52 protein-coding genes and 1 pseudogene (2 of these 53 cut by a window edge) are annotated in these 57,671 nt (G+C 35.2%); 48 read left to right on the top strand and 5 right to left on the bottom strand.

The window, feature by feature from the left end; all coding sequences use genetic code 11:
* The 11 genes and pseudogenes from FLK20_RS16155 to FLK20_RS16105 all read left to right on the top strand — a co-directional run.
* Positions 1-196 carry the final stretch of an acetyltransferase gene (locus FLK20_RS16155; protein WP_152657623.1) on the top strand. It extends 449 nt beyond the left edge of the window, so 196 of the gene's 645 nt are visible here — the last part of the coding sequence; its start codon lies off the left edge, out of view; the stop codon is at positions 194-196.
* Between the two features lie 31 nt (positions 197-227).
* Entirely contained in the window at positions 228-1,544 is a 1,317-nt protein-coding gene (locus FLK20_RS16150) for a phenylacetate--CoA ligase family protein (RefSeq protein ID WP_152657622.1), read from the top strand.
* 14 nt (positions 1,545-1,558) lie between these two features.
* The gene (locus FLK20_RS16145) at positions 1,559-2,563 is read left to right on the top strand and encodes a sugar-transfer associated ATP-grasp domain-containing protein (RefSeq protein WP_194165646.1); all 1,005 of its coding nucleotides are present in this window, start codon (positions 1,559-1,561) and stop codon (positions 2,561-2,563) included.
* Positions 2,564-2,659: 96 nt separating this feature from the next.
* Positions 2,660-3,820 (top strand): glycosyltransferase family 4 protein, encoded by a 1,161-nt coding sequence (locus FLK20_RS16140; protein WP_152657620.1) that lies wholly within the window; start codon positions 2,660-2,662, stop codon positions 3,818-3,820.
* 62 nt (positions 3,821-3,882) lie between these two features.
* Positions 3,883-5,223: an O-antigen ligase family protein gene (locus tag FLK20_RS16135; RefSeq protein WP_152657619.1), complete on the top strand. Its 1,341-nt coding sequence runs from the start codon at positions 3,883-3,885 to the stop codon at positions 5,221-5,223.
* A gap of 80 nt (positions 5,224-5,303) precedes the next feature.
* Entirely contained in the window at positions 5,304-6,272 is a 969-nt protein-coding gene (locus FLK20_RS16130; protein WP_152657618.1) for a glycosyltransferase, read from the top strand.
* Between the two features lie 146 nt (positions 6,273-6,418).
* Positions 6,419-7,558 carry a polysaccharide pyruvyl transferase family protein gene (locus FLK20_RS16125; RefSeq protein WP_152657617.1) on the top strand — a complete coding sequence of 380 codons (1,140 nt, stop codon included), beginning with the start codon at positions 6,419-6,421 and terminating at the stop codon, positions 7,556-7,558.
* A gap of 57 nt (positions 7,559-7,615) precedes the next feature.
* On the top strand, positions 7,616-9,127 hold the full coding sequence (locus FLK20_RS16120) for an oligosaccharide flippase family protein (RefSeq protein ID WP_227995088.1): 1,512 nt from the start codon (positions 7,616-7,618) through the stop codon (positions 9,125-9,127).
* Positions 9,128-9,166: 39 nt separating this feature from the next.
* On the top strand, positions 9,167-10,573 hold the full coding sequence (locus FLK20_RS16115; RefSeq protein WP_227995084.1) for a Coenzyme F420 hydrogenase/dehydrogenase, beta subunit C-terminal domain: 1,407 nt from the start codon (positions 9,167-9,169) through the stop codon (positions 10,571-10,573).
* A 280-nt stretch (positions 10,574-10,853) separates the two neighbouring features.
* On the top strand, positions 10,854-12,182 hold the full coding sequence (locus FLK20_RS16110) for a UDP-glucose dehydrogenase family protein (protein WP_152657614.1): 1,329 nt from the start codon (positions 10,854-10,856) through the stop codon (positions 12,180-12,182).
* Between the two features lie 27 nt (positions 12,183-12,209).
* A pseudogene (locus FLK20_RS16105) lies at positions 12,210-12,652 on the top strand (Rossmann-fold NAD(P)-binding domain-containing protein); the annotation flags it as partial.
* A 142-nt stretch (positions 12,653-12,794) separates the two neighbouring features.
* Here the strand turns inward: FLK20_RS16105 and FLK20_RS16100 are convergent.
* Positions 12,795-13,268 carry an ImmA/IrrE family metallo-endopeptidase gene (locus FLK20_RS16100; protein ID WP_152657613.1) on the bottom strand — a complete coding sequence of 158 codons (474 nt, stop codon included), beginning with the start codon at positions 13,266-13,268 and terminating at the stop codon, positions 12,795-12,797.
* A gap of 1 nt (position 13,269) precedes the next feature.
* Complete coding sequence (locus FLK20_RS16095; RefSeq protein WP_227995083.1) at positions 13,270-13,656, bottom strand: helix-turn-helix domain-containing protein; 387 nt, start codon at positions 13,654-13,656, stop codon at positions 13,270-13,272.
* Between the two features lie 288 nt (positions 13,657-13,944).
* Here FLK20_RS16095 and FLK20_RS16090 point away from each other — a divergent pair, with 288 nt between their 5' ends.
* From FLK20_RS16090 to FLK20_RS21670, 24 genes are all read left to right on the top strand, one after another.
* Positions 13,945-14,169 carry a DUF739 family protein gene (locus FLK20_RS16090; RefSeq protein WP_152657612.1) on the top strand — a complete coding sequence of 75 codons (225 nt, stop codon included), beginning with the start codon at positions 13,945-13,947 and terminating at the stop codon, positions 14,167-14,169.
* A 41-nt stretch (positions 14,170-14,210) separates the two neighbouring features.
* Complete coding sequence (locus tag FLK20_RS16085; protein WP_152657611.1) at positions 14,211-14,450, top strand: hypothetical protein; 240 nt, start codon at positions 14,211-14,213, stop codon at positions 14,448-14,450.
* A 168-nt stretch (positions 14,451-14,618) separates the two neighbouring features.
* Positions 14,619-15,146, top strand: a complete 528-nt coding sequence (locus FLK20_RS16080; RefSeq protein ID WP_227995082.1) for a hypothetical protein — start codon at positions 14,619-14,621, stop codon at positions 15,144-15,146.
* 1,278 nt (positions 15,147-16,424) lie between these two features.
* Entirely contained in the window at positions 16,425-16,829 is a 405-nt protein-coding gene (locus tag FLK20_RS16075) for a minor capsid protein (RefSeq protein WP_152657610.1), read from the top strand.
* Positions 16,826-17,302, top strand: a complete 477-nt coding sequence (locus tag FLK20_RS16070; RefSeq protein ID WP_152657609.1) for a phage tail tube protein — start codon at positions 16,826-16,828, stop codon at positions 17,300-17,302. The genes FLK20_RS16075 and FLK20_RS16070 overlap by 4 nt, the downstream gene beginning before the upstream one ends.
* Positions 17,303-17,497: 195 nt before the next feature.
* Positions 17,498-17,899 (top strand): DUF6673 family protein, encoded by a 402-nt coding sequence (locus FLK20_RS16065; RefSeq protein WP_152657608.1) that lies wholly within the window; start codon positions 17,498-17,500, stop codon positions 17,897-17,899.
* A gap of 6 nt (positions 17,900-17,905) precedes the next feature.
* The gene (locus FLK20_RS16060; RefSeq protein WP_227995081.1) at positions 17,906-18,478 is read left to right on the top strand and encodes a Gp15 family bacteriophage protein; all 573 of its coding nucleotides are present in this window, start codon (positions 17,906-17,908) and stop codon (positions 18,476-18,478) included.
* Positions 18,479-18,498: 20 nt separating this feature from the next.
* On the top strand, positions 18,499-18,615 hold the full coding sequence (locus tag FLK20_RS22295; RefSeq protein ID WP_152657607.1) for a Com family DNA-binding transcriptional regulator: 117 nt from the start codon (positions 18,499-18,501) through the stop codon (positions 18,613-18,615).
* Between the two features lie 55 nt (positions 18,616-18,670).
* Positions 18,671-22,480 carry a tape measure protein gene (locus FLK20_RS16050; protein WP_152657606.1) on the top strand — a complete coding sequence of 1,270 codons (3,810 nt, stop codon included), beginning with the start codon at positions 18,671-18,673 and terminating at the stop codon, positions 22,478-22,480.
* On the top strand, positions 22,477-23,175 hold the full coding sequence (locus tag FLK20_RS16045) for a distal tail protein Dit (RefSeq protein ID WP_152657605.1): 699 nt from the start codon (positions 22,477-22,479) through the stop codon (positions 23,173-23,175). Before FLK20_RS16050 ends, FLK20_RS16045 begins: the two co-directional genes overlap by 4 nt.
* 181 nt (positions 23,176-23,356) lie before the next feature.
* The gene (locus tag FLK20_RS16040) at positions 23,357-28,045 is read left to right on the top strand and encodes a phage tail spike protein (protein WP_152657604.1); all 4,689 of its coding nucleotides are present in this window, start codon (positions 23,357-23,359) and stop codon (positions 28,043-28,045) included.
* Positions 28,045-28,485 carry a DUF1617 family protein gene (locus tag FLK20_RS16035; RefSeq protein WP_152657603.1) on the top strand — a complete coding sequence of 147 codons (441 nt, stop codon included), beginning with the start codon at positions 28,045-28,047 and terminating at the stop codon, positions 28,483-28,485. The genes FLK20_RS16040 and FLK20_RS16035 overlap by 1 nt, the downstream gene beginning before the upstream one ends.
* Positions 28,485-28,745 carry a hypothetical protein gene (locus tag FLK20_RS16030; protein WP_152657602.1) on the top strand — a complete coding sequence of 87 codons (261 nt, stop codon included), beginning with the start codon at positions 28,485-28,487 and terminating at the stop codon, positions 28,743-28,745. Before FLK20_RS16035 ends, FLK20_RS16030 begins: the two co-directional genes overlap by 1 nt.
* 46 nt (positions 28,746-28,791) lie before the next feature.
* Positions 28,792-29,067: a hypothetical protein gene (locus FLK20_RS16025; RefSeq protein ID WP_152657601.1), complete on the top strand. Its 276-nt coding sequence runs from the start codon at positions 28,792-28,794 to the stop codon at positions 29,065-29,067.
* Positions 29,019-29,306, top strand: a complete 288-nt coding sequence (locus FLK20_RS16020) for a phage holin (protein ID WP_227995087.1) — start codon at positions 29,019-29,021, stop codon at positions 29,304-29,306. Before FLK20_RS16025 ends, FLK20_RS16020 begins: the two co-directional genes overlap by 49 nt.
* A gap of 73 nt (positions 29,307-29,379) precedes the next feature.
* Positions 29,380-30,216, top strand: coding sequence for an N-acetylmuramoyl-L-alanine amidase (locus FLK20_RS16015; protein ID WP_152657600.1), 837 nt, complete (start codon positions 29,380-29,382; stop codon positions 30,214-30,216).
* A 91-nt stretch (positions 30,217-30,307) separates the two neighbouring features.
* Positions 30,308-30,736: a hypothetical protein gene (locus tag FLK20_RS16010; protein WP_152657599.1), complete on the top strand. Its 429-nt coding sequence runs from the start codon at positions 30,308-30,310 to the stop codon at positions 30,734-30,736.
* A 10-nt stretch (positions 30,737-30,746) separates the two neighbouring features.
* Positions 30,747-31,667 (top strand): DUF2817 domain-containing protein, encoded by a 921-nt coding sequence (locus FLK20_RS16005; RefSeq protein WP_152657598.1) that lies wholly within the window; start codon positions 30,747-30,749, stop codon positions 31,665-31,667.
* Positions 31,668-32,185: 518 nt separating this feature from the next.
* The gene (locus FLK20_RS16000; RefSeq protein ID WP_152657597.1) at positions 32,186-33,484 is read left to right on the top strand and encodes a S8 family peptidase; all 1,299 of its coding nucleotides are present in this window, start codon (positions 32,186-32,188) and stop codon (positions 33,482-33,484) included.
* 401 nt (positions 33,485-33,885) lie between these two features.
* A complete protein-coding gene (locus tag FLK20_RS15995) occupies positions 33,886-35,247 on the top strand; it encodes a GntP family permease (RefSeq protein ID WP_152657596.1) in 1,362 nt (453 codons plus the stop codon).
* A 552-nt stretch (positions 35,248-35,799) separates the two neighbouring features.
* Positions 35,800-37,212, top strand: coding sequence for a M24 family metallopeptidase (locus tag FLK20_RS15990; protein WP_152657595.1), 1,413 nt, complete (start codon positions 35,800-35,802; stop codon positions 37,210-37,212).
* 269 nt (positions 37,213-37,481) lie between these two features.
* Positions 37,482-38,360, top strand: coding sequence for a type II toxin-antitoxin system SpoIISA family toxin (locus FLK20_RS15985; protein ID WP_152657594.1), 879 nt, complete (start codon positions 37,482-37,484; stop codon positions 38,358-38,360).
* Positions 38,361-38,397: 37 nt separating this feature from the next.
* Positions 38,398-38,565, top strand: a complete 168-nt coding sequence (locus tag FLK20_RS21675) for a hypothetical protein (RefSeq protein WP_194165645.1) — start codon at positions 38,398-38,400, stop codon at positions 38,563-38,565.
* Between the two features lie 111 nt (positions 38,566-38,676).
* Positions 38,677-38,835 carry a hypothetical protein gene (locus FLK20_RS21670; protein WP_194165644.1) on the top strand — a complete coding sequence of 53 codons (159 nt, stop codon included), beginning with the start codon at positions 38,677-38,679 and terminating at the stop codon, positions 38,833-38,835.
* Between the two features lie 289 nt (positions 38,836-39,124).
* Here the strand turns inward: FLK20_RS21670 and FLK20_RS22405 are convergent, their stop codons facing one another.
* The 3 genes from FLK20_RS22405 to FLK20_RS15975 all read right to left on the bottom strand — a co-directional run bounded on the left by FLK20_RS22405 (position 39,125) and on the right by FLK20_RS15975 (position 40,312).
* A complete protein-coding gene (locus tag FLK20_RS22405; protein ID WP_483310480.1) occupies positions 39,125-39,196 on the bottom strand; it encodes a hypothetical protein in 72 nt (23 codons plus the stop codon).
* Between the two features lie 118 nt (positions 39,197-39,314).
* Positions 39,315-39,452, bottom strand: a complete 138-nt coding sequence (locus FLK20_RS22400) for an AtuA-related protein (RefSeq protein ID WP_483310479.1) — start codon at positions 39,450-39,452, stop codon at positions 39,315-39,317.
* Between the two features lie 116 nt (positions 39,453-39,568).
* Positions 39,569-40,312 carry a sunset domain-containing protein gene (locus FLK20_RS15975; RefSeq protein WP_152657593.1) on the bottom strand — a complete coding sequence of 248 codons (744 nt, stop codon included), beginning with the start codon at positions 40,310-40,312 and terminating at the stop codon, positions 39,569-39,571.
* Positions 40,313-40,473: 161 nt separating this feature from the next.
* Between FLK20_RS15975 and FLK20_RS15970 the strand changes: the two genes are divergently transcribed.
* The 13 genes from FLK20_RS15970 to FLK20_RS15910 form a co-directional block, all read left to right on the top strand.
* Complete coding sequence (locus FLK20_RS15970; RefSeq protein WP_152657592.1) at positions 40,474-41,577, top strand: amidohydrolase family protein; 1,104 nt, start codon at positions 40,474-40,476, stop codon at positions 41,575-41,577.
* Between the two features lie 734 nt (positions 41,578-42,311).
* Positions 42,312-44,366, top strand: a complete 2,055-nt coding sequence (locus FLK20_RS15965; RefSeq protein ID WP_152657591.1) for a hydantoinase/oxoprolinase family protein — start codon at positions 42,312-42,314, stop codon at positions 44,364-44,366.
* A gap of 21 nt (positions 44,367-44,387) precedes the next feature.
* On the top strand, positions 44,388-46,085 hold the full coding sequence (locus tag FLK20_RS15960; protein ID WP_152657590.1) for a hydantoinase B/oxoprolinase family protein: 1,698 nt from the start codon (positions 44,388-44,390) through the stop codon (positions 46,083-46,085).
* Between the two features lie 119 nt (positions 46,086-46,204).
* Entirely contained in the window at positions 46,205-47,239 is a 1,035-nt protein-coding gene (locus tag FLK20_RS15955; protein ID WP_152657589.1) for an ABC transporter ATP-binding protein, read from the top strand.
* Positions 47,181-48,158 carry an ABC transporter ATP-binding protein gene (locus FLK20_RS15950; RefSeq protein ID WP_152657588.1) on the top strand — a complete coding sequence of 326 codons (978 nt, stop codon included), beginning with the start codon at positions 47,181-47,183 and terminating at the stop codon, positions 48,156-48,158. The genes FLK20_RS15955 and FLK20_RS15950 overlap by 59 nt, the downstream gene beginning before the upstream one ends.
* Positions 48,159-48,170: 12 nt before the next feature.
* Positions 48,171-49,115 (top strand): ABC transporter permease, encoded by a 945-nt coding sequence (locus FLK20_RS15945; RefSeq protein ID WP_227995079.1) that lies wholly within the window; start codon positions 48,171-48,173, stop codon positions 49,113-49,115.
* Between the two features lie 18 nt (positions 49,116-49,133).
* Positions 49,134-49,955, top strand: a complete 822-nt coding sequence (locus FLK20_RS15940) for an ABC transporter permease (RefSeq protein ID WP_152657587.1) — start codon at positions 49,134-49,136, stop codon at positions 49,953-49,955.
* Positions 49,956-49,988: 33 nt separating this feature from the next.
* Positions 49,989-51,548, top strand: a complete 1,560-nt coding sequence (locus FLK20_RS15935; RefSeq protein ID WP_152657586.1) for an ABC transporter substrate-binding protein — start codon at positions 49,989-49,991, stop codon at positions 51,546-51,548.
* A gap of 4 nt (positions 51,549-51,552) precedes the next feature.
* Positions 51,553-52,416, top strand: coding sequence for a PfkB family carbohydrate kinase (locus FLK20_RS15930; RefSeq protein ID WP_152657585.1), 864 nt, complete (start codon positions 51,553-51,555; stop codon positions 52,414-52,416).
* Between the two features lie 69 nt (positions 52,417-52,485).
* Positions 52,486-53,484 carry an SIS domain-containing protein gene (locus tag FLK20_RS15925; protein ID WP_152657584.1) on the top strand — a complete coding sequence of 333 codons (999 nt, stop codon included), beginning with the start codon at positions 52,486-52,488 and terminating at the stop codon, positions 53,482-53,484.
* A gap of 412 nt (positions 53,485-53,896) precedes the next feature.
* On the top strand, positions 53,897-54,622 hold the full coding sequence (locus FLK20_RS15920) for a UTRA domain-containing protein (RefSeq protein ID WP_152657583.1): 726 nt from the start codon (positions 53,897-53,899) through the stop codon (positions 54,620-54,622).
* Between the two features lie 912 nt (positions 54,623-55,534).
* A complete protein-coding gene (locus FLK20_RS15915; RefSeq protein WP_152657582.1) occupies positions 55,535-56,890 on the top strand; it encodes an aminotransferase in 1,356 nt (451 codons plus the stop codon).
* A 328-nt stretch (positions 56,891-57,218) separates the two neighbouring features.
* Positions 57,219-57,671: the beginning of an APC family permease gene (locus tag FLK20_RS15910; protein WP_152657642.1), read on the top strand. 1,014 nt of this gene lie beyond the right edge of the window; only the first 453 of its 1,467 coding nucleotides appear in the window; its start codon is at positions 57,219-57,221; its stop codon lies off the right edge, out of view.

Here is a 57,671-nt window from a genome sequence, read left to right as displayed (position 1 = left end):
TATGCCTGGATGCCATATTTCAGGCAATGTATATTTGAAAAATAAAGCAATAGTAGGAACGGGTGCAACTATTATACAAGGTATAACAGTAGAAACGGGAGCAGAGCTTGGAGCGGGTGCTGTAATTGTTAAAAATACTGAGGAAAAGGTGCTTTACGTAGGTGTTCCAGCAAAAAAATTAAGGGATTTGAAATGAATCAAATTTAGATTAAAAAGGAGATTTTGGGATGTTAAGTTTAGTGAGAAAAAATTCATTTTGGACTTTAGATAAAGCAAAAGGAAGTAAAATAAGAAGTGCATATGAAGATATCAAAAGATTTTATGAGCTAGATAGTACATCTCCATATTCATATAAATTTCAATCTCAACAAATTAAAAGGTTATTTGCAGAAGCGACTAACCACACTAAATTTTACCAAGAATATGCTGATAGGTTAGAACTAGCAGATTTTCCTGTAGTAAATAAAAATTTTATTCGAGATAATCAAGAATCTTTTATGTCCCAAAAATATCAAACAAATGAATTGTTTAAAATGTCAACTAGTGGTTCTACAGGTACACCCTTTACATCCTATCAAAATCTAGAGAAAAAAAGAAGAGTAAATGCAGAAGCAATTTTCTTTAATGGATTAGCAGGATATGAAGTTGGTAATAAGTTAATACATCTAAGATCATTAAATATCATAAATCAAAAGAGTAAACTGAAACAATTTGTTCAAAATGAAAGGTTAATCGATATTGATAAATTAGATAATCCAAACATTAGGATGATTTGCAAGGAAATTGAAAATCTTACACAAAATTCTGGGGGTACTGCGTTATCGTATGCATCTACATACGATGCTTTAGCAGATTATTTTAATAAAAACGGAACGGATATAATTGGTAAATCAAAAATAAACGGAATCATTAGTACTTCAGAATTATTATACGATAATACACGCCATACAATGATGAAAGCATTTGCTTGTGATGCATATTCAAGATACGCAAATATGGAAAATGGAATATTAGGTCAGGATAATCCAAACCATCCAAATACATTTATCATGAATGAAGCAAGTTATTATTTTGAAATACTTAAGATGGGTAGTGATGAACCAGTTGAGCAAGGAGAGTTAGGTAGGATAGTTGTTACAGATTTATTTAACTATGCAATGCCAATGATTAGATATGATACTGGTGATGTTGGTACTTTTACAATGGTGAAAGTAAATGGGAAAGAAAAAAAAGGCATAACGGATTTCGGTGGTCGTCAAATTGATATGATTTTTGATAGTAATGGTCAATATATTTCACCTCATAAAATCTCAGTAACATTTTGGGAATTTGAAGAGGTGAAAGAATTTCAATTCATTCAAGTTAGCAAAAAAGATTATCAGGTATTATTAAATATTGAAGGAGAATTTACGAAACAAAATTTACTTAAAGATAAACTACTTGAAGTATTGGGAGTAAATGCCAATATTATGTTCAAAAAGGTAAAGGCAATTCCTACCCTTAATTCTGGTAAAAGAAAATATATTATGAATAAAACTTTATAGGATAGAGGATGAAAATGTCTAAAGTAAACTATATTAAAGAACGTATTAGAAAAATAAAAAGAATGATGAATGACTTTACTGATTATGAATTAAATTTAATCCAAAAGTTAATTATTTTATTGGATATGGGAATAAGCATGATGGTTTATGGAGCGGGAATCAATGATTATTTCCAATATCAATTCTATAAAAGAAAACATGTTGATAGAAAAACTTTTATCGTTCATCGTAAGCGTATGAAGATTGTAAGTCATTTTAATAATTCGAATGGAAAAGCTTTATTTGATTCTAAACCGGATTTTAATACAAAGTATAAAGACTTCATTGGACGTGATTGGTTGGATATTTCAAATTCAACTTTTGAGGAATTTGAGGTATTTGTTAAAAAACACCCAAAATTTATTGAAAAACCAGTTGATGGTAGTCATGGAAAAGGTATTAAAATAATCGATTTAAATGAAGAAAATAATAAAATTAATGATGTATATAGCGAATTAAAACGTGATAACCCTATTATTGAAGAAATTATAGTTCAACATGAAGAATTAGCAGCATTTAATCCAACATCAGTAAATACTCTAAGAGTTGTGACTTTAAAATGTAATGATGGAAATGTGCGGGTAATGACTGCAAACTTAAGGGTGGGAAATGGTCAGAAATATGCGGATAACTTTCACCATAATGGAATTGCATCTTTGTTAAATGTTGATAAAGGTATTGTTATTACTTCAGGTATTGATATGAACTTTAAAAGATACTATGTACACCCAGTTTCAGGAAAACAAATAATCGGTTTTAATATACCTTACTGGAATAAAGTTGTTGAAACATGTAAGAACGCTGCGCTTGTAACGCCTTCAGTTGGCTATGTTGGTTGGGACGTTGCGATTGGTAAAGAAGGTAAAATTATGATTATTGAAGGAAATGCAGCAGCAGATCCTGATGTATCACAAATGCCAGATCAAATTGGTAAGTGGCCACTTTATGAACCGTTTGTTTTGAAGAAAAAGAATCAATAATTTTATCGATTTTAGATTAATAAATTGAAAGAATAAAAACTAATTTACTTACTTTAAATATTAAATAAAACATGGAGTTAGAAAGGAATTAAATAGATGAAGGTATGCTTTTTTGCACACTATAGTAAGACATACCAAAATGGGGCGACACTATCTCTTATAAATATTGCAAATGAAATGGCTAATAAAGGTATTGAAGTAATTATTATTATACCGAATAGAAATTTAAAAATTCCTTTGGATAATAAAAATATAAAATGTATTACTGTACCTGCATTTACAATGCGTGTTCCCATTAATTACAAGAATAGTGTTAGTAAAGCTAAGGGAATAGTGAAATCTTTATATAATTGGTTTGCTATGAAAAAAGCTTTATCCATATTAAAAAAAGAAAAACCGGATATTATCCATATTAATGGTCTGGATTTAAGTATGGGGGCTGAAATAGCTTTAAAACTTAACATACCATACGTATGGCATATTAGACAATTATTAGAAGAAGATTTTGGTATGAGGCTTCGTAATGAAAAGAAAATTTATAAACTATTAAATAAATCAGATGCTATTATTGCTATTTCAGAAACAGTTAAGAAAAAGTATGAAAAGAAATTAAATAGAGATATTATATTGATATATAATGGAATTCCAATTGAAAAATATATAATTGAAGATAAAAAGAATTTTTCTAGCGAGACAATTAATTTATTACTTGCAGGGAGAATCGTAGGACAAAAGGGACAACTTGATGCAATAAAAGCAATAAACTATTTAGTAAAATCGGGGATTGAAAACGTAAATTTAGTTATAGCTGGAAATATGGAAGATATTCATTATGCTAAGAGAATTAAAGACTACATTAGTGAACATATGTTACATGACTATATTGAAATTATTGAATATGTTAATGATTTAAAGCAGTTAAGGAAAAAATGTGATATAGGTTTAGTATGTTCGAAAAAAGAAGCATTTGGGAGAGTTACAATTGAAACCATGGTATCTAGAATGTTAGTTATAGGAGCTAATACAGGAGGTACCATTGAAATAATTCAAGATAATGTTAATGGCTTACTCTATCAAGAGGGTGACTATACAAGTCTAGCAAATCGTATAAAATATGCTGTAGATAATAAGAATGAAATAAGCATTCTTATAGAGAAAGGCTATACGTCTGCAATTGAACGATATTCTATTACTAATGTTGTTGAGCAGATAATGAAGGTTTACCACACTTCACAAATCGAAAGTCCTGAGAAATAAGTAAGGTACATATAAATCAAAAAAGATAAGTTTAAGTTCTTTGATATTATAGGAGAGTAACTATGGGAAATGTAGAAAATTCATTAAATAGCAGGCTTATAAATAAAGGATTGTCATTTAATTTAACAACAATAGGAATTTTTTTATTCACTCTTTATTTTAGTATTGTAAAGAGTTTTATAGGGTTTGAACTCGCATTTTCATTACTGTTGGTATCAATTGTTATTCTGCTATTCAGCTGTTTAGTTATTAATCAAAAAGGCATTACAATCACTAGAGTAGATATTATGTGGCTTCTGTTTTTTATAGGATTCATTTTAAATATAGCTTCAAATAATTTAATTACTATATCAACTATAATAGATATTCTAATTTATGCCTCGGCATTATTCTTTTTGCTGCTTGTAAAAGTGAATATCGATTATTATGATTCTTCACTAAAATTAATTAAAGTATTGGGAATAATTTATGCGTGTAGTGCTATTTTTCAATATCTATATACTGACATATATTTAAGTAATGTACTACCATTGTTTGGAGAAACAGAACAAACAAATATTTTAAGTCTACTTAGAGCTAATTCATATGCAGGATTTACTGATCAAACTGCTCACCTAGCCGGATATACTGTTAGTGGAATTGGAATTATTATTTTCTCAAAATGGAAGAATAAATTATCAGCTAATTTTTTATTACTTTTAGCTATGTTTGTATTATTTATAGGCTTGTTATTAACTGCCAAAAGGGCTCACTTGATTTTTATGATTATAGCAATAATATTAACTACTTTATTTTCAATAAATAATAAAAAGCTGATTAAAGAAGTAATGAAATTATTATTAGGCATACTAACAGTGATATTACTTGTAGTTATATTACTTAGCTCTACGAATTCAAGAGAGGAATCCCCCATCATAGACTTTTTTAATGATATTGAAAATACAGCTATTGGATTTATGGAAGGAGAAGATGTAACTAGTGGAAGAACAGTGTTATATAGTCGTGCTTGGGAGCTATTTTATGAAAATTCAATTACAGGTATTGGTTGGAAACAGTTTATAAATAATTCTATAGGATTAATAAATAGTGACCGTGGTTCACATCCACATAATATTTACTTGCAGCTGCTTGCAGAGCTAGGGATAATAGGGTTTGTATTATTTTTGCTCCCAGTTTTATATGTATATTACAAGACTTTTCGAATGCTGAGGATCTTAAATGTTGAGAGTAAATCATTTCAAAAATGGAAATATGGAATCCAATTTTCTTTTTTTTCACAGACATTTTTCATTTTATATGGAATAACAGGAAACCTTTTAACGGATTATAATTTTTTATTGTTGTATTTCTTTGCTTGTTCAATTAGTTTATCAGCTTTAGTTAAATTAAAACCTAATAATTAATATAGAGATATTAACTCTACTTTTATTTAATCATTTGAGAGAATGTATCTTTAATTTATCTTATAAAAAAGGGAGATATCATGAATAACCCATTGATTTCAGTGATTATACCAGTTTACAACGTTGAAGAATATTTAGAAGAATGTATAGATTCAGTGCTTAAACAAACATATAAAGAATTTGAAATTATCGCTATCAACGACGGCAGCACTGATGCTAGCTTGAGTATACTTGAAAATTATGCCTTAAAGTATGATAGAATTGAAATTATAACTCAAGAAAATTCAGGACAGTCAGTCGCTCGAAATGTTGGAATTAATAAAGCGAAGGGCACTTACATATATTTTTTGGATTCAGATGACTATATTATTCCGGAAACATTTGAAAAATTAATTAATGCAATAGAAAAACATAATTTAGATTTGATTCGATTCTCAGCCGAAGCCTTTGTCGACAATATGGATAAGACTGTAAATAACAAGCAATATGATTATAAAGAAGTTTTTGATTCTAACAAAGTATATAGTAAAGAGGACTTTTTAAAGGTCAATATAAAGACATATTGGCCTTCACCTGTTTTATACATTGTCAGAAAAGACACGTTAATAAACAATAGCATTCTATTTAAATCAGGGATAATACATGAAGATGTATTATTTACTTTAGAAGTATTTCTGAATTCTAATTTGGGTATGTATGATCCAAATTATTACTATAAGAGAAGATATAGACCAAATTCAACAATGACTAGTCAATCTATGGAGAAAAGAAAGAAATCTTTTGATTCAAGGTGTATTATTTTAAATGAATTAAATATAATGTTGAAGAGTTATAGGAATAGACTTGAAGTTAAATTCATTAAGAAAAGAATTCGCTCAGTTACTACTATGTTAATTTATAATTATAAAGATATAGATAAAATTTATAGAAAGAATAAAATTAAAAGTTTAGAAAGCTTCTCTGTGTTTCAATATTATTACTGTATACTACGTAAAAATATCATGAATCCATTAGCCTGGATTCATAAATTGAACAAAAATAAGATGTAATAACTTTATAAGTTAAGCTAGTATTATGACATTCGAAAAAGGAAGTTACTAATAACTGAGAACAATAATATTTCTCGAAGAAAGTATTAGATAATAGAGTATGTCATTTGCTTGAATATAATATGATTATGAGAGGATATATATTTATGAAAAAAATTGCTATACTAACCTTAAATGGATATTTTAATTATGGAAATAGATTACAAAACTATGCTTTACAAGAAGTATTAAAAAGTATGGACTTCGAAGTCGATACAGTAATAAATGAAACCAGAAAACTTAATTTAAAAAATTTACAAACTAATAAAGTTGAGAGATTAAAGGCACTTAGAAAAAAAAATATTAGAGAATTATTTCAACTTTTATATATAAAAGTTGAAAATAAGCTGTATAAAGAAAAGTTGAAACAACAGAGAAAAGATATATTTAAAGATTTTTCAGTTTCATTTATTAATGAAACAGATTATAGTATTTCAGACAATAATATACCTGAAGATTTATCGAATAGATATGATTATTTTGTAACAGGTAGTGACCAAGTATGGAATCCTAATCTTAGAGATGGATCCCCAATTGACTTCCTGACTTTTGCCCCCTCAGAAAAACGTATTTCTTATGCAGCAAGCTTTGGCATTTCGGAAGTTCCAGAGGAATATAGTAAAAATTATCAATTATGGTTATCTGAAATGGCTCATATTTCTGTAAGGGAGAAAGCGGGAGCAGATATTGTTAAGGGATTAACAGGTAGAAATGCAGAGGTTGTATTAGATCCAACAATGATGCTTTCTAAAGAACAATGGCTATCAATAGCAAAAGTACCATCTCATAAACCTATAAAAAGATACCTATTAACGTATTTTTTAGGAGAAATATCTAAAGAGAGGAAGAGCTTTTTAAAAGATCTTGCTAATAAAAATGATTTAGAAATTGTTAATCTTGCCCAAGCCAACGATAAAATACCATATTTATCTGGCCCTAGTGAGTTTATTGACTATATTAATTCTGCAAGTGTATTTTGTACAGATTCATTTCACGGAGCAGTCTTTTCTATTTTATTAGATACACCATTTATTGTTTTTAATAGAAAAGAAAAAAAATCGCCTTCTATGAATTCAAGAATTGAAACTCTACTAAAAACATTTAATTTAGAATCTAGATTAGCTGAAAATATTAAAACGAATGAACAGATATTTGATATAGATTATTCACATACAGTTCCTATTTTAGAAGCAGAACGAAAGAAAGCTTTTGTTTATTTGGAAAAAGCTTTAGGTATAGAAAAATAAATATAATATAACTTCTATGCCAGGAATAATAGAAAGAAGTTGTTAAAATTGAGTCAGATGAAAAAAGGTGCTATTTTATCCTATCTATCTATGTTTATTACTATAATAATAGCATTATTGTATACTCCAATAATGATTCGATTACTTGGACAATCTGAATATGGACTATACGCATTGATTGGCTCTGTGGCTGCATATTTTAGTATATTGGATTTAGGGCTAGGTAATGCTATTGTTAGATATACATCTAGAAATAGAGCTATTGGAGATAAAGAAGCGGAGTCTAAACTTAATGGGATGTTTTTAATCTTATATTCAATTATAGGGCTGATTACTATAATAGCAGGAATTGTTTTCTATAATATAATAGATACTATATTTGCAGCGGGATTATCAACTGTTGAGTTAAAAAAGGCTAAAATAATGGTGATTATTTTAACTATTAACTTTGCACTTTCATTTCCATTAGCAGTATTTGGGTCTATCATGCAAGCTTATGAAAGGTTTGTTATTGTTAAAACAATTGAAATCGTAAGGGCATTGGCAATACCTATTATTACTTTACCAATATTATTTTTGGGATATGGATCTATTGCTATGGTTATTATTATGTCTTTTGTAAATATTTCTTGTTTGTTATTTAATGTTTTATATAGTTTTAAACATTTAAAAATAAATTTTTATTTTGGAAAAATAGATACTTCTTTATTGAAAGAAATATTAGGTTACTCATTTTTTGTTTTTTTAGGTGTTATAGTTGATCAAATATATTGGAACACAGATCAATTTATTTTAGGCGCGATAGCTGGGACGGTACCTGTGGCAGTTTATGCAATAGCTATGCAATTTATCAACATATATAAGAAATTTTCTACATCTATTAGTAGTTTGTTTCTGCCAAGAGCTTCTATAATGGTTGCTAATCATTCAAGCAATACAGAAATGACAAAGAGTATGATTAAATATGGAAGAATCCAGTATATAATAATGGCATATATACTAACTGGTTTTATATTATTTGGTCGTGTATTTGTAAATCATTGGGCAGGTAGTAATTATGATAATGCTTATTACATCACTTTAATAATAATGGTTCCCTTAATGATACCTTTAATCCAAAATTTTGGTATTTCTGTGCTTTATGCAAAAAATATGCAAAAATTTAGATCAGTAGTGCTTATTTTTATTGCTGTTTTAAACATTATTATCACTATACCTTTAGTTCAAAGTTATGGAGGCATTGGGGCAGCAGTTGCGACAGCTATTTCTTTAACAATAGGTAATACTATTATTATGAATATTTATTATCATAATAAAATTGGTATTAATATGTTACATTTTTGGAGGAATATTTTAGGAATGTCATTACCAGTATTACTAGCTCTATGTGTTGGTTTTGGAATGAAGTTCATACTTGATTTTAATGATTTATTATTAATGCCTTTTAACATTTTAATATATTCACTGATCTATATGTCTTTAATGTGGTATCTTGGTTTTAATGTATATGAAAAAGATTTATTTTCATCGACACTTGCTAGATTCAGAAAGCTATTATTGAGAAAGTAGCCTTCATAAAATTAATTTAAAGGTTGTGAGGACTTGAATGTGGATATTAAAGAGTTATTGGGGACTGTAGTTGAAAATGATTATTGTATTGGTTGTGGTTTATGTGCAAGCCTAACAGATTCCCCCTTAACAATGAAAATAAATGAGAATGGCAAATATGAACCATATTTATATGAGAATAGAGTGCAGGATGAAATGGAAATTAGTCCGCTATCTGTATGTCCGTTTGCAAAGAATAATAATAAAGAAACAGAAATCGGCAAAAGTGTTTTTGGAGATATTAAAAATATTAGGTATGATGAGTATTCTGGCTACTATATTAAGAGTTATGCAGGTTATGTAAAAGAAGGCGATTATAGATCAAAAGGAAGCTCTGGAGGAATGGGAAACTGGATTGCGTCACAGCTTTTAAAAGAAAACCTTATTGACGGAGTAATTCATGTGAAATCAAATTCAAACGATAATGAAGTATTATTTGATTATCAAATTTCGAACACCATTGATGAATTGTCAAGAGGGGCTAAATCAAAATACTATCCAATAGAGATGTCCCAAGTACTTCAATTTGTAAAAGAAAATAACGGCAAATATGCATTAATCGGAATACCTTGTTATATTAAAGGAGTACGATTATTAGCAGAACAAGACGAAGTAATAAATGAAAGAATTAAATTCTTTATTGGTCTTGTATGTGGACATTTAAAAAGTGATATGTTTGCAAAATCTATAGGTTGGCAAATGGGAATAAAACCAGATGAATTGACTGAAATAGATTTTAGAAAAAAGCTAGAAGATAGAGCTGCAAATAACTATGGCGTTGAAGTTAAAGGTGAAAATAATGGTGATGAAATAGTACGAAGTTCACCAACAAAAGAATTGTATACAACTAATTGGGGACAAGGAATGTTTAAGTATAACGCATGTGAATTTTGCGATGATGTATTAGCGGAAACTGCGGATGTAACAGTGGGTGATGCATGGCTGCCTGAGTATTCGAAGGATAGTAAAGGAACAAATGTAATTGTTATTAGAAACCCTATTATCCAGAAAATATTTGCAAATAATATGGATGATTCTATTTACATTGAAGAACTAAGTTCCGAAAAGGTTTATCAGTCACAAGCTGGAGGATTTAGACATAGAAGAGATGGCTTATCTTATCGTTTATATGTAAAAGACCAAAATAGTGAATGGCGTCCGAATAAGAGAGTGAAGCCAAGTAATAAGCATTCTTCTAAAAGAAAGAAAATTTATGTGAAGAGAATGCAGCTATCTCAAGAGAGTTTTAAGGCCTATAAAATTGCAGAAAAAGAGAACGATTTTAATGCGTATATTGATTATATGGACCCTTTATTAAAAGATTATAAAAAACTAAATACGCCATCCCTTGCAAGAAGAGCTTTAAGGAAAGTCAAAAGAGAAGCTGAAAAGTTAGTTAGAAAATAACAGATTTTTATTAGGCAGCCCTTAGATTAGAAGCTAATCTTCAGATCATTAGTAATGAGTTAAATAAATCTCAATTTTATTTGATAAATGAGGTTTATTTAACGCTTTATTTTCAAGCATGTATTGAAAGGTAATTTCGGGGCGAATATAAATTGATGGTTTACTAATATTGCTGTGATAGTATCATTTTGAAAAATTAAAAGTTATTATTGAAATAAGAATTAAATAATTAAACGCATAGATTTTTATAAAAGAAATTAATTTGATAGGAGAGAGCTCTTTGAAAAACCTAGCAGTAGCCGGCACAGGTTACGTCGGGCTTGTAACCGGCGTATGTATGGCAGAAAACGGACATAACGTAACATGCGTTGATATAGATGAACAAAAAGTAATAACGATGCGTGAAGGGACTTCCCCAATTTATGAAGCTGGATTGGAAGAATTAATGCGCAAAAACATCGAAGCTGGTAGATTGCATTTTACTATAGACTATCAAACTGCGTATAAAGAAGCAGATGCCGTATTCATTGGGGTAGGCACACCAGAAAAAGAAGATGGATCAGCGGATTTGCAATATGTAGAAACAGTGGCAAAACAAATTGCTGAATCTGTTGCAAAAGATTGTTTAGTTGTAATCAAATCAACAGTCCCAATTGGCACGAATGATAAAATAGAAGAACTTATCAATGACTCGCTTGTTAATAATGTGAGAGTAGAAGTGGCATCTAACCCTGAGTTTCTTGCACAAGGTTCAGCGGTGAAAGATACATTAGAGGCAGCTCGTATTGTCATTGGTACGGAGAGTGAGTGGGCAGAAAACCTCTTAACAGAAATTTATACACCGTTTTACCTACCAATTGTGTCTGTTAATCGTCGTTCTGCGGAAATGATTAAATATGCTTCCAATGATTTCCTTGCTTTAAAAATTTCTTATATGAATGATATTGCCAACCTTTGTGAGCTGGTTGGGGCAGATATTCAGGATGTTGCTAAAGGAATGAGTTATGATGATCGGATTGGCAGCAAGTTTTTAAACGCTGGTATTGGTTACGGAGGATCTTGCTTCCCGAAAGATACAAGTGCGTTAGAGTTTCTTGCAAGACAATATGGGTATGACCTGCGAACAATGCAAGCAACGATTAAGATAAATTCTGAGCAGAAATTAAAGTTGTATGAAAAAGCGAAAAAGCGATTAGCAACATTCGATGGCATCAAAGTAGCAGTACTTGGCTTAACTTTTAAACCAGGTACAGACGACCTTCGTGAAGCGCCATCACTTGCAAATGTGCCGCTGCTTTTGGAGCAAGGGGCAGATATTTATGCATATGACCCAATTGGTGTGGATAACTTTAAGCAATTCTATTCTGAAGGAAGTCATGGACAGGGGAACATTACTTATGTAGGCAGTCCAGAAGATGCGCTAGAAGGAGCGACTGCTTGCCTCATCTTTACAGAGTGGGGAGAGATTAAAGCAGTTACTCCAAAGCAATATAAAGATTTAATGCAGACGCCGTTAGTGTTTGATGGTAGAAATATTTATGATGTACAGGAAATGGCTGATAGTGGAGTGGAGTATCATTCAATTGGTAGACCGGTCAGTAGTATATAAATAGACTAGCAAATTTTAATTAGACTAACATACTACGGACCAAAGGGAAGATCAGATGGCATATTTCGGGTTTACAAACAAATTCTTTAACAACGAACCGATCCCAATCTTTAACGATGGAGACTTTACGAATGATTTATATCTCGACTTCACATATATCGTTGATATGGTAGAAGGAATTGAACGGTTGATTAGTCATGCTCCACCATGTGGAGATAATGGTGAAGTGAAGCACAAAGTATTTAACATAGGAAATAACAGTCCTGAGAAGCTGATGATCTTTATTGAAACATTGGAAAAATGTATTTGTAAATCATTAGGAAAATAAGTAGCGCTCAATAAACAATTTGAAGCGATTAAACCGGGTGATGTTCCTGCCACTTATGCGTCTACTGATCGACTTCAGGAGGCTGTTTGATTTTAAGCCGCAGATTTCAATTGAAGATGGATTGCAACGGTTTACGGATTGATATGTGGAGTATTATGCGGTAAATGGTTGATATAAAGCCGGGGTATAGAGAATGCTGGAGTCCGGCTTTATATCAACGTTTTATTCTGAAGTATGAATAATTCAGGAGTATATTAACAAAAAGAATATATGTTCTTTTTTGATTAAAAATTTTTATGATCAAACCACTCAATTACTCCCAGCGGATCAAAGCAGATTGTATAATTATCATAATTAACAGATAGACCATATTTATCTCTATATCTTTGCAAAGCAGCTTCTAAAAACGGCTCAGTAACCTCTAAGTGATTGGCTAATTCGTATTTGTTTCTCAAGTTTAGTCGATGTGCTTCTATAATTTTTGAGATAGGAATAGTCTGTTCGTAGGCCCAGGTTCTGGCACGTAACTCTTGTTTTTGATTTGCAATTTTAGATTGGTCTATTATATCTCCGACTGTAGTATGGTAGTGACCCAATTCTTCTGCTAAAATAGAGCCTTTGTCTGCGGAGGTTTTTAAATAATTTTTATTTATCCATATGATATTATCTGCATATAATCCTTTCACATTTTTTACCATCGGCTTTTCATAAACTTCAACATTATATTTACTGGCGTGTTCTAATAATTTTTCATACATACTATTCCTCATTTCTCTTAGAACGTATATAAGCTTTAAACCGCTCAATTTCTTCTAATTCCTCTGCTGTCCAATCTTCTCCATCATGATGTGCCGCAATCGTATCTATTTTGTCTTTTTCTACTTCGCTTCTGTCAGCAGGAATGCGTTCTTTATGCGTGTCATAGCCCATTAGCCAGGCTTCATTTACATTTAAAGCCTCTGCTAATATATATAATTTATCCTGTCTGGGCTCCGTCTTACCATTCACATATTGGCTGAGATCCGTTTTAGATATTTTTATATGATCATGAGCGTATTTTGTAGTTAAATGAAGTATATCTACTTGTTTTAAATTTCTTTCTTTCATGATTTGTTTTAACCGCTCTCCCGTACTTAATCTCATCATTAAAAATCTCCCTTACAAACTTTTTTCATTTATGCCTGTATATAATACATATTCTATTTAAAATGCGCAGAGAAGCTATATTATGATTAGGTAAATGATGAACATTTATAACCGATGCAAGCATATAGAAAGAAAAAATGATTTGGTAGAATAATTTAAGTATATACAAAATAAAACTTTTATTCAATGAAAAAATTCAATTAATTTGAACTTTCTTATTGACGAAAAATAATTTAAATGGTAGGATTTACTGAAGTTCAAATTAATTGAACAAAAGGGGATGGTATGATGAATTTTAATTACTCTAATTTATCCAGCAAAATTGTTGAGAAGTATGGTAATCAATACAGTTTTGCAAAAGCAATCGGTCTATCCGAAAGATCAATGTCTTTAAAATTAAATGGAAAGGTTGGGTGGAAGCAGGCAGAAATTGCAAAAAGTATAGAATTACTTGAAATTGACAGTAGTGAAATACCGCGATATTTTTTTAATACTGAAGTTCAAAAAAATTGAACTATTATATAAATAATTTATGTTAAGGAGAAGATTAAAACATGCTTAAAGATCATTTTTTGGAAGAGGACTATGATGAGGTCATGGAAGAAGTCGATCGGATTCTAAGCATCAATGAGAAAATTTTAAGAATTGCTGGATGTGGTCAATGGGAGCTGAAAAATACTATCTTAGAGCAGCTCAATAATGCATTTGAAAATCTTAAAATGCTTAATCAAAAGAAAATTGCTCAACAAAGAACGACAGCTTTAAATGAAGATATAAGACGACATATGTTTTGATAGAGACTGCTGGATGCTTAGCTATTTCACCTGATTTGAACGTTTAGCAAATCCTATAGGGTTTGCACAGTAATTTTAGCCGGGTTTAAGGATGAGAAAGATCAGGAGTCCAGGATTTTTATTTCTAAAATTTTTATCGAATATACCAAGCTGTTGAGGAGGAAAATAATGATGAATTTAACTGATGAACAATTAAAATTTATTACAGAAGTTGCTTCTGAGCAAGCAATTATGGCCTACAAAGAAAATGAGCAGAAACGTGAAGTTGCCAAGCAGGATCATCGATTGCATAATATTAAGCTGCTTTTGAAAAATTATAGAGCTCTGGTGCTGCATTGCGAAGAGTTGAAGGATGAATTAGAAGAGTTTGATGAAATGTCTATTCAGGAATTAGATATAGAAACGATTAACATTGAGTCGATCGAATCGATTAAACGCAGTAAAAGAAAATCCATTTCAATGGTTTATTTTATCCAGGGAAAAATGGAAGCTTACAAACGTTCATGTAACGAAAATGAATTAAAATATTATCATGTGTTAGAAAAAAGATATCTATCAAGTACAAAATATACAATTGCACAAATTGCAGAATTAGAGAATATTGATGAACGTACTGTGCATCGATATTTAAAAAAAGCAATAGAGGATTTACCAGTTATCTTTTTTGGGGTATCGGCCATACGTTTTGAAAATTGATCTTGTCGAAAAGCTGTCTTGATAGTGTCATGATAAGGGTGTTAGTATGATAGTGTAGAAAAATATACAAAATCATTCATAAGGCTTCGTTGTAAAACCACAGAAATGCTGTAACAATCATTTCCGTGGTTTCTTGATGTAGAGTAGCCAATATAATTTGAAAAATGATCTTGTCGAAAAGCTGTCTTGATACTGTCATGATAAGGGTGTTAGTATGATAGGGTAGAAAAATATACAAAATCATTCATAAGGCTTCGTTGTAAAACCACAGAAATGCTGTAACAATCATTTCCGTGGTTTTTTGATGTAGAGTAGCCAATATAATTTGAAAATTGATCTTGTCGAAAAGCTGTCTTGATAGTGTCATGATAAAGGTGCTAGTATGATAGTGTAGAAAAATATACAAAATCATTCATAAGGCTTCGTTGTAAAACCACAGAAATGCTGTAACAATCATTTCCGTGGTTTTTTGATGTAGAGTAGCCAATATAATTTGAAAATTGATCTTGTCGAAAAGCTGTCTTGATAGTGTCATGATAAAGGTGCTAGTATGATAGTATAGAAAAATATACAAAATCATTCATAAGGCTTCATTGTAAAACCACAGAAATGCTGTTAAAATAGTCGCTTCCGTGGTTTTTTGATGTAGCAGCCAATACAATTTGAAAAAATGATCTTGTCGAAAAGCTGTCTTGATAGTGTCATGATAAAGGTGCTAGTATGATAGTATAGAAAAGTTTATAAAATAAATCACAGCATCATTATATGGTGATGAGTTGGCGAATATGAGGCGCCCATTTGCGGATGTCTTTTCTTATTTCTCATTCCATAGAGTGTATGGATAGTAAAGGCTTTTTGAGTGGAATGAATGAAAGCTGTATCTTTTGAAAAAAATGTGTGTACATGAACATCTTTTTAAATTCGTACGATAAATATTATGAATTCAGAAGATGTCATGAAGCTTTGTAACAAAAATAAAAATTGGATAGATAAAATCTTATGAAAGACGCTATGGATGAAATTCTCCCATAGCGTTTTAATTTTACCTATAATCTGGATGCTGTTAAGGAGGTGATGCCACATTTGAGAAGATTTATTGGAAGGGAGGCTTGATATAGTTGGAAACAGTCGTATTGAAGTTGCTGGCAGGTAACTTGTATGAAGATGAAGCAGCACTCAACTACATTTAAAAGCAGCTTTATTCAGTTGGAAGATGTAATCGTAAAATCAATTTACAGCAGAAAGAAGGAATAAATCACCAAAAAGGCGATGAGCTAAATGAAAATAGACTTTATGCAACAATTAAACCGTAAAATAAACAGTATGGGATTGTTCAGCAGGAGTGTTATTGGAACATGGAATGAGGAAGATGCTATTTCAATTACAGCTATCCCTGATTCTGAGGAGACAGTTTATTTTGACGGTACACGTGATAAAAATTACACGATACAAGTTACTGCCAGAAGTCAGAATCAACAAGAGTGTCTGGACAGTCTTACCAGGATTTATCAAGAGCTGGAGGGCTTAGATGCCCTGCCAAGTGAAAATAATAGTTATACATTCCAAAGTATACGTACAAGTTCTTTCCCTGCATTAGTTCTATATGATGAGCAGGGATTTTTTATTTTTGAATTATCTATTACAGCTAAAATTACAATTTACAAAGGGGTTAGTATATTATGAGCGAATTACTAAAATTAAACATTCAATTTTTTGGTCGTGAAAAAAATGCAAAAACAGAATACTATGTAGGTACGATTCCTGAAAATGGGTCGGAGGAAGTGGAATGGCTACGTCTGGCAAAATGGATTTCCAGTGTAACGGATGATACCGAAGAAGAAGTAGAGGATATGGCTTTTTATGATGGTGATGGGACACCGGAGGATGATGTGATCAGTGTGAAGAAAACCTATGCTTTTGAAGGTATGTATGATGACGACATTGAAGCAATGAAATTTATTGCCGGACTGGAGTTTGAGACTGGAGAAGGTCGTAAAATTATGTTTAAACAAGTCCGGACCAACGGGGATGAATTTGCCGGGGTTGCTACCGTGAAAGACCCGAAAGTAACAGGCGGAGAAGCATCAGAGTATGCCGTATTCGAGTGCTCTATCAGCTGGGATCGTCGTCCTGAAAAGACAACGGCTACTCCCTGAGAATCCCCCGAATAATGGGGGAGAGGAACCAAATGAACCGGAAGATTTGGAAGAAGAGGAATAGAGCGGTGAATAAGCTGCTCTCTTATCTTGTTTTATCTGAGAAGTATTAAAATATAGGATAAACTATGAATCTGTGAAAAAATAAGCGGATTTGTAGTTTATCTACTTACATTGGAAAGGTGATGAACTGTAATGGCTATTAAAATCCAAACGGAAAAACCCGTCATACCTATTGAATTTGGAGGATTAAAGTTTGAATTTCCTGTTGATGATGAGGCAATTAAAAAATTCAGGGAACAAATTCCAAAGTTAAAAGAAGAATTAGAAGATCTGGCACTGGATCAAAATGAAGAGAACCAGGAGTTAACGAAGGAAGCATTAAGGAAGGGTTACGATGTTGTGTTAGGCGAAGGTTCTTTTGATAAGGTTTATCAGGAAACCCCATCTATTGTTTACTGCATGCACTATTATTCGCAGTTAGCTGAAGGCCTCGAAAATGAATTAAAAGAAAGAGGTTTCTCTGATTCAGCACAGGAAAAAGCACAGAAATATTTACAACAAAACAAGAAACAGCCAGCTAAGAAGAAAAAGTAGTGACAGATGATGCTGAATCTTGCCTATCCTATCAATGATACTGTTGTTATTGATGCTGAAATTTATGAAATTAATTTAGCCTATGATAATGTTTTACGCCTGTTCGATATGCTTCATGATGAGGAATTAACGGACGTCGAACAGATTGAAATAGGTTTAGAAATGCTGCTCGGCAGATCACTCGATCTGGATTTAGCGAAGCAGGAGGAAGTCTTTTTTGAAATATTTAAAAGCACCATAAGTAAGGATGCAGATGATAATGCTCCTGTCGATATTGACGGTAATCCGATGCCTGTGATGGATAAAGAGAAGGATGATAAGAAGATTTATTCTATTAAACAGGATGCCGAATATATTTTTGCATCTTTTTATCAGGATTACGGCATTGATTTATTGGAAGCACAGGGAAAATTACATTGGTACAAATTTCAAGCATTACTGGCCGGGCTGCGTCAAGATACCAAATTTAAGGAAGTTATTGAAATCCGTACGATGGAGCTGCCGACAGGAAAAGGAACAGGAAAGCACCGTAAACAAGTCGAAGAAGCAAAAAAAGCTTATCGGTTAAAGCCGGAGTAAGCTTTTAAGGCGGTGTTGAATTGAAGCTAAAAGAAATAAGATGTAAAAATTGTAATAAATTAATTGGAAAAATAAAGGGCATTGCCGAAATAAAGTGTCCGAGATGCGCAACGGTTAATACCATAAATAACCGTTAGAGAGCCTTCTGAGCCCCTGTGCTAAAAACTTCAAGTATGGGGGTGAAGTATGTAAATGGCTAATAGCGAAGGAAAAGTCGTTATAGATGTTAAATTAAACGATGGACAGGCTGTTCAAGGTCTGGATAATATAAATAATAAATTGGAAGATATAGATAAAAGTGGAGATAAGGCCAATCTCAGTATAGGTAACATCGTCAAAACCGTTTCTGACATTGCGAAAAAAACAGGTGCATTTGATATGCTGAAGGATTCGGTCAAAACGGCTTTTGATGAAATAGGCACGATGGAGCAATTTGAACGAACGATGACAGCCATAACTGGAAGTGCTGAGAAAGCGAACACCGCATTAGATAGTACGAAGAATGTTATAAGCGGCACAACTTATGGAATTGACGTTGCAACAAAGGCCGTACAGGGGTTTGCGAAGTCAAATATGGATGTAAACAAATCGACGGAATCGATTGCTGCCTGGGGAGATGCGGTCAGTCACTATGGTGATGGCTCCAATAAAACATTTAGTACGGTTACGGATTCTTTGGCTAAGATGGTGGATAATGGAAAAGTACAAATGGACACGATGAACCAGCTTACGGAAGCGGGGATTCCTGCTATGCACATTTATGCAGATGCGACAGGGCAATCCGTGGAAGAAGTTGCGAAACAAATGCAGCAGGGTGAAATCGCTGCAGATGGGTTTATGGATGTCATGAATGGTGCCTTAAAGAACGGGACCGAAAATTTCGGAGCGATTGATGGAGCTGCCAAAGACGCAGGATCTTCATGGACGAATTCCATTGATAACATGAAATCAGCAACTGTACGTGGTATTACTGCGATTATCGGGTCTATTGATTCGATGCTGGGAAGCGTTGGGCTGCCCAAAATGCAGGAGATGATTACCGCTTTTGGTCCTTTGGCGGTGACTGTGTTCCAGCAAGTAGCCGCAAGCTCATTAACCTTAGAAGGTACTTTAAATACACTTAAAAAAGGAATGGAAGGATTGGGGAACGCCGCAAAGGCTGTTTGGGGCGTCATCGCCAGGCATCCAATCATTGCAATTATTAGTGCTGTGGTTGGATTAGCAGCGGTCATCATTTATTTATGGAAAACCAATGAGAATTTCCGCAACTTCTTTATTAACGCCTGGGAGTCAATCAAAAATGCTGTCATGAACTTAGGTCCAGGCCTGCAAATGCTTGGCAGTCAAATCGTTGATGTTTCTAAAAAAATGTATGATGCATCATTCGATGCTTTTAGTACGTCTGTCCAATGGCTTGGAACTGTAGCAGAAACAACTGGAGAAATATTTTCTAATCTGGCAGGCAGGACGCAGGAATTAATAACCAGTATGGCTGCTGGTACCGTAAATGGTTTTAATGCTGCTATGGAATGGTTAGGTAACACAGCAAGAACCGTGGGTGAATTTTTTACAGAATTAAGAGAGCGAATCAATATTGGCGGCGTACTTGCTGCGGTTATTGGTCCATTAACTACGATTACAACGGCATTATTCGGATTAGCAAGTCCAATTGGATGGGGCATCAAAGGGTTTGCATTATTAGCTACGCAAACATCCATTTTTTCTGATATTCTTGCAGCTTTTAAAGGGGATATGTCCATTGGGGAAGTGGTCAATAATTTTGCAGCGGACCTCTCTAATTTGATAACTAATCTGGCTGATAGTGCGGTTACCTTTATAGAAAAAGGGACGGAAATGATTGTCGGATTCATTGATGCCTTTGCTGCAAATCTTCCTGAATTAATCAATACCGGTGTGGAAGTGATCACAAATTTAATAACTGGTCTGGTATCAGCACTGCCTTTACTGATAGAGACGTGGTTACAGCTTTTCACAACTCTATTAGAAGTAGTTGTGACGATGATCCCGTTGATTCTGGAAATAGGTATGACGATTATATCTACGTTGATAGAAGCAATCGTTGTAGCGCTGCCTTTACTAATAGAAACGTGGTTACAGCTTTTCACAACTTTATTAGAAGTAGTAGTGACGATGATTCCGTTGATTCTGGAAATAGGTATGACGATTATAACTACGTTGATAGAAGCAATCGTTGTAGCGCTGCCTTTACTAATAGACACGTGGTTACAGCTTTTCACAACTTTATTAGAAGTAGTAGTGACGATGATTCCGTTGATTCTGGAAATAGGTATGACGATTATAACAACACTAATAGAAGCAATTGTGATAGCATTGCCTTTACTAATAGAAACGTGGTTACAGCTTTTCACAACTTTATTAGGAGTAGTTGTGACGATGATTCCGTTGATTCTGGAAATAGGTATGACGATTATATCTGCGTTGATAGGAGCAATCGTTTTAGCGCTGCCTTTACTAATAGAAACGTGGTTACAGCTTTTCACAACGTTATTAGAAGTAGTTGTGACGATGATCCCGTTGATTCTGGAAATAGGTATGGTGATTATAACCACATTAATAGAGGCGTTTGTTACGGCATTGCCAATGTTAATAGAGACTTATTTAACCATTATTATGACTCTAATCGATACCATTATAACGGTATTACCGCTGGTGATAGAGGTCGTTCTTCTTTTATTGATGACTATTGTGGGGACTTTAATAGAAAATCTGCCATTAATTATTGAAGCTGGTATACAGATATTAACAGCTTTAATTGACGGGATAATCACCTTGATACCCGCATTAATCGAGGCGGCAATCACGATAATAATGGCTTTGGTAGAAGCTGTTATAACTAACCTACCAGTAATTTTAGATGCAGGGATGCAGATCCTAATGGCCTTAATTAATGGTATAGTGCAGATTATTCCACAATTAATCGAGGCTGGAATAAACATTATCCTGGCATTAGTTCAGGCAATTATTGGACTTTTACCTGAATTATTAAATGCCGGAATTCAAATTCTATTTGCTTTAATAGATGGAATCGTAAGTATTGTCCCTCAATTGATAAATGCAGGTATTCAGTTATTGCTGGAGCTGGTAAATGCCTTCATCGGCTTACTTCCGGAATTGATAAATGCCGGAATACAAATATTGATGGCCTTAATACAAGGAATCATTTCCATTGTTCCAGAATTGTTAAGTGCTGGTATGCAATTAATACTTCAATTAGCTGGAGCTATTATTGAAATGCTTCCAGAGCTGTTAAATGCCGGAATACAATTGATCATTTCCTTGATAGATGGAATTACACAAATGATTAGCGATGTTGTATCTGCGGGCTGGGGACTGGTAAAGGATTTAGCAAGTGGAATTATTGAAAAAGGGAAGGATATATTTAATGCCGCTAAAAGTATAATTGGAGAAGGAATTGAAGGTATTAAGGAAAAAACAACGGATTTCTTTAATGCCGGAAAAAATATCGTTGGTAGTATAGCTGATGGTATTAAGGACAATGTTGAAAAAGTAAAGGGTGCTATTGGAAATGTAGCCCAAAAGATACGTGATTTCCTTCCATTCTCTCCTGCAAAAGAGGGTGCACTAAGGGATATTATGTATCCTGGTATTACGAACTCCCTTGCTAAAAATATTAAACAGGGAAGCAGTAAGCCTTTACGGGAAATGCGTTCATTAACAGATGATTTAGCTGATGAAATGAACCCTGAAATTACCAACCGGTTGAGAGGAGCAACTGTATCCCTTGGCAATCTATCGACTCAAGCATCAGCTACGCAAGTAATTGATGAGAATAGAAAATGGCTGGTCAACAAAAATGCGGAAGAAAGCAAGCAGCCGGTTATTCTGGATATTTATGTTGGATCAAAGAAAATTGCCAGAGAAATCGTTGATGATATTACGCACTTACAAGCTAGGCAGAGTAATCGCAAACAACATAGACCGAGAGGAGGGATGGCATGATTTTCAATGGAGAAAGCAAAGATTATATTCGGGTAAGGCAGGAATTATTCCGGCCTCCCTCTCCACCGATAGAATTTGATACGTCTGATTATTCCAACGGTGGCAGTCGTGTTAACAGGAGACGGTTTACGGAGTTTACATTTACGGTACCTATCAAAATTAGTAGTCCAAATAAACGTATTGAGGAATTAAAGGAGGAATTGTCCGATTGGCTTATTCACGAAGAACCTAAAAAGCTGGGCTTTAAAGATATGCCTAACCGCTATTATCTTGCCTATTATGAATCAATGGAGCTGGATGAACGTCCATATAGTGCTACTGGTGAAATTAATTTTTATCTTCCTGATGGGCGTCGGGTTGGGGAAGAAAAGGCTATTAATATAAGTTCTTCTAATGCAAATCATACTATTTCAGGTCAAGACAAAGCGCCATGGACTGTTGAAACGGTATTTATCAGTAATACACATGAATTTGAGCTGATTACAAATCAGGGACTTTATCTTCTGCTTGGTTATGAGTTTATTGAAGGTGATCGTCTGACTATCAAATACGAGGGTAGAGAAGTTTGGCTTAATGGCAGAGATTTAAGGCATGCTATTAGGCTTAAAACAAATTATGAGTTATTGAGTCCGGGGGATTTACAGGTAAGAGCCAGTCATAATTGTACTTTGAAGTATGATGAAAGGTATTTTTGATAAAATTTCAAAAATAATAATATTTAATAATTATTTCATGATGAGATTATGATGTATGGTTTATATTTAATTCATTTGTTTTGTAAGGCATCTATTGATTACTATAAAAAGAATATGCTACGAAACTTTGAAGTAAAATAAATTAGAGCTTATAAGGAAAAATTTAGGGAGGAGGAAGTCAATGGAATTATATATTTTTAGTCAGCATGAACAACCACTAACGATCATATCAGAAGATACAGGGCTTGTCGAAACGCATTATCGTATTGAGATAAACAGCGTACCGGCAGAGCCTTTTTCTTTTACCGTTGAAGCGAATCGAGCTATAGCTAAGCATGTTAAAGAAGAAAATAAAGTTGTCTTTAAAGATCATGAAGGCGATTGGCGCTTGATGACGATTAAAGAAGTGGACGATAGCAATGATATAGATGGTCCAATAACTATAGCAACATGTGAGCCTGCATTTTTAGCTGAATTGAATGATCATATTGTTGTGGAAAGGCGTTTTATGGAGCAAACTGCTGATGTTGCCTTAACCGCAGCATTACAAGGGACACGTTGGCAATCTAGAGTTGAAGTTGAATTAGGCAGAGCAACCACCAGTTTCTACTATATATCCGGATCGGAAGCAGTATGGAAGACGGTTGAAGTTTGGGGTGGAGAGCTTAAAGACGTTGTAGAGCTTGATGAAGCTACTAACAAGATTACAGGCTGCTATGTTAAGATTATTCAGCGATTAGGAATGGAGCAAGGGCAGAGATTTGAAATTGACCACAATACCACGGAAATCGGTCGTACGGTGCTTAGCTATCCAAAGACTGCTTTATATGGGCAGGGAGCCAGTCTCGACACAGAAGATGATGAAGACGGATATACAAGGTATATTGATTTTCGCAATGTTGAATGGAAAAAATCCAATGGCGATCCCGTAGATAAGCCTAAAGGTCAGAAGTGGGTTGGTGACCCTGAAGCGTTAGCTGTATACGGATATGAAAATGGAAGGAAACATCGCTTTGCTGTATTTTCTAACCAAGATTACGAGGATGAGGAATCATTACTTCATGCGAGTTGGGAAGCTCTGCAAAAGGCTATCCAGCCAGAGGTTAACTATCGCTTATCAGTAGAATTATTTAATGAAAAAGTCAGCTTAGGAGATACCTGCCAAGCGATAGACCGCAAGTTTACCAGACCGATCGAAATACAAGCCCGTGTCATAGCCATGGAATATGACTTGATGGACATCGAGGGTACGATGGTTGTGGAGATGGGGCAGTTTCTGGATCTTGGTGATAACAGGCTTGCCGATTTGGAGCGAGAAGTGGAGAGGATTAAAAATCGTCCTCCTAGTGCCAGGATTGATGAAGGTAGCTACCCTAATCGTAAACCAAGCAGACCAGTTAATATAGAAATTTATGGTGGTATTGAGGTTATTCAATTGTACTGGGATTATGCTGATGAACTTTTTATCAAGCACTATGAAGTATATGGTAGTCGTACAGAGGATTTTGTACCAGATAGCCAGCATTTGTTATGGCGTGGTAAAGTTAGTGCATTTGCTCATACTGTGGGCACAGATGAGGTTTGGTATTATCGGGTTAGAGCGGTTAATTATCATGGCACACCATCGGATTGGAGTGTACAGGTTCGTGGAACAACTCACCGGGTTATTAGCGATGATATTCTTTTCGGCGAGGATATTGCTGAAGAATTGAGAGAGCTATCTAAGGAAGCGAAAATCTTAGCAGAAGGCAGCGTGTCTAAGGAAGAATTAGAAAAAGAGATAACAGACGAACTAGATGAGGCACGCAACCGAGCTAATGAGGCTGTAGCTAATGCTAACATTGCAACAGAAAATGCCACAAAAGCTGTGAGAGGTGCGCAGGAGGCGTTTGATGAAGCTACTGTTGCAAGTGACGAGGCTTCCATTGCAAAAGGAATTGCAGAAGCTACCGAGGATTTAGCAAAGGCTATAGAAAATACAGTAGACGGGCATAGTACAGAAATTACGGCGACAAAAGAAGCACTCACAAATAAAATGAATACGGTAGATGCCAATAATAAGTTTGCTACGCAGTCCCAGCTTACACAGACAAGTAACAGCTTACAGAGTCGGATTGCTGAGGTGCAGTGGGGAGTAGACCAGATTCCGGTTAATGCCAATAACCTATTGATAGATAAAAATACAGCCGTAGTAGGCGATGGAGTATATACCGGCGCAGAGGAATTAAATACTGATAGAGTCACGGTGTCGATTCATAACAGTGACTACCACGGGGTATGGGATATAAATTATACAATATTTTACCCTGACGCTACATTTGAAAATGGTACATTTAGTGCCATGAGCCAACCTGTGACCATTAAAAGAAATAGAGAAATCCACACTGTTCTGTTAGCAATACCTGCAACAATAACTGAGTTTTACGAAGCAAGGGTGCAGCTTGAAAAAGGTGATACAGCAACGCCGTGGGGAATGCCTTCACAAGACCTTATTACAGGCGTTAAATTTTCCGAAATCACGCAGACAATGGATTCTATAACCGCAGAGGTTTCAAAGAAGGTCGATGAAACTACCTACAATAGTTTTGTGCAACAAACATCGCAATCTTTATCTAGCAAAATATCAGAGATGGATGCTGATGGGCGTTATGCAACTCAATCCAGTCTTACGCAGACCGCGCAGGGGTTGCAAACGCAGGTTAATAATAAGGTAGACAGCTCCATTGTTACGCAGCTTGCCGGTGTTGTAGATACCAAGATTACACGTAATCAAGCTGATGGATGGTATGCTTCTCAGTCTCAATTGACGCAAACTGCATCTAGCCTACAGAGCACTATCAAAGGTGTTCGTGATGATCTGGATGGATTGGAAATTGCTGATCGAAACCTCATCATTAATAGCAAAGGAGATACTCTAGATGGATGGTTTCCTTGGGGAAATAATATTTCTGAGATCACCAATTTTTTAGGACATCAATGGATTTGGGTCCGTAGAACCTCGGCAAATAACCAAGTAGGTATAAGAACACCAGTTTTTGATATGAAAGCTGATAAAACTTATATTTGCAGTTTTATAATCCGGAGCAGGAGCAATAGTGGATATACTTTAAACTATCTTTATTTACAGCAAAGCAGCGATTCGTTAACAACTGTTAAGAGGTTGCCTAATGTAAGTATGCAAAACAGTTCGGGATTTGAAGGTGATATCTCTGGAGATGGTTTGCGTGTATGGTTCACCTTTAGCCATAATGAAGATATTGCAGGTGCAAGTTTATTGCTTGCGATAAATGATAGACCGGAGGGTGCGGGATTTGTATTACGTGAGGTTAAAGTTGCTGAAGGAAACAAACTTACTGATTGGTCGCCAGCTTACGAAGACATAGCAACCCAATCACAATTTAGTCAACTCTCTGATGCCATAAATCTACGAGTTACTAAGGGCGACGTTATCAATCAAATAAACGTAGATACTAGCGGTATTTTAATCGCAGGAAACAAGGTACGTATTACTGGGCAAACAACCATTGACAACGCAGTTATTGCATCAGCCAATATTGCCAATGCGGCTATTACTAGTGCTAAAATCGCAAGTGCTGCGGTAGGTACTGCTGCTATCCAAAACGCTGCCATAACGAAAGCCAAGCTAGGCACAGCTGTTGTTGGCACAGCACAGATTGAGAATGCAGCTATAACAAATGCGAAAATTGCGAGTGTTAATGCTGATAAGATTAGTGCGGCGAGTTTGTCGGCAATAACAGCTAATCTAGGCACAGTTACGGCAGGTAGATTGCGTAGTAGTAATAATAATATGGACTTAAGCCTTAATACAGGTTTATTAATCATGCAAAATACGGAATTTCGTCTTAGTAGTGGAGCCGATATACAGTTTATGAATGCTGGTAACCGATTATATTTTAATAACGGTGTCAATGGTGCTGCTGGATTAGGTGTAGGGAGGTCTATAAATAATACTTTTCCGCTTGCGTATTTGGGTACGACAAGCACTAACCACCTATCAGCAACAGATAGCTCTAATTTTTCAGGGTTTATAGCGAACAGGATGCAAAGATATTGGGAAGATGGTATAGGTAATAGTGTTATTGGTCACCGGTTCGATGTAAGGAATGTTGCAGTTGGTTTTGATTATGGTTTCACGTTTCAAATACAAGGCACTCGCAAAGTCATGAGGGGTCTCAGTAGTAATGATTATAATTACTATTTAGGTGATCAAAACCAAGAGCTGGAAGGAGTATATACGAAAACTTTATACAGCTCTACAGGGACTATTAGGTTACGGAGTGGAGTGAGTGGTTATAGCCAAAGAGGATTCACAGCAGAATTAACTTATACTAATGGACTTATGCATTTTAGAGGAACGCATTCATCGGAAAACCACGCTTTGGGTAGACCAAGTTGGAGATTCCAGGAGCTTTATTTATCTAATCCTCCTAACGTAAGTTCTGATGAAAGGTTGAAGGAGAATATCAGAGTTAATCCATTAGGGTTAGACTTTATAAAACGTGTGGATACTAAATTATTTAATTTTAAGAGAGCCAGCAATGCACTAGGATATAAACCGATACAGTTAGGAATTATCGCTCAACAATTACTCCCTGTGCTAGAGGCTTACGGGATGGAACACACCAAGCACTCCATTTTAACGCTTGATGAAGACGGATACTACGGAGTTAAATATGAACAATTTACAATACCTACAATCAAGGCTATCCAAGAGCTGGACACAAAAGTAGGTAATTTAGACACAAAGGTGGACAATGAAATTCTCAAGCTTAGAAAAGAAAAAGAAGAATTAGTATTTAAGGTTGCTAAATTAGAGCAACGATTACACAAACTGGAGGTATCAGAGTAATGAAAGTAGAGATTCAAAAGGGAAAAATAATTGGTTCGATTGATTTTTTACGTGAATTAGAACTAAACCGAAAACAGTCTCGAATGAGAAGGCAACTTATTAGTATTCTTGAAGGAAAATATAAATCATATCTCAATGATCGTGAGGAAATCCTTAAAGAACACGCAGATAAGGATGATGCAGGAGAGCCGGTTGTTAAAGATGACCAATACCAAGTAGCCGACCAAACATCACTACTAGAAGATGTTAATGAATTGTCCGAGGAAGTTGTTGTCATTGAAGGGGGAGATAATTATGAAATGATTCGTGCAATGAAACCTGTGCTTAGGAAATTTGAAGAAGAGGAGTATGGCGGAACAAAAAGCGAAATTTATGATTACCTTTGCGATCAGTTTAAGGTAGATGAGGAAGAAATTAAAAATGAAGAGGAGAATGAATAATGCAAATAATCATTACAGGTATTAATTTCAATTATGATGATGGTTTTGATAAAGAGTGCACTAGTGTTAATGTAAATTATATTACCAGAGGTTTTGATTTTATATTAGATCAATCTCGCCCAGTAAACATTACACATGAACAGTATGAGGCGAATAAAGAAGATAAAGATAAAATGAGATCCTTAGTTATTGAAAGCATCATTGCAGATGCTACCAAATTTATTGATGATGTAGCTGCATATAGAGATTCTTTAACATAAGTCGAATAGGCTTATTTTTTTATGTCTGATTGAGGAGAAGTGAGGTATGCCAGAACAACAATGGTATTCCAATAAAGAACTACACAAAATCATGATTGAGATGAGTAAAGACTTCACCAAACTTAGGACTGAAATGAAGCAGACCAGAGAAATTATAAAAAAATATAATGGTTTACGAGAAGAAGTTGGGAAGTTACAAAAGGAGATTATCTATATGAAAGCAACTGGTAAAGGTAAAAGCTCAGCACTGGAAGTCATTCGTAATTGGGGTGGGTGGCTTTTTGCGTTGGTTACGTTAATCGTCCTGTTGCTCAATCAATGAAAGAGGTGGGAAGCATAGATAAAGGAACAATCATTAGAACAGTCACTTTAGTAGTTGTTTGGATTAACATGCTGCTATCTAATTATGGTTTACAACCAATTCCTATAGTAAGTGAGGATATCATTGCTGAAGTTTTAGCAGGAGCAGTGACAGTTTGGACATGGTTCAAAAACAACTATGTGACAGCCAAAGGTAATCAGCAAAAGCAAGTTTTACAGAAAAATCACCTGATTAAATAAGTAGCTGGTCCAAACGGGCAAGCTGCTTTTTTAATAGAAAATAGTATACCAATTTTTAAGGAGGAGTTTTTTTATGACAAGAATCTATTTAGATCCAGGACACGGTGGGACAGACCCCGGTGCAGTTGGAAATGGCTTACAGGAGAAAAATGTAACACTATCCATTGCTTTAAAAACACGGGATATTCTAAATCGTGATTATGAGGGGCATAGTATTCGTATGAGCAGGACAAGCGACACGACACGCAGCCTGGCGCAGCGTACCAATGATGCAAACAGCTGGGGTGCTGATTATTTTGTATCTATTCATATTAATGCTGGTGGAGGAACCGGATATGAAGACTATATTTTTAATGGAAGTGTATCAAATAATACTGTAACGTACCGTGATAGACTTCACGCGGAAATTATGAACCAGGTTGATTTTCGTAACCGTGGTAAAAAGCGTGCTAATTTCCATGTATTGCGTGAATCAAATATGCCAGCAGTGTTAACAGAGAACGGATTTATCGATACTGTAGCAGATGCAAATAAACTAAAATCAGATGCTTATCTGAATCGCATTGCTTTAGGACATGCAAACGGGATTGCTCAAGCTCTCGGGTTAAGAAGAAAATCAGGGGGCAATACGTATGTAGTGCAGGCAGGCGATACGCTTTGGAGTATTGCCCAGGCCCATAACATGACAGTGCAGCAATTAAAGGACTTAAACGGGTTAACGGGGGACACTATCCAACCGGGACAAGTATTAATTGTAAGTGGCAGTGGCGCTGTTTACCACACTGTTCAGTCAGGGGAAACACTTTGGGGAATAGCACAGCAGTATAATACTACTGTAGACGCGATTAAGAGCCTTAACGGGTTAACAGGCGATGTTATCCAGCCGGGGGACCGTTTGAGAGTTAGATAAGTATAAATGTAATCTGGAAAGCGTTTTTTTAGTGTGAAAATTACTATGGTTAATTCATGAAAGACAATATAATAAAAAAGGAGAGGTAATTATGGTTGGAAACAATATAATTTTAAAAAATGAAATAAGGGTATCATTTGTCGTTGAAACTACACATGTAGTATATGAGGAATGGGAAAAGGACATTGTAATTGATTTTATAGAATATTCAACTTCGAGTCAAAATGTTTTCCCAGTATTGAATATTGATCAATCTAGGCCAAATTATAATTATGATGGACAATTATTTCAAACTGTAAATCCGAATGGCACAAGATGGGTTGCCACCCCTTTAAGAATTTCCAATGATGGACATGCGAATTTTGAAGTTGTAGCTTATGATTCAAGCAGCGGAGAGTTCAAACTAAATCTTAAAACACCTATGATTCTTCCTGGGGGATCCAGACTTGCATTTAAGCATAATGGTACTCCAACAGAAAATCATACGGTGACTTATAAAGTAATTTATCGAGAAGTATAGGAGGGATTACATGATTAGAATACCATATGATTTCTCTGGTAACCTCAATCTCCCTTCTTATTCTCAGATGGTTCAAAGAATAATGCAATTTAATAATGTTAGTAATATCGGTAAAGATGAGAGTGGAAATTATGATATGTATATGATTGAAATGGGTAATTTCAATAAACCTACTATTCTTGTAATATCCAGTATGCATGGAACAGAATGGATGGGAGCTTTATACAGCATGAGATTTATGGAGCAATTGAGGGATAATATGTTTAGAGATAAAGCGTTTCGAGCTAAGCTATTACGGAATTTCCATATCGTTTATATTCCTGTTGTAAACCCTTATGGATTTGACAGAACATCTCATGCTGAAGGGAACAATATTGGCAGATATAATGTTAACGGAGTAGATTTGAATAGAGATTTTTCTAATTTCTCTCAAGCTGAATCTAGAAATGTTAAGGCAGTTATGGATAGATTTAGACCATTCGCATTTTTGGATATTCATTTGTTTGGTAGCGGAATGGATGGGAGTAACGGGCTAAACCTAATTGTCGGAAACGGTCAATATGAAACGGATAAAATCAGAAACTTATTTGCTGATTCTTTAGAAAGATATGCTAATCAATCTGTTGTAAAGTGGGATGGGTTTAATCAATTATTAAGAGGTTTAGCTAGAAGGTATATGAGAGATAAAAGCAATCCGCATACTCCTTATACACTTTCGTATATAACAGAAATTGTTAGACCAAGGCAACTAAGCGGGGGGCTTGATGCTCCTTTAAGTGATCAGGAAATTATGAAGTATGGTATGGCTATGATGTACTTGTTTTTTGAAACATCTATGGGGTATTTTGAACAGCGAAAAGTTGAATTGAATTATGATCCTGTTTTAATTGCGGAAAATGAGTTATATCGGACGGTGCGTTATAAAGCTTGAGGAATAGTAAGTGCCTATCATCCACTAACATGTAAAACTTAGGGGGAAAACTAAAGCATTCCCCCTAAGTTTTATACCAAATAATTTTTAAAATTATCTTGAAAGAAGTAGTTATCAGTTTTATTTTATGAAGAGAGAAAAAAGTACTCAAGTTATATACTTTTCTACAAGTGAATCATGTTGCTGTTCTATATATTAGCATCGCTCATGCCTAAATTTAATATCGCAGCTGCCTTATCCGCATCTATACGACAAACTGAGAAAATATGTTTTTGTGCCAAAGATAGAAAAGGCAGCGTCATATATCCATTTTACAGAAGAAAAAGTACTTATAGAAAAATGGCCGCCTGACGTAGTGGACGGTTATACAAAAGCACATGAATTTATAGTAAATTACCAACAAGATAGCTGTATATTTATAGTAATTTTCTAAAATTAGTAACCCTGTCCGATTGTTTTCTATATTTTTCAGTGGTAATCTATGAATGAAAAATAAATATTTTACGAGGAGGAGTAAGATGAGCAAACGGAAAAAAATATGGTTCGAAGATGCCGGACGTAAACTTGACCCTGGCTTAGTGGAACAATTACAAAATTCTCGAAAAGTAACCAATCAAGAAACCAACAACACTGAAATCCCCATTATCGTTTATTTGAGAAAGAATTGTGACCAAGGAAAAAAAGACGATCTCCTAAAAGTATGCAACGTTGACTCCCATAACAAACTAGGTAAAGAACTTCATAGTATAAATGCTATAAAAGGATATCTAACACCGAATAGAATTAAACAAATAAAAGACCATGAGGCAGTAGATCGAATTTTTTACGATCGGATCGTAACCTCTTTTTTGGATATTGCCAGTGAGCAAACAGGCGCTGCCAAAGTAAGAGAACAGCTTGGGTTAACTGGAAAAGGCGTTACGATGGCAATAATCGATACAGGTATCCATCCACATGAAGATTTGACTAGCCCTGTGAATCGAATGGTAGCTTTTCAAGATTTCATAAATGATGAAAGTGAGCCATATGATGATAATGGACATGGGACACATTGTGCTGGTGATGCTGCTGGAAATGGAAGTGCCTCCAAAGGAAAGTATATGGGCCCTGCACCAGAAGCTTCTATCATTGGCATAAAGGTTTTAGATGAACAAGGGAGTGGAAGATTATCCACTATTATTGAAGGCTTGGAATGGTGTATCGACCATAAAGAAGAGCATAATATACAGATTATCTCACTCTCGCTTGGGGCTCCGGCGTATGAATCTTTCCGGGATGACCCTTTATCATTGGCTGCTCAAGCGGCTTGGCATGAAGGAATGGTTGTCGTTGCTGCCGCTGGAAACAGTGGACCTAGTCCAGCAACTATCAGTACCCCGGCAATCGACCCATTTATTATTACGGTTGGTTCGACAGATGATCAGAACACATTAGAGCGTGCAGATGATGTTATAGCAGATTATTCTAGCAGAGGTCCTACAATTGATACGTTCGTTAAACCGGATGTCTATGCACCAGGCACAAATATTATTTCTTTGCTGGCTCCAGGATCGGCCATTGAATCGGAAATACCAGAGATGATTATCGATGAAAACTATATCCAATTGTCGGGGACGTCTATGGCAACACCGATTTGTGCAGGAATTATTGCTCTTATGCTGGAAGCGAATCCGAATCTCAGTCCTAATGATATTAAGAGTATCCTAAAAGCGACCGCTCACCCGACGCTTGATGATGTATGGGGATATATTGAAGCGGAGAGTGCTGTCCGTATGGCCATGAATTATCAGCTTTCTGCTCCAACTGAAGCTTTGTAGGAAGGTTAGGTCAAGCGATGAACTGAAGAGCTGAAATAAGAAATGTGGTACCTCCATTCTGCCAGAGGTACCACATTTTTTTTGCTCTAAATATATGATTTAAAAAGTAAGTGCCCGTCACTAATTTACTATAAAACTGATAATTAACCATTCTTGGTGTAAATAAAGTCATTCAATCCAGTAAAATATCTATTGTACTAAACTATTATTTAATAGCATTAAAATTGTAACAGTATTTTTGGTTCTGGAAGAAAAGATTACAGCTTGTTATTCCATACCAGTGATTACTTGCATGACAGGAATGTGTATTAAAAAACAGAGGAAGTTCTGTATGAAACGATAAGACAAAACATAGTATTAATTAAATCTATAAAAATCTAAAAATAAAGGGGTGAAAGATTGTGGAAGGCTTTGCACTCATCTTATTAATTGTTCTTGGTGTTATTTTTATTGTTTTTGCAACTGCTAAGCTGAAGCTTCATCCGTTTCTATCCCTATTAATTGCCGCTTTTGGTATTGGAATCATTGCGGGATTTCCGTTAACCGAAGTTGTGGAAGCAGTCAATGGAGGATTTGGCGGATTAATGGGCAGTATCGGATTAGTTATCGTTTTTGGTACGATTATTGGTGTTATTCTGGAAAAATCCGGAGCTGCTCTTCGTATGGCCGAGGTTGTTTTACGGACAGTAGGAGAAAAACGTCCTCAAATGGCAATGAGTTTAATTGGTGCCATTGTCAGTATACCGGTATTTTGTGATTCAGGCTATGTCATTTTATCTTCATTGAAAAAAGCTTTAGCTAAAAAGGCTAAGGTAGCAATAGCATCCATGGCAATTGCTTTAGCAACAGGTTTATTTGCAACGCATACATTAGTTCCGCCAACTCCGGGTCCCATTGCTGCAGCAGGTAATATCGGTGCAGAAATATATTTGGGGACTATCATTTTAGTTGGATTGTTCGTTTCTATTCCAGCAGTTATTGTTGGTTATATTTGGGCTGTAAAAGTTGGTACTAAAATAAAAGTGGAAGGAGAAGACAATAAGGATTTTTCATATGATTATGATGCTATTATAAAGGAATTTGGTGAAATGCCTTCAGCGGTTAAATCATTTGCACCGATTGTTGTTCCTATATTATTAATTGGTTTTAGTTCTTTCATTGCATTTGCTGGCTGGACTGGAACTTTCTTTGATATTTTTGAGTTTCTTGGCTCTCCAGTTGTGGCATTGCTGATTGGAGTCCTATTTGCATTTTTACTTTTACCAAAATATGATGAGGAAACACTTACAGAGTGGATAGGAATTGGGTTAAAAGAAGCAGCTCCTATTCTATTGATTACTGGTGCAGGTGGAGCTTTCGGCAGAGTGATCAGCACGACTTCCATTGCTGATTATATTCAAAGCTTCGGAGACAATGCGTTTTTTACCGGAGCAATGTTCCTGGTTATTCCATTCTTCATTGCAGCAGCTTTGAAATCTGCACAAGGATCATCAACAGCAGCTTTAGTTATTACCTCTACTTTAGTTGCATCACTTCTTCTGGAGCTGGGTATTGATGGAGCAATGCCACTGGCGTTAGTTGTAATGGCAATTGGTTCTGGAGCAATGATTGTTTCCCATGTGAATGATAGTTATTTCTGGGTTGTTAAGGAGTTTAGTGGTATGACTTTAACGCAAGCTTATAAAGCGCAATCGATGGCAACTTTGTTACAGGGCGTTGTCTCGTTTATTTTCACGTTTTTATTATGGGTTATTTTTGTATGATACTCGATTAATATTAATGTAGACATCCTTACAGCCTGAATTTGGTTCAAAGACGTACTATAGAAATATATTCGATGATAAAAAGAATAGTCTTATCCCTGATTTTCTTGAAGAACTATTGGAAAAATGATTAAACCAGAAATACAAACATAAAGATGAACTTAAACAAACGTTTAATTAACCCTGCTGAAACGCATTATGATATTGCCGAAATGAAAAATTATTTAATGCTGCTACCCTGAATCATAAAGACTATGATATTATCATTGTTAAACAAGGATATTTTTTCTGAATTAAAGAAAGAGGGGAAGATAAATATTATGTGATTAATGCAGGAGGTAATGCTGCAGGACACAGCAAAACTTCTGTTTAATCACATTATGCGTCCCATGTTTTCTATTGATAATATCTAGAAAAATGTGGAATATATCACATGCTACCATGAAATATGATAAAGCATATCATTGAAAAAATGAATAAAGTAAATGTGTGTTTCACCTATTACAGAATAGACGATCCATTAGAAACATACACAAATTGGAGGCAAAATATATGCAGCAACAATATGATTCTAAAAATGCGCAATTGGTAGAAATGGATGCTCCCGCCCCAGACTGCACTGGAACCCCGATACTGGTTGATGATAAAACCATGCGGCAAAGAAGAGAAAAAGTATTACAAGAGATGCACCGTGATGGATTAGATGCATTGCTGGTTTATGCAGACGTGGAGCATGGCGGGAATTTTGAATATTTAGTGGGATTTATTCCTAGATTTGAAGAAGCTTTATTAGTCCTGCATTCCAACGGGGATGCCTTTCTGGTTTTTGGAAATGAAAATTATAATAAAGTACAATATTCAAGAATTCCGGCGCAAGGAATTCATTGTCCGCACTTTTCCTTACCTAACCAGCCAATGGAGCCTCACAACACCCTTTCAAGCGTTCTCCAGGAAGCAGGAATTAGAAAGGCAATGAACGTTGGAATGGCAGGGTGGAAGCATTTCACCAGCAGCGTGGAGGATAACCAAACTTTATTTGATATTCCTTCTTTTATTGTAGATTCTATCCGAGAACTTGTTGGACAGGAAGGCTCTATCACGAATAAAACAGATATCTTTATTGCCGGGGATCGTGGAGTGCGAAGGGTGAATAGTGCGAATGAAATGGCACATTATGAATTTGGAGCATCGCTGGCATCCGATTGTATCTTGCGTACAATGGACAAGCTGGAAATTGGTATTTCCGAAATGCAATTAGGAAATGAGCTCCATGCTTACGGTCAAAGAAATAATGTCGTAACGATCGCATCGACAGGGAAACGATTCGAAAATGGTAATCTATATCCAACTTCTCAACAAGTAAAGTTAGGGGATGCCATTTCTTTAACGGTAGGATATAAAGGTGGATTATCGAGCAGGGCAGGATACGCTGTAATGAACCGCTCTGATCTGCCGGAGGGCAAAGAAAATTATCTGGAAGAATTGGCAGCACCATACTATACTGCCATTGTAGCCTGGCTTGAGAATATTCAGGTTGGTATGACAGGTGGAGAGATGTACAGCCTGGTTAATGATGTTTTGCCGCAGGAAGTATATCATTGGGGACTATGTCCAGGGCATTTGACAGCAGATGAAGAATGGCTGTCATCACCGATATATAAGAATTCAGATGAAGTCATCAAAAGCGGAATGATTTTTCAGACGGATATCATCCCGCGTGTTGCCGGATATGATGGGGTCTCCGTTGAAAGTACGATAGCCATTGCTGATGAGGCGTTAAAACAGGAGATTAGAGAAGAATATCCTGCGCTTTGGGAGCGGATTGTAAAAAGGCAGACGTATATAAGAGATGTGCTGGGAATCAAATTAAGTGAAAATGTTTTGCCGTTATGCAGTACAGTGGCTTATTTGCGTCCTTATCTTTTGAATAAGAAGCTGGCGTTTTGCTATGGTCATGGTGGGTGAGTTTGGGAAGTTGTGTAGAATAGTTGAGACAGAGGTAAGTCCTTATAAGGGTAAGGTCATTTGAAGGATGACTTTACCCGTTATTTTTGATTATATCTATAGAGCCTCCAAACAAAGTAACTATGTTTTTTTATTTTCAATAAAAACGTTCACTCTTCTGACAGAAGCTAAAATTATTTTTTAAATTACAAAAAAGTTAGTTCTTTTGAAGGATTGAAGCAAATCGTGTCGAATAGATATATATAATAATTTATAAAGGATGTCATGATATGGAACAAGAAAAATATAAGATTTTGAAATTATTGGTTATACCGATATTCGTCTTGTTATTTGTTTACATATCAGCAAGCTATGGGGACAGGATAATATCCTTTTTTCAATTTAATAAATGGACATTGCTTATTTGCTTTATTCTGGTTATTGTATTAATAAGCTGGTTATTTCCTGTTTACTTTAAGAATCACAAGCAGAATCTGAGGCGTACCTGGTATTCTTTGTTTATTATAGGTACTGTTTTATTAGTTAACGAAAACGGTTTCGACCCAGAACAATGGCAATGGTATGCTTTATTGGCAGGCATGTTTATCTTTGTTGACTTGACCATTTTCCTCACTCCTAATATTAAAAAAATAGGCGGTGCAGAAATAGAGGAGATTAATGAAGTTGAAAGTATAAATGAAGAGATGAAAAAAACTATCATTCAAACAAAAAATAAAGGAAAACAGTTTACTGCTATTTTAGATAGGATAGATTATTCACTATTTAAATCTCTTGAATGGGATGTAGAAGAATATTGTGATTCTTTAACAGATTTTTTAAGCTCGTACGGTGATATTTGTAATCAGGATATCATTGCAATAAACGGAGAAGCGAATGAGGAGGATTTATGGGGAATTCTAGGTATAATAGGGATAGAGGCATCAGCTAGCGAAAAAGAAAATCTAAAAGAAAATAATGTAGTTCAATTGGATAATTATACTGCCTTAATTCCATTTACAAACCTTGTTTTTCCAGTGATTGTATTAATAAAATCTAAAAGAGATTCCATACTGCAGATAGACTTTGATCACGTGATCAATTTGGTGTTTATCCATTCTTGGTATAAAAAGCCTGATAGTCAAATGGAAAATGTAGAGGATTCATTTTAAATTTGATATAATAAAAATAAAGGAAGGGGTAGATAAAATGATAAGGACAGGTACAATCAAGCGTTCAAGTAAGTCTTCTTTTTTTACTAAAAAATCAGGAACATCTATTCCAAAAATTCCAAATGCTAAACACACATCGGAGTTATTTAAAAAGAGCGATAGAGCTATAAAACATTTGAAGGCAAAAGAAAAAATAAGTAGCTAAATCAATCAGGCAGGTGTATTCCTGTCTTTTTTATGTTTAGAACAGGCATATTTTGACCATACAGATAGTATATTTAACATAAATGAAGCTGCTTGTGCAGGAGGGAAGCATGTGAGGTCAAATAAAAGTCCACTTCTTTTTGATAAACCTTCAGGAAATATACCAAGTTATAATCAAAAAACAGATAATTTATTACTGTTAAATGCAATGATAAATAGTAAATTAAACACGATCAAAAGAAATTATTTTGATAAAAGAGGCGAGAAATAATTAACTGTAACTTCATATTACAATTCGAATGAAAAATACAGACAAGTTAAAAAATTTGAAGTAGTTTGCAGGTTGAAAATGTTAAAGCCCTCTGAAATTTCTAAGCTGAACTATAGTGAATACAGTTGATTATTGTGGATGTATTGAGCCACCTATGACAAAGCAGGAGGCTAAGGACAAACCCACAGAAAGCAAAGCATATTTCTGAAGTGGGGTATTCACTCAATCTATGTTCAGAATTTGCTAGATTGTAATACATTTGTCTTAGCCTCACTCTACTAGAGGATTATCAAATCTTACTAATATTGTCTATTTCCATTTCCAAAAAAGCAGCACTAAGACTCTTACCATGCGTATCAATTGCCAGTGAGGTGGTAACCCCCCCAGCAAGCTTTCTTCACAAACAAAGTTAAATGCTTTTATATTTGGAAGGTCGTATCGAATCACTTTTCCTTTTACGATATTCTTTAAATGATGTTTCACCTTTTCAGGGGTGTTACTTCGTCAGCTAACCATTCGTAATCCCCCTCATTATAGGGAATTAACGATAGATTCAGTATATTTCTTTTATCTCCAGCACGACTGTGGGCAATATCGATTAATTTTACTCTGTTCATTATTATCACTCCCAAACTTCTGTCTTTGTTGCAATAGACGTACGTTCTACAAGAGTAGAAATAATTCCTATGACTTCCACTGCTTTTTTCTTGCACCGTCGTCCGAAGGATTGTGTCTAATTTTTTGGTGCTCTATATCCAGCTTCCTGAGCCTCTTCTTCTGAACAAAACCAACTAACAACATTCGTCGTTCGATCATAATAAGTGCTGCCCGGGACATGATAGATTCCGGATGTACTGCCTTTTATATTACACTCGCCTTCAGCTGATTGCGATGAACTAGCCGTAGTATCGTCTTCTTCGGAAGTGCTTGAAGTGGAGCTACCAGAGCTGCTAGCTTCTTGGCTATCCTCTAGTTGCTGTTGTAATTCACTATTGTTTTCTTTTAATGTATCAATTTCCTCAGCCAGCGATTCATTTTCTTCCTTAACTGACTCATAATCCTCTTGTTTCTCATTTTCTTCTTTTAATGCAGCAATTTCCTCAGCCAATGATTCGTTTTCTTCTTTAATTGATTCATAATCTTCCAATGTTTCATTTTCTTCTTTTAACTGTGTAACTTCCTCTTCTAATTCGTTGAACTGACTTTGTAATTCATCATATTCTGCTTGAAGGCTGGAATTAGCCTTTTCTAATTCTGCGATTTCAGAAGTTAATTCTTCATTGTTTTCTATTTCTTGATCTAAATCCGCAGTATTAGTATCCGTACCACACCCGCTTAAAACAGTAAGAACCATAGCTAACGCTAATGCAGGGAGATACGTTTTCTTTATTTTCCTATTGGACGTTGAGTGAGATAAAGTATAGATGGCCAAGCCTGATAATACTAAAATCATTGATATTACAAGTAGAGTCCCCATAGTTATACCTCCATCAAGTATGTATTTGAAAAGCAGTAGCTAATAGATAATGCTATCTTTATAATAATTTTTATTAAAAAGTAGCTACTACAAATAATGTAACATATTTGTAACAAATTTGTAAAATATTCCTGAGTTAACAAAACAACGGGGTGCGCACAATGGATGAATATCCGATGATCTGGTCCCGGGTTTTAGTTCCTTTTGAAGGAAACTTAAATGAAGAGGATGTATATGTCAGTGCTCAAATGAGTTGCTTGGAAATGATAAAATCGGGAACTACTGCTTTTGCTGATGCTGGTGGTGTTCATATGCATAAGGTTGCACAAGCAGCGATGGAGTCAGGAATGCGGGCTGCAATCACTAAATCTTCCATAGATATTGGAGACTTCCTGCCTGATTCTATGAAGCAGCCTGCAGGAACAATACTTACAGACATTGAAAACCTTTATAAAGAATACAATGGTGCCAGCGATGATCGTATTCATATTTGGTTTGGGATTCGGCAAGTAATGTCATGCTCTCCTGAATTAATTGAACAGGCAGCTGCGTTAGCAAGAAAATATAATACGGGATTACATGCGCATCTCGCTGAGCATAAAGATGAAGTAAGGTATTGTCTGGAGAACTATCAGATGAGACCGGTTGAATATCTGGATTCTTTAGGAGCGCTTGGCCCCAATCTATTGACCGCACATAATGTTGTTTATTCTGAAAAAGAATTGGAGCTTTTAAATGAAAGAAATGTAAAAATAGTTCATTGCCCAAGAGTAAACTTTACATCACATGGTTTTCCCAAAACACCCAGAATGATTGAAATGGATATGCCGATTGGAATTGGCAGTGATGGTGCTTCTTCATCTAATTTAAGCTTGTTTGATGAAATTCGGGTATTTCGTGCCGGCTTACATGCTTATTGGGGATTGCCGGTTTTTGATCCAGTCGTATTACCTGCAGAAGAACTGATTAAAATGGTTACTTCAGGGGGAGCAAAAGCACTGCAATTTGAGAATGTAAAAGGGGAAATAACTGTTGGAAATAAAGCGGATTTGACTTTAATTGATATTAATCAACCCCATATAACTCCTACTAATCACCTAATTGGCATGGTTGTTGAATCTGTCACCAGTAAAGATGTAGGAGATGTTATTATCAATGGTGAAGTTGTTATGAAAAGCCGGGAAGTCCTTACATTGGATGAGGAACGTATTATGCATGAAAGTAAGCAAAGAATGAAATCTACTATTCAAAAAGCAGGCTTATAGCTAATTTGCGTTCATCTTGTTGAATTTGTATCGGAGATTAACTATTTAATTAGCATTTTATCAATGTAATGAAAGTAGGGGAGAGGAGTTTTAATTAGGATCCGTTCTTGCTTGTTCTTAATATATTTTATTCGCATAAAATTGCAAGGGGCTACGAAACTTCCATGAGGTTCAATGTGCAGAATTTCATGGGAGTCTCTTTGTATTTAAGTATATGATGAAACCCAATTGAGCTATCGTCTTGAAGGTCTTGACTGGCAGGAAAAGATAGACTATATATTGTTACAGTTTTCTCATTAACGGAGTATCTCTTAAAAAATTAGATAATAGATTAGAAGGTTGTTCTTAGATATAAGAACAATAAAAATTCAAAAAATACTTGCGTAATATTATATAATGTTATAATATGATTTATAATGATTTAATGAAAATTATACTTAAAGGAAACATGAGGAGTTTGATTTAGTAGTATAAGAAAAATCAATATAGATAGTCAATTCAATTTAAATAATGAAAAACAGTGGATCTACCAGTGAATAAGTAATATATATTGGATAGCAATCCTTAAAACGTTATTACATGTGCAATTAAAATAGCAATTAAATGTAACTGATGTAAGAAACCATCCTCAATTGGCTCAAGGCTATATGACGAAGGTGAAAAACGAATTAACATAATAGCAAAACACCATAATTTTTCATTTAAAATATTTTTAATTCATAGGAGGAATTCGAATGAGGTACATGGTTGGTGTTGATGTTGGTGGAACTTTCACGGATATCACATTAGTAGATACATTAAAAGGCATCGTGAAGAATCACAAAGTTTCTTCCACTCCAGAAGATCCTTCATTGGCAATAATGAAAGGGATTACAGAAATTTTGTCTATGAATAAGATCAATCCAGAGCAAGTGGAGTATTTAGCACATGGAACGACAGTAGCCACAAATGCATTGATAGAAAGGAATGGATCAAAAACGGCTTTGATCGTAACGAAAGGATTTAAAGATTTATTAGAGATAGGTACGCAAACCAGACCTAAATTATATGATTTTTTTGCTACAAATCCCGATCCAATTATTCCAGGAGATTTACGTTATGAAGTAGAGGAACGTTTGTTCGCAAATGGAGATGTTTTTGAAGAATTAAATGTGGATGAGCTGTTATCTGTTATTTCAGAATTAAAAGAAATAGGTATTCAGTCAATTGCCGTTTGTTTCTTATTTTCGTTTATTAATTCGGAGCATGAAAAAAGGGCTGTTGAAAAAATAAAAGAAATATATCCCGAAGTGTATGTTTCCTCGTCTTCCGAACTTGTTCCTGAATTTAGAGAATATCCGAGACTCAGTACTACTGTATTAAATGCTTATTTAGGGCCGGTGATGGAAAAATATATGACAAACTTTTTACGTTCGGTTAAGGAGTTTGGTATCAAAGCAGAACCTTACATAACGCAATCTAATGGAGGAATTATATCCATTAATGAATCTGTTAAGTCGCCGATACGTACAGCGGTTTCAGGTCCAGCGGCGGGTGTTGTTGCCGCAAAGAACCTATCAAAGCAAACTGGCTATAATAATTTAATCACATTTGATATGGGTGGAACATCTGCTGATTTTTGCTTAATCGAAGACGGTGAACCGAAAATATCTATGGAGCGTTCTATAGAAGGATTTCCTTCCAGAATACCGATGTTAGACATTCATGCATGTGGAGCAGGGGGAGGTTCGATTGCTCATATAGATGAAGGCGGTGCATTAAAAGTTGGGCCAGAAAGTGCCGGTTCAATACCGGGACCAGCAGTGTATGGACGAGGTGGGGAAAAGCCGACTGTAACGGACGCAAATGCTATTCTTGGTCGTCTGAACCCGGATAAAATCTTGGGCGGCAGAATGGATATGAATTTAGATGCCGGTAAAAAAGTGATTGAAAATGAAATCTGCAGCAAGACTAACTTGACAATTGAGGAGGCAGCGGCGGGCATTATATCTGTAGTCAATGCAAATATGTCCCAAACCATTCGGTTGATTTCGATTCAAAAAGGACATGATCCAAGAGATTTCACATTAGTATCATTTGGTGGAGCGGGCGGTTTACATTGTGCATCTCTGGCAAGAGAATTAGGAATTCCAAGAGTTTTAATTCCACCTGCACCAGGAACGTTTTGCTCTTTAGGTTTACTGGTTACCGATGTAAGGACAGATTATGTACATTCTGAAGTGAAAATTGCTGAACAAGAAGCGATGACGAGTATCATTGAAATATTTGAAAATTTAAGAGCTGAAGGAGAAAAAGCACTATCTAAAGAGAATATATCAGACGAAAATAAAGAATATGAATTGGTTATCGATATGCGATTTAAAGGTCAAAATTATGAAATCCCTATTACAGTAGAGTGGGATGAAATAAGGCATGATAAGTTGGATAATCTAATAGAAAAATTCTTTAAAGAACACGAAAAAGTGTATGGTTATGCAAGAAAAGATGGAACAGTTGAATTTGTAAATTATCGATTAACCGCAGTTGGCAAGCTTCCAAAAGCTACTTTTAAAGAAGAAGCTCTAGAAAATATATTACCAAACCCAGCTGAAAAAAGATCCATATTTTATGCAGAAGCAAATGAACCTGGTGTGTATGAAACAGGTATTTATAAAAGAGAGCAGCTCCGTCCAGGGGTTAAATTAGATGGTCCACTTATTGTAGAGCAGATGGATACTACGATAATGGTACTACCAAATCAAAACGTTGAAATTGATGCATTTCATAACATGATTATTCATAATTCCTAAGAACAAGAGAGGTATAAATAAATGAAGCCTAAAGTTGATCCGATCACATTAGAGATAGTTGGAAACTTACTCATGTCGGTTTCTGAGGAAATGGGAATTACGCTTGTAAAAACAGCGTTTTCTACAAATATTAAAGAGAGAAAAGATTGCTCTACTGCAGTTTTTGATGCGGAAGGTAATATGATTGCACAAGCTGAATATGTACCTATGCACTTGGGCTCTATGTTAGATATCGTAAAAGAAGTATTAAAAAACTATAAAAAGGAAGAAATAAAAGCCGGTGATATGTTTGTAACGAATGACCCGTACTCTGGCGGTGGGACGCATTTGCCTGATATTACGATGGTCAGTCCAGTATTTGTTAAGGATACATTAGCTGGTTTTGTAGCGAATATAGCCCATCACTCAGATATTGGTGGAATGGTTCCAGGCAGTGTATCAGCTGATTCTACTAATATTTATCAGGAAGGGTTACGTATTCCTTTGGTTAAAATATGTTCTGAAGGAGCAATTGTAAAAGAAAGCTATCATTATATTGTATTAAACACGAGAACACCGGAGGAACGAAGAGGAGACTTAGATGCGCAAATTGCATCTAATCATGCAGGAGTAAGAAGATTAAAAGAAATTATTTTGAAATATGGTTATGAATACTATAAAGACTGTACCAATAGTTTGTTAGATTATGCAGAAAACTTAATGAGACATGGTATTCAAGAATTACCAGATGGAACTTATGAATTTAAAGATTATCTGGACGATGGCGGCACGAATTCACCAGACCCTATATTAATTAAGGCAAAAATAACCATTTCTGGAGATGAAGCAATCGTCGATTTTAATGGGACAAGTGAGCAAGTGCCCGGACCATTGAATATGACGTATTCAGCCCTTGTTACGACTATGTTTTATTGTTTTAAAGCATTTGTAGGGAAAGATATTTTCTCTAATATAGGGATATATCGACCAATACATGTTCAAGCTCCAGAAGGAAGTATCGTAAATTGTAAGCTTCCTGTACCAGTAGGGCAGCGAATAGATACGTGTCAAAGAGTTGTTGATGTGGTCCTTGGTGCATTGGCGCAAATTGCTCCAGATAAAGTGATCGCTGCGTGTAATAGTGTTGTAACTTCAGCGATCTTTTCAGGGACAAACCCAAATACAAATAATTATTTTGTTTATTTAGAAACAATTGCTGGTGGTTCAGGGGCTCATTCACAAGGAGATGGACTTAGTGGTGTACAAGTCCATATGACGAATACTTCTAATTTACCTGTCGAAGCGTTAGAAAAAGAATATCCTATTTTAATTGAGAATTATCGATTGATTCCAGACTCGGGGGGAGCTGGTTTATATCGCGGAGGTTTGGGTATTGAAAGGGTTTATAGATTTTTATCCGACAAGATTACCTATACTGGATTAGGAGACAGACATAAATTTTCACCTTGGGGAATTGCAGGCGGTTATCCAGGAGCACCTGGTCAGTTTTTATATACAAGCAAGGGAAAAACGGAAAAATTAAATTCAAAAGTATCTAACTTAGATTTACAAAAGAATGATCTAATAACGGTACAGACCCCTGGATCAGGCGGGTATGGTGATCCCAAAAAACGTCCAAAAGAAAAAGTATTAATGGATGTGGTTCATGGAAAAGTTACCAAAGAAAAGGCAAAAGATTTATACGGTGTAGACGTATATGAAAATGCAGAAGGTTATTAGATAAACGAAGAAAAACAGATTTATTAATAAAAAATTTAAAATAGCAGTTGAAAACGCTTTAACATTATGTTGTATATCATTATATTACGTTATTAAAATGGAGGGAGGGGAAATTTTTAGTGCTTCGTATTAATAATTTAACCACATCATTTAAGATAAATAAGAAACTATATCCAGCGGTGAAAGATATAAATATTACTCTGGAAAAGGGAGAAACATTATGTATCGTTGGTGAGAGCGGAAGTGGAAAAACAATTACTTCATTATCTTTAATGCAATTGTTGCCATCTAATGGAGAAATCAGTTCTGGTGAAATTATTTATAAAGATCAGGATATTACTAAATTTGGAAAAAAGAAAATGAACAAGCTGCGTGGAAAAAGTATTTCTATGATATTTCAAGATCCAATGTCAGCGCTTGATCCAGTTTATACTTGCGGATACCAAATTAAAGAAGTATTAGATTTTCATGAAAATTATACAAATGAAGAGAAGGTAGAACGAGTTATCAGTTTATTAAAGCAAGTCGGTATTCCACATCCAAAAAATATTTACAATGCCTATCCGCATGAATTATCAGGAGGAATGTGTCAACGGGTAGTTATTGCAATGGCTTTAGCATGCGACCCGGATTTATTGATTGCAGATGAACCTACGACGGCGTTAGATGTTACCATACAGGCTAAAATTCTCAAATTATTGAATGATTTAAAAGAACAAAGAAATTTATCGATTCTATTGATTACACACGATTTGGGAGTAGTGGCTGAAATGGCGGATAAAGTGATTGTGATGTACGCCGGTGAAGTTGTTGAAGTAGCTGATATAAATACATTGTTTGATCATCCGAAGCATCCATACACAAAGGGCTTGATAGGGTCTGTCGCATCTATTTCTTCTAAAGGAAATCAATTGTATAGTATTCCAGGGAAAGTACCATCTATTACGGAAATGCCTAAAGGCTGCAGATTTAATACAAGATGCCCCCTGGCAAGTGATAAATGCTTTATAGAAAGACCGGAATTAGAATTTGTAACAGATCATACAAGCCAAGAAGTAAGATGTTGGAATGTAGATACAGTAGGAGGTAAACAAAATGAGCCAGCCTCTCTTAGAAATAAAAAATGTAAAAAAACATTATCAAGTCAAAAGTAAAAATATCTTTTCAACACAAAAAAATAATGTCCATGCTGTCAACGATGTCAGTTTAACAATTAATGAAGGGGAAACATACGGCTTAGTTGGAGAATCAGGTTGTGGAAAAAGTACGCTTGCTCGAGTTATTACTGGGTTAATAAAACCTGATTCTGGAAGGGTCTTTATAGATGGAGAAGATTTTTTACAATTAAAGGGAAAATCTTTGCGTGATAAAAGAAGGACTGTTCAAATGGTATTTCAAAAGCCTTATGAATCGTTAAATCCTAAAATGACAATTGGAGAAATCATTCGGGCCCCATTTGATATTCATAATGTATATCACAAAAGAGAAAGAGAAGAAAAAGTAAAAGAATTACTGGACCTAGTAGGATTAAGTGAAAAGTATATGAGCAGATACCCGCATGAGTTCTCAGGTGGCCAAAGACAAAGGATCGGTATAGCTCGAGCAATAGCGCTTCATCCCAAATTAATTATTTGTGATGAAGCAGTGTCCGCATTAGATGTTTCCATTCAAGCACAGGTGTTAAATTTACTTGATGAGCTTCAAAAAGAGTTCAAACTAACCTACTTATTTATTTCCCATGACTTATCTGTGGTGAGACATGTTAGCGATAACATAGGAATTATGTATTTAGGGGAGATTGTAGAGACCGGAGATGCAGATACAATCTATAGCAGTCCAAAGCATCCATATACGGAAGCATTATTGTCTGCCATACCGAAGGCGCATCCAAAACAGGTAAAAACTCAAAAAATATTAGAGGGAGATTTACCAAGTCCTATTAACCCGCCCGAAGGCTGTAAATTGAATACGAGATGTCCGCATGTCATGTCGATATGTAAAACTAAGCCAAACTTAGAGTCTATTAAAGAGAAGCAAAAAGTTGCTTGTTATTTATATAATGATCAGCGCTAAGGAGGGAACAGATTGCTAAAATTTATACTTAAACAAATTTTTGTTGCTATTATTCAGATTTTAATTGTTGCAACAATTGTATTTTCCCTTCTGCGCTTTATGCCGGGTGATCCAGCAGTTCTTGCGCTGGGAACCGAAAGAGGAAGTGATCCAGAGGCAGTCCAGCAAATGCGAGAACAATTAGGCCTCAATGAACCATTTTTAACTCAATTTGCTGATTGGATAGCGGGTGTATTTCAATTAGATTTTGGTCAATCATTATTTAACAATGTGCAGGTATGGGATTATCTTGCCAGCAGTATTCCAAAAACATTGGAATTAGCAATTGCTGCTATCATCATTGGCTCGGTTGTTGGAGTTACACTGGGGATTTTAGCATCAATTAATCGAGGAGGCATGATAGATAAGCTTGCAACTTCCATTGCGGCAATCGGTCTTTCATTCCCTGTTTATATAACGGGAACGGCATTTGTTTTAATTCTTAGTATTCAATTTAACCTATTACCTTCCAGTGGCTATGTTGATTTTTTTGACGATCCGATAGGACATCTGAAGAGTTTGATTATGCCTTCGTTTGCAATTTCTTTGCCATTGATTGCCTCAATCACCCGGATGACACGGTCTTCGATGCTGGAAGTTCTTGATAGAGATTTTGTACGAACGCTAAGAGCTAAGGGACTTTCGGAAAAGATTATTTTAATAAGACATGTACTCCGTAATGCTGTTATTTCTGTTGTAACAGTCATCGGCCTGGAAATGGCTAATTTGATCGGAGGAACTGTTTTAATAGAATATATGTTTAACTGGTCGGGATTAAGTACATTATTAGTTGATTCTATAAATAGCCGCGACTATCCAATTATACAAGGAGCGGTAATCATTATTGCATCGTTTTATATTTTGATTAATAGAACGGTAGAAATCATTTACGGGTTAATGGATCCGCGTACTAGATAAGGAGAAAGGGGTGTCAATATGTTTAAAAAGTTACTACAGAATAAACAATTTATTTTTAGCACAATACTCCTTTTACCGGTTTTCATTGTTGCCCTGATTGGACAATTTATCACACCCTATGATCCATTAGAGTTTAATCATAATCAAGTGCTTATAAAATCATCCTCGGAGCATTTATTAGGAACGGATGAATTTGGACGTGATATTTTAAGTAGGTTAATTGTAGGCATACAACCGACGATTTTAGTTGCTATAGGAGCTACGGCCATTTCTTTAGTTGGAGGAACGATTTTTGGAGTTATAGCAGGGTATGCACGCGGTATTGCAGAAAAGACTGTGATGAGATTTATGGATATTGTACTCTGTTTTCCACCAATTTTATTAGCACTGTTAGTAGTTGGTTTTTGGGGATCAGGTGTAAATAATTTGATGTTAATTATTGGATTATTATATATTCCATACTTCGCAAGGATTACACATTCAGCAACATTACAAGTTAAAAGCTTAGAGTATGTAGAAAGCGAACTATCTTTAGGAGCGACCCATTTTCGTGTGATTTTAAAATCTATTTTACCAAACATAACATCTCCAATAATCGTTCAAGCAAGCTTAACATTTGCCGCTACCATTTTGCTTGAATCAGGTTTAAGTTTTCTTGGGCTGGGGGTTACACCGCCTGCCCCGTCATGGGGACAGATGATTGGTGATGCGAGCGGTTATATTCATAACAATCCTTTCTATGTTATTTGGCCATCTCTCTGTCTCGGAGTCACTATGTTGGCAATCAATTTATTAGGGGATAGCCTAAGGGATGTTTTAGATCCAAAACTAAAAAGGTAATAAAGATCTTAAATTAAAGGGGGAGGAACAAATATGTTGAGGAACAAAAATATCTTTTTGATATTGTTCATAGGCGCTTTATTGATTACAGCAAGTGCATGTTCTAATGAATCTACGAGCCAAGACAGTACAGATGGTGGGGATATTACTTTTGGTTTAGCGGAAGAACCAGATACTTTAGAAGCCTACATGCAAAATGGGACACATGGAAGAACTGTGAAATTAGCCTTAGCAAGAGGTTTATATAATTACAATGAAGCCGGAGAACTTGAAGCCGAGCTTGCGGAAGATTATGAAGTAAATGAAGATGCGACTTCTTATACCTTCCATTTACGAGAAGCATTCTTCCATAATGGTGATCCTGTAACTGCTGAGGATGTGAAATATACTTTTGAAAGAATATTGGCAGAAGATAGTACGGCAACGTTTAAATCAGAATTATCTATGATCGATGAAATTGTTGTGGAAGATGATTCAACTGTGACCTTTCATTTGAATGAACCTTCAGCCCCATTTTTACATTATACTGCTATCCCTGAATCTGTCATCGTGTCAGAATCATGGACAGAAGAAAACAGTGATCAATTAGATACAGACTTTATGGGGGCAGGGCCATTTAAACTTGTGGAATGGCAGCAGGGAAGTCATATCATCGTTGAAAAATTTGAGGATTATTATAAAGAAAATAAGCCTCAATTAGATGGGATAACTTTTGAATTTTATACGGAAGAAAACACGCGTGTAAATGCTCTAAGGTCTGGGGAAGTAGATATTATAGAAACAGTTCCTTGGAAAGATGTGGAGTCCCTGGAACAACTGGATACTGTCAAGTTAGACAGCAAGAATGGACCATTTATGAAGTTACAATTTAATACGAGTGTGGAACCTTTCGATGATCCTGATGTTCGTAAAGCAATTGCGTATGGTATTGATAGAGATGCGATTTTAAATACGGCATTTAGTGGAAGAGGTACACCAATCTACGGTATGGCTATTCTTGATGGATATTTGGGGTATGATGATCGGTTTACGGATTATTATGAATATGATCCGGACAAAGCAAAAGAACTGTTAGCCGAAGCGGGATACCCAGATGGTTTTAGTGCAACATTACTGTCCACCTCTCAATATGGAATGCACGAACAAACAGCTATTGCAGTTCAAGCAGAGTTAGAGAAAATTGGCATAGATATAACGCTTGAGTTGCCAGATTGGGCTACAAGAATCAGCAAAAATACCGAGGGAGATTATGAAATGCTCGTTGCGGGTACATCAGGTGATATTACAGATGGTGATTGGATGGCTAACTTTTATCAGGGTGGGGAAGTTCGTTTAAATAACTCTGCTTACTTTGATGATGAGGAGATCAATCAACTTCTCGCTGAAGGTAGAGAAACCACTGATGAGGATGAGAGACAGGAAATATATGAACAATTAATTGAACGTGCAATGGAAGAGTCACCATTTGTGTATCTAAATTGGAGAGAGCAAAGCTATGGAATGCAGCGTAATATTAAGGGTTTTACAAATTTAGAAGGCTTTCTTTCGTTCCAATCTGGTATAACGCTAGAAAATACGTATATAGAAGAATAATCACATGGATAAAGTGGTGGAATGTAAAATGACAAAATTACTAAGTATAGGTGATAGTGTAGTAGATTATTATAAATATAAAAATACAATTTTTCCTGGTGGTAATGCATTGAATGTCGCTGTTGTAAGTGCACATAATGGTGCGAAAAATAACGGTTATATGGGAATCATCGCCAATGATTATTATGGAGCTTTTTTAAGAAAGACCTTGGAAGAAGAATGTATTGATATATCTAAAGTCAGATATGCTATCGGTGAAAGTCCGGTAGCATGTGTAAAAATCGATAAGGAAGGAGATCGTATATTTGAAGGATCAAATATAAAGTCACGAATTACATCTGGTCTGGCGCTAAGGTTCGCTCCTGAGGACATTCAGTATATTAATCAATATGATATCATACACACAAGTATTGATAGCCACATCGAATCACAATTACATTTAATTGGACATAAACAAATATCTTTTGATTTTTCTACAAAGGAAAAGTGGAATGATGACATTTTAAAACAAGTATGCCCTCATTTAACTTTTGCATTTTTCTCTGGAAGCGGGATGGAAGAAAAGGATATATATACGTTGATTTCCAAGGTTGCTGAATTAGGGGTTCCTACAATAATCGTTACTAGAGGAGAGAAAAGTACTATCGCCTACCAGGAAAATAAGTTTTATTTTCAACATCCTCAATTGATTAAAGTTGTGGATACGATGGGAGCGGGTGATTCTTTTATAGCTGGATTTTTAACTTTTTATACAGATTCAAAAAGCATGGAATTTGCATTGCGAAAAGGTGCTGCATCAGCATCAAGAACTTGTCAATTGGAAGGTAGTTTTGGTAAAGGGGAATTAATATATGAGGAAGAGGACTAAGTATAGTCTTTTTTCGGAATTTAATATAACATTATAATATGTATTATAATATAATAGGAGGAATTGGAAATGGAAGAAAATAAACAACAAACATTGCATCAATTGGAAGAGGTATATAACGCATATGAAGAAAGAGAGATAGAAAGAGTCTTTTTAGTTGCATGCGGAGGATCAAAAGCATTGATGATCCCAAGTAAATATTTGATTGATCGAGAAGCAAAGAGCATTACAGCGGAAGTCTATAATTCAAATGAATTTATTCACTTGAACCCAAGTACGCTCAATGAAAAGTCATTAGTCATTTTATGTTCACACAAAGGGAAGACCCCAGAAACGACAGATGCAGCTCAGTTTGCTAAAAATAAGGGAGCCCTAACAGTATCCTTGATGTATGTAGAGGATGCACCGCTAAAACAAGCTTCTGATTATACAGTTAATTATAGCTGGGCACCTGCTGGTTCGAAAGAGCAATATTCTGAGATAATGAATTATGGCGTTTTATATCGTTTAACCTCCAAACTATTGAACATAAAAGAGGGTGATCTAACATATGAAAAAATGGTATCTAGCTTAGAAGGGTTAAGCAAAGCATTTGATAAAGCAGATGCACAATATCGTACAAAAGCAAAAGAATATGCAGAAAAAGTAAAAGATGAAAAAATTATTTATACGATGGCAAGCGGAGCAAATTATGGCATTGCCTATACTTTTTCAAATTGCATCTTAATGGAAATGCAATGGATACATTCGCATCCTATTCATGCAGGAGAGTATTTCCATGGACCTTTTGAAATAACTGAAAATGATGTACCGTTTATTCTCTTAAAAGGATTGGATGAAACACGGCCATTAGAAGAAAGAGCGGAAGTATTTTTAAACAAATATACAGATAAACTACTTGTGATTGATGCAGAAAAACTGGATTTATCAGATATAGATGATGAAATAAAAGGTTACTTAGCACCAATGGTGATAAATTATGTATTGCGTTTACATGCAGTTGCATTAGCAGAAGTGAGAAATCATCCTTTACCGACGCGCAGATACATGTTTAAAGTTGCATACTAATAGATTATAAGCAAAATCCTCTTTACTCATGTGGTGGGTAAAGGGGATTTTGCTTTATTCGGGCATAATCAAGAGTAATATTATAAGGGCCAATGCTGGTAAGAATGATTCGTAAAGTACATTAGCCGTAGCAGATAAAGGAAAAAAGTACTGTAAATAATATATTATAATATTAGCATATGTTATAATATAAATTATTAAATTTTTGCGTGTGAGTAAAATCTTTTTGTTTTTATCTAACTAAATCAAATATTAAAACCTCTCCTTCATTGGTTGTTTATAATTATTTCTAATTTTCCTAAAATATGTCCTATTTTTATTTAACCTTTAGGAGTTTCACATAAATATATGCGCAAGTTGAATAATATATAATTTAATTTAAATTCAATTGAAAAGGTTAGGAGAGAAGGTAATGAAGCTGAATATTTCAAGTGAAAAACCATTATACTTACAATTAAAAGAACATCTTAAATCAGAAATAAACATGGGGAGCTATAAACCAGGACAAAAATTGTCGACAGAGACAGAGTTGTGTGAAGAATATGGTGTAAGCCGTATAACGGCACGGCGGGCAATAACTGACTTGGTTGAAGAAGGAGTATTAGTCAGAAAGCAAGGGAAAGGTACATTTGTTCAAGAAATAAAATACAAAAGAGAACTGATTTCAGTAGGAAGTTTTTCCGAATTAACAAGCAGTTCTGGTAATGAACCAAATACGAAAATATTATCCATCAATATTATTGATTTAGGAGAAAATGAGAACAGCTTTCCTGTTTCAGAAGACTCTCAGATCCTTGAATTACGTAGGTTGCTTTATATAGATAATGTACCTTTGATAATGGAAACATCCCATTATCCGCTTGAATTATTACCCGGTCTGGAAGAAAAAATAAGTTCAACTACTTCAACCTATCAAACCTTGAAGGAAGAGTACGGTATTGATGTGATAAGTTCTGATAAAACAGTTAATGTTGGTTATGCTACGATGGAAGAAGCGGAACGTTTGCAATGCGATATTGGCGCTACATTATTTAATGTTGAGAAAATTTCATCTGATCAAAATGCTAGGCATATACATTTTTCAAAATCATTAATGATTGCGGATAGGGTTACATTTACTTTAAGTATTAATAAATAAATGTCCTATTTTGATTTTCACCTTACAATTATCAAGAAATATTGAGAATCTATATCAGCACTTGCTGTTAAATAAATAAACCAAATGGCTTCATCTTTTTAAGACAAAGACCATTTGACGCCTGCACATCACTACCCAAAAATTTAGTCTTCTTATATCTTTTTCTCCTGCCGCTTTTCCCACTGTTGCTGGAGGCTTGCATTCGCTGTTATCGAATACGTACAATAGTGTAGGAACCCTTTTCAAATATATATTATAAGAACTGTACAGAAGCCTGAGAAGCAAGAGCAGCACCTGGTTGTGAAGGTGATCTGGGATATGCTTCTCATTCAGGCCGTGATGGAAACGGGATTGGATTTGAATAATCTGGTTATTATTCAAGTACTGATCAATCAAAATAAACTATAAAAGAATAACTGAAAAGACACCTTGCTCGTAGAATGAAATTACTAAAAAATACAGGAGAGGTGTTTTTTGTTTCTGCATAGTCAAATATATATTCATTAAAATGACGTAGCTTCTTACTTCTTGTCATTAACTTTTGAAACATGTGTACTATAATTATTTTTTATATATTTCATTGAGGATTTCAATAACTGAAATTTATGAAAATATATTGATATTCTGATAATTAATTTTATAATAAAGGCAACCCTTGCAAACTAAATTGGTACGGATATCCTAATGTATTCTGGTCAAATTGGCTCTAATCAACTTATAAGGAGGAGTGATTCAAGCACTGACCAGTATACCAGAAGAAATAAAGAGCAAATGAGAGGGGAATTTAGTTTGACAAATAAGAAAGGTTATAAAACTTGCTTATTTGTATAAAGCAACTTGGCTGTTACCTAAAACGCTGGTGACAATCAAGTTTTCTAAGCATGCATTTAAATAACGAATGGAGGTTTATAAATGAGGAGTAAAACGAAAGGGATTTATGCTGCAGGAAAAGATGTCTCTCAATTATGGAACGCTATGCATCGGTTTAACCCGGATGAACAGCAAATTGTAGCAGTCTCTGGGGAAGGCTCATGGTTTACGGACAGTGCCGGTAATCGATATTTGGATGGTGTATCTGGTTTATGGTGTTTGAATCTTGGACATGGAAGGCAAGAAATCATTGATGCAGCGGCTGAACAAATGAAAAATCTCACCTATTCTCCCCTGACGATGAACCATCCGCCTGCTATGAAGCTTGCAGGAAAGATAAGCGACTTATTGGGAGGTGACTATCAGACTTTCTTTTCTAACAGTGGCTCGGAAGCAAATGAAACCGCATTCAAAATTGCCAGGCAATACCATAATCAAACAGGAAACCCTGGAAAATATAAAGTTATTTCTCGTTATCGCGGGTATCATGGCTCGACTCTAGGTGCGTTAAGTGCAACTGCACAGGCAAATCGGCGGGTAAAATATGATCCGGGTGTTCCAGGCTTTTTGCATGTATATCCCCCATACAGCTACCGTTCTCTTTTTGGTGGAGATCCGGAAGCATCAGATCTGAAGGCAGCACAGTTAGTTGAAGAAATGATTAATTGGGAGGGTGGAGAAACAGTAGCGGCATTTATTATGGAGCCTTTTATTTCCGGTGGCGGTGTGATTATTCCATCGATAAAATATATTCAGCGTATCGCAGAAATTTGTAAAAAGTACAATGTATTGTTAATTATGGATGAAGTTGTGTCTGGATACGGAAGAACTGGAAAAATGTTCGGTTTTCTGCATGCGGAAGGTGTGCAGCCTGATATTGTGACAATGGCTAAAGGGTTGACCAGCGGGTATCTTCCGTTAGGAGCGACAGCTGTTAAATCGAATATTTACAGTGTCTTTAAAGAAAAAGGAAAAGATAATCATCTCCGCCATATATCCACCTATGGAGGGCATCCGGCATCCTGTGCTGTAGCATTGAAAAATATAGAGATTATTGAGAGAGAAAATATTATGGAACGTGTAAGCAAATTGGGCGAATTAAAATTAGGAAAGCTTCATCAATTAATCGAATGTGAGAATGTTGGTGAAGTGCGTCAAATCGGATTTTTATTAGGACTGGAAATGGTAACGGATAAGGAAAGCAAAGTACCACTGAATGATATCTCGATGAATGAAATTATCGGAGCATGTAAGAAAAAGGGATTAATTGTTGGACGAAATGGGGATACCGTGCCGGGTTACAATAATGTAATTATTGTTGCACCTCCATTAACAAGTACGGAAGAAGATTTAGATTTTCTTGTAGATACATTGTGCTCAGTAATACGTAATCTTTAAAAGTCTCGAAAATTTGGTCTCATATTAAGTACATGGTCAAGCAGCAAACAGAAGTAAATAAGACATGAACAAAAAAGATGAAAATGACTCCGAGTGGGCGATTATTTAGATCACGAAGTTAAGGGAGGTAAGTAAGGCTTAGAAATAAATATTTTGTGCAGTAAATCCCTGGGTAGACAGGTGGTTTATTGCACATTCAATAATAAATATTCCTGTAAATAAGTTCCCTTCAATATGTAACAAGTATCCCTTTAAATTTTAAAAAAAATCCTGATATATTAGGGGGAAAAGCATGGAAAGTAATTTAAAAGATAACTCGAACATTACCTTGGAAGAACGGAATACACTCCAAAAAACATTTAAACCCCATTGGATCTGGGCAATTGCTTTAGGATCGGCAATTGGATGGGGAGCTTTTGTCCAGCCGATCAACTGGATGTCTGCAGCAGGCCCGCTGGGGGTTATTCTTGGGTTCTTTATCGGTGCTCTGTTAATGATTCTTATTGCGGTCAGTTACGGCTCCTTAATTCAAAGTTTTCCCGTTTCCGGCGGCGAATTTGCTTATGCGTACGTCAGCCTGGGCAGGACACATGCTTTTATCTCCGGTTGGTTTTTGACCCTGGGATATATCTGTATTGTCGCATTAAATGCCTCCGCATTCGCCCTGATGATTAAGTTTATCTTTCCAAGGATAATTGAGAACATCCCGCTGTATCAAATTGCAGGCTGGGATGTCTATCTGGCCGAAGTATTTGTAGCAGCCGTTGTGCTGATTGCATTT

It is taken from the genome of Oceanobacillus sp. CFH 90083 (genome assembly GCF_009389585.1).
Lineage (GTDB): Bacteria > Bacillota > Bacilli > Bacillales > Amphibacillaceae > Oceanobacillus.
This window is presented reverse-complemented; position numbering and strand designations above follow the sequence as displayed.

Coding starts and splice junctions, on each gene's coding strand:
- FLK20_RS16150 (WP_152657622.1), top strand. CDS start 228: ATGTTAAGTTTAGTGAGAAAAAATTCATTTTGGACTTTAGATAAAGCA.
- FLK20_RS16145 (WP_194165646.1), top strand. CDS start 1,559: ATGTCTAAAGTAAACTATATTAAAGAACGTATTAGAAAAATAAAAAGA.
- FLK20_RS16140 (WP_152657620.1), top strand. CDS start 2,660: ATGAAGGTATGCTTTTTTGCACACTATAGTAAGACATACCAAAATGGG.
- FLK20_RS16135 (WP_152657619.1), top strand. CDS start 3,883: ATGGGAAATGTAGAAAATTCATTAAATAGCAGGCTTATAAATAAAGGA.
- FLK20_RS16130 (WP_152657618.1), top strand. CDS start 5,304: ATGAATAACCCATTGATTTCAGTGATTATACCAGTTTACAACGTTGAA.
- FLK20_RS16125 (WP_152657617.1), top strand. CDS start 6,419: ATGAAAAAAATTGCTATACTAACCTTAAATGGATATTTTAATTATGGA.
- FLK20_RS16120 (WP_227995088.1), top strand. CDS start 7,616: ATGAAAAAAGGTGCTATTTTATCCTATCTATCTATGTTTATTACTATA.
- FLK20_RS16100 (WP_152657613.1), bottom strand. CDS start 13,268: ATGTATGAAAAATTATTAGAACACGCCAGTAAATATAATGTTGAAGTT.
- FLK20_RS16095 (WP_227995083.1), bottom strand. CDS start 13,656: ATGATGAGATTAAGTACGGGAGAGCGGTTAAAACAAATCATGAAAGAA.
- FLK20_RS16090 (WP_152657612.1), top strand. CDS start 13,945: ATGAATTTTAATTACTCTAATTTATCCAGCAAAATTGTTGAGAAGTAT.
- FLK20_RS16085 (WP_152657611.1), top strand. CDS start 14,211: ATGCTTAAAGATCATTTTTTGGAAGAGGACTATGATGAGGTCATGGAA.
- FLK20_RS16080 (WP_227995082.1), top strand. CDS start 14,619: ATGATGAATTTAACTGATGAACAATTAAAATTTATTACAGAAGTTGCT.
- FLK20_RS16075 (WP_152657610.1), top strand. CDS start 16,425: ATGAAAATAGACTTTATGCAACAATTAAACCGTAAAATAAACAGTATG.
- FLK20_RS16070 (WP_152657609.1), top strand. CDS start 16,826: ATGAGCGAATTACTAAAATTAAACATTCAATTTTTTGGTCGTGAAAAA.
- FLK20_RS16065 (WP_152657608.1), top strand. CDS start 17,498: ATGGCTATTAAAATCCAAACGGAAAAACCCGTCATACCTATTGAATTT.
- FLK20_RS16060 (WP_227995081.1), top strand. CDS start 17,906: ATGATGCTGAATCTTGCCTATCCTATCAATGATACTGTTGTTATTGAT.
- FLK20_RS16050 (WP_152657606.1), top strand. CDS start 18,671: ATGGCTAATAGCGAAGGAAAAGTCGTTATAGATGTTAAATTAAACGAT.
- FLK20_RS16045 (WP_152657605.1), top strand. CDS start 22,477: ATGATTTTCAATGGAGAAAGCAAAGATTATATTCGGGTAAGGCAGGAA.
- FLK20_RS16040 (WP_152657604.1), top strand. CDS start 23,357: ATGGAATTATATATTTTTAGTCAGCATGAACAACCACTAACGATCATA.
- FLK20_RS16035 (WP_152657603.1), top strand. CDS start 28,045: ATGAAAGTAGAGATTCAAAAGGGAAAAATAATTGGTTCGATTGATTTT.
- FLK20_RS16030 (WP_152657602.1), top strand. CDS start 28,485: ATGCAAATAATCATTACAGGTATTAATTTCAATTATGATGATGGTTTT.
- FLK20_RS16025 (WP_152657601.1), top strand. CDS start 28,792: ATGCCAGAACAACAATGGTATTCCAATAAAGAACTACACAAAATCATG.
- FLK20_RS16015 (WP_152657600.1), top strand. CDS start 29,380: ATGACAAGAATCTATTTAGATCCAGGACACGGTGGGACAGACCCCGGT.
- FLK20_RS16010 (WP_152657599.1), top strand. CDS start 30,308: ATGGTTGGAAACAATATAATTTTAAAAAATGAAATAAGGGTATCATTT.
- FLK20_RS16005 (WP_152657598.1), top strand. CDS start 30,747: ATGATTAGAATACCATATGATTTCTCTGGTAACCTCAATCTCCCTTCT.
- FLK20_RS16000 (WP_152657597.1), top strand. CDS start 32,186: ATGAGCAAACGGAAAAAAATATGGTTCGAAGATGCCGGACGTAAACTT.
- FLK20_RS15990 (WP_152657595.1), top strand. CDS start 35,800: ATGCAGCAACAATATGATTCTAAAAATGCGCAATTGGTAGAAATGGAT.
- FLK20_RS15985 (WP_152657594.1), top strand. CDS start 37,482: ATGGAACAAGAAAAATATAAGATTTTGAAATTATTGGTTATACCGATA.
- FLK20_RS21675 (WP_194165645.1), top strand. CDS start 38,398: ATGATAAGGACAGGTACAATCAAGCGTTCAAGTAAGTCTTCTTTTTTT.
- FLK20_RS22400 (WP_483310479.1), bottom strand. CDS start 39,452: ATGAACAGAGTAAAATTAATCGATATTGCCCACAGTCGTGCTGGAGAT.
- FLK20_RS15975 (WP_152657593.1), bottom strand. CDS start 40,312: ATGGGGACTCTACTTGTAATATCAATGATTTTAGTATTATCAGGCTTG.
- FLK20_RS15970 (WP_152657592.1), top strand. CDS start 40,474: ATGGATGAATATCCGATGATCTGGTCCCGGGTTTTAGTTCCTTTTGAA.
- FLK20_RS15965 (WP_152657591.1), top strand. CDS start 42,312: ATGAGGTACATGGTTGGTGTTGATGTTGGTGGAACTTTCACGGATATC.
- FLK20_RS15960 (WP_152657590.1), top strand. CDS start 44,388: ATGAAGCCTAAAGTTGATCCGATCACATTAGAGATAGTTGGAAACTTA.
- FLK20_RS15950 (WP_152657588.1), top strand. CDS start 47,181: ATGAGCCAGCCTCTCTTAGAAATAAAAAATGTAAAAAAACATTATCAA.
- FLK20_RS15940 (WP_152657587.1), top strand. CDS start 49,134: ATGTTTAAAAAGTTACTACAGAATAAACAATTTATTTTTAGCACAATA.
- FLK20_RS15935 (WP_152657586.1), top strand. CDS start 49,989: ATGTTGAGGAACAAAAATATCTTTTTGATATTGTTCATAGGCGCTTTA.
- FLK20_RS15930 (WP_152657585.1), top strand. CDS start 51,553: ATGGATAAAGTGGTGGAATGTAAAATGACAAAATTACTAAGTATAGGT.
- FLK20_RS15925 (WP_152657584.1), top strand. CDS start 52,486: ATGGAAGAAAATAAACAACAAACATTGCATCAATTGGAAGAGGTATAT.
- FLK20_RS15920 (WP_152657583.1), top strand. CDS start 53,897: ATGAAGCTGAATATTTCAAGTGAAAAACCATTATACTTACAATTAAAA.
- FLK20_RS15915 (WP_152657582.1), top strand. CDS start 55,535: ATGAGGAGTAAAACGAAAGGGATTTATGCTGCAGGAAAAGATGTCTCT.